Source organism: uncultured Massilia sp. (genome assembly GCF_913773735.1).
Classification (GTDB): Bacteria; Pseudomonadota; Gammaproteobacteria; order Burkholderiales; family Burkholderiaceae_D; genus Telluria.
Map to the genome: position 1 here is coordinate 169,194 of NZ_CAJYEB010000041.1, position 42,351 is coordinate 211,544.

Annotated in this window: 38 protein-coding genes; 18 read left to right on the forward strand and 20 right to left on the reverse strand. The window is 68.3% G+C overall.

Features of this window, described 5'->3' with window-relative positions:
* Positions 1-226: 226 nt before the first annotated feature.
* The gene (locus tag QZ749_RS21620) at positions 227-1,498 is read left to right on the forward strand and encodes a dicarboxylate/amino acid:cation symporter (RefSeq protein ID WP_296951265.1); all 1,272 of its coding nucleotides are present in this window, start codon (positions 227-229) and stop codon (positions 1,496-1,498) included.
* Positions 1,499-1,574: 76 nt separating this feature from the next.
* Positions 1,575-2,657, forward strand: a complete 1,083-nt coding sequence (locus QZ749_RS21625; RefSeq protein ID WP_296951268.1) for a type II asparaginase — start codon at positions 1,575-1,577, stop codon at positions 2,655-2,657.
* A 178-nt stretch (positions 2,658-2,835) separates the two neighbouring features.
* Here QZ749_RS21625 and QZ749_RS21630 read toward each other — a convergent pair whose 3' ends face one another.
* Positions 2,836-3,717, reverse strand: a complete 882-nt coding sequence (locus QZ749_RS21630) for a Kdo hydroxylase family protein (protein WP_296951271.1) — start codon at positions 3,715-3,717, stop codon at positions 2,836-2,838.
* A 14-nt stretch (positions 3,718-3,731) separates the two neighbouring features.
* Positions 3,732-5,570, reverse strand: coding sequence for an ABC transporter ATP-binding protein/permease (locus tag QZ749_RS21635; RefSeq protein WP_296951274.1), 1,839 nt, complete (start codon positions 5,568-5,570; stop codon positions 3,732-3,734).
* 63 nt (positions 5,571-5,633) lie between these two features.
* Between QZ749_RS21635 and QZ749_RS21640 the strand changes: the two genes are divergently transcribed.
* Positions 5,634-6,068: an acyl-CoA thioesterase gene (locus QZ749_RS21640; protein ID WP_296951277.1), complete on the forward strand. Its 435-nt coding sequence runs from the start codon at positions 5,634-5,636 to the stop codon at positions 6,066-6,068.
* A gap of 4 nt (positions 6,069-6,072) precedes the next feature.
* Entirely contained in the window at positions 6,073-7,653 is a 1,581-nt protein-coding gene (locus QZ749_RS21645; RefSeq protein WP_296951280.1) for an alkaline phosphatase, read from the forward strand.
* A 143-nt stretch (positions 7,654-7,796) separates the two neighbouring features.
* Here the strand turns inward: QZ749_RS21645 and QZ749_RS21650 are convergent, their stop codons facing one another.
* From QZ749_RS21650 to QZ749_RS21665, 4 genes are all read right to left on the reverse strand, one after another.
* The gene (locus tag QZ749_RS21650; protein ID WP_296951282.1) at positions 7,797-9,479 is read right to left on the reverse strand and encodes a long-chain-fatty-acid--CoA ligase; all 1,683 of its coding nucleotides are present in this window, start codon (positions 9,477-9,479) and stop codon (positions 7,797-7,799) included.
* A 132-nt stretch (positions 9,480-9,611) separates the two neighbouring features.
* A complete protein-coding gene (locus QZ749_RS21655; protein WP_296951285.1) occupies positions 9,612-11,294 on the reverse strand; it encodes a long-chain-fatty-acid--CoA ligase in 1,683 nt (560 codons plus the stop codon).
* A 173-nt stretch (positions 11,295-11,467) separates the two neighbouring features.
* Positions 11,468-12,586: an aminopeptidase gene (locus QZ749_RS21660; RefSeq protein WP_296951288.1), complete on the reverse strand. Its 1,119-nt coding sequence runs from the start codon at positions 12,584-12,586 to the stop codon at positions 11,468-11,470.
* Between the two features lie 25 nt (positions 12,587-12,611).
* Positions 12,612-14,693 carry a molybdopterin-dependent oxidoreductase gene (locus QZ749_RS21665; protein WP_296951291.1) on the reverse strand — a complete coding sequence of 694 codons (2,082 nt, stop codon included), beginning with the start codon at positions 14,691-14,693 and terminating at the stop codon, positions 12,612-12,614.
* A 164-nt stretch (positions 14,694-14,857) separates the two neighbouring features.
* On the opposite strand from QZ749_RS21665, the gene QZ749_RS21670 reads away from it, so the two are divergent.
* On the forward strand, positions 14,858-16,048 hold the full coding sequence (locus QZ749_RS21670) for a M20 aminoacylase family protein (protein WP_296951294.1): 1,191 nt from the start codon (positions 14,858-14,860) through the stop codon (positions 16,046-16,048).
* Between the two features lie 97 nt (positions 16,049-16,145).
* Here QZ749_RS21670 and QZ749_RS21675 read toward each other — a convergent pair whose 3' ends face one another.
* Complete coding sequence (locus QZ749_RS21675; protein ID WP_296951297.1) at positions 16,146-17,282, reverse strand: NAD(P)-dependent oxidoreductase; 1,137 nt, start codon at positions 17,280-17,282, stop codon at positions 16,146-16,148.
* Here QZ749_RS21675 and QZ749_RS21680 point away from each other — a divergent pair.
* Both QZ749_RS21680 and QZ749_RS21685 read left to right on the forward strand, forming a co-directional pair.
* Positions 17,231-17,779 carry an acyloxyacyl hydrolase gene (locus QZ749_RS21680; protein ID WP_296951300.1) on the forward strand — a complete coding sequence of 183 codons (549 nt, stop codon included), beginning with the start codon at positions 17,231-17,233 and terminating at the stop codon, positions 17,777-17,779. The genes QZ749_RS21675 and QZ749_RS21680 overlap by 52 nt on opposite strands.
* 170 nt (positions 17,780-17,949) lie before the next feature.
* Positions 17,950-19,404 carry a DHA2 family efflux MFS transporter permease subunit gene (locus tag QZ749_RS21685; RefSeq protein WP_296951303.1) on the forward strand — a complete coding sequence of 485 codons (1,455 nt, stop codon included), beginning with the start codon at positions 17,950-17,952 and terminating at the stop codon, positions 19,402-19,404.
* 133 nt (positions 19,405-19,537) lie between these two features.
* Here QZ749_RS21685 and QZ749_RS21690 read toward each other — a convergent pair whose 3' ends face one another.
* Entirely contained in the window at positions 19,538-20,704 is a 1,167-nt protein-coding gene (locus QZ749_RS21690) for a 4-hydroxybenzoate 3-monooxygenase (RefSeq protein WP_296951306.1), read from the reverse strand.
* A gap of 128 nt (positions 20,705-20,832) precedes the next feature.
* Between QZ749_RS21690 and QZ749_RS21695 the strand changes: the two genes are divergently transcribed.
* Positions 20,833-21,741, forward strand: a complete 909-nt coding sequence (locus QZ749_RS21695; RefSeq protein ID WP_296951309.1) for a helix-turn-helix domain-containing protein — start codon at positions 20,833-20,835, stop codon at positions 21,739-21,741.
* Positions 21,742-21,983: 242 nt separating this feature from the next.
* On the opposite strand, the gene QZ749_RS21700 is transcribed toward QZ749_RS21695, so the two are convergent.
* Complete coding sequence (locus tag QZ749_RS21700; protein WP_296951312.1) at positions 21,984-22,757, reverse strand: IclR family transcriptional regulator C-terminal domain-containing protein; 774 nt, start codon at positions 22,755-22,757, stop codon at positions 21,984-21,986.
* A gap of 118 nt (positions 22,758-22,875) precedes the next feature.
* Between QZ749_RS21700 and pcaH the strand changes: the two genes are divergently transcribed.
* The 7 genes from pcaH (at position 22,876) to QZ749_RS21735 (ending at position 28,576) form a co-directional block, all read left to right on the forward strand.
* Positions 22,876-23,592 (forward strand): protocatechuate 3,4-dioxygenase subunit beta, encoded by a 717-nt coding sequence (gene pcaH / locus QZ749_RS21705; RefSeq protein WP_296951315.1) that lies wholly within the window; start codon positions 22,876-22,878, stop codon positions 23,590-23,592.
* Positions 23,593-23,604: 12 nt separating this feature from the next.
* Entirely contained in the window at positions 23,605-24,126 is a 522-nt protein-coding gene (locus tag QZ749_RS21710) for a protocatechuate 3,4-dioxygenase (protein WP_296951318.1), read from the forward strand.
* 37 nt (positions 24,127-24,163) lie between these two features.
* Positions 24,164-25,558 carry a 3-carboxy-cis,cis-muconate cycloisomerase gene (gene pcaB, locus QZ749_RS21715; protein ID WP_296951323.1) on the forward strand — a complete coding sequence of 465 codons (1,395 nt, stop codon included), beginning with the start codon at positions 24,164-24,166 and terminating at the stop codon, positions 25,556-25,558.
* A 6-nt stretch (positions 25,559-25,564) separates the two neighbouring features.
* Entirely contained in the window at positions 25,565-26,827 is a 1,263-nt protein-coding gene (gene pcaD, locus QZ749_RS21720) for a 3-oxoadipate enol-lactonase (RefSeq protein ID WP_296951326.1), read from the forward strand.
* 263 nt (positions 26,828-27,090) lie between these two features.
* Positions 27,091-27,585: a type VI secretion system tube protein Hcp gene (locus QZ749_RS21725; protein ID WP_296951329.1), complete on the forward strand. Its 495-nt coding sequence runs from the start codon at positions 27,091-27,093 to the stop codon at positions 27,583-27,585.
* 8 nt (positions 27,586-27,593) lie between these two features.
* On the forward strand, positions 27,594-27,977 hold the full coding sequence (locus QZ749_RS21730) for a hypothetical protein (protein ID WP_296951333.1): 384 nt from the start codon (positions 27,594-27,596) through the stop codon (positions 27,975-27,977).
* A gap of 11 nt (positions 27,978-27,988) precedes the next feature.
* Positions 27,989-28,576 carry a hypothetical protein gene (locus QZ749_RS21735; protein WP_296951336.1) on the forward strand — a complete coding sequence of 196 codons (588 nt, stop codon included), beginning with the start codon at positions 27,989-27,991 and terminating at the stop codon, positions 28,574-28,576.
* A 51-nt stretch (positions 28,577-28,627) separates the two neighbouring features.
* On the opposite strand, the gene QZ749_RS21740 is transcribed toward QZ749_RS21735, so the two are convergent.
* Both QZ749_RS21740 and QZ749_RS21745 read right to left on the reverse strand, forming a co-directional pair.
* Complete coding sequence (locus QZ749_RS21740) at positions 28,628-29,584, reverse strand: PDR/VanB family oxidoreductase (RefSeq protein WP_296951339.1); 957 nt, start codon at positions 29,582-29,584, stop codon at positions 28,628-28,630.
* Complete coding sequence (locus QZ749_RS21745; RefSeq protein ID WP_296951342.1) at positions 29,581-30,639, reverse strand: aromatic ring-hydroxylating dioxygenase subunit alpha; 1,059 nt, start codon at positions 30,637-30,639, stop codon at positions 29,581-29,583. The genes QZ749_RS21740 and QZ749_RS21745 overlap by 4 nt, the downstream gene beginning before the upstream one ends.
* Before the next feature lie 126 nt (positions 30,640-30,765).
* Here QZ749_RS21745 and QZ749_RS21750 point away from each other — a divergent pair, with 126 nt between their 5' ends.
* Positions 30,766-31,278 (forward strand): MarR family winged helix-turn-helix transcriptional regulator, encoded by a 513-nt coding sequence (locus QZ749_RS21750; RefSeq protein WP_296951344.1) that lies wholly within the window; start codon positions 30,766-30,768, stop codon positions 31,276-31,278.
* Positions 31,279-31,387: 109 nt separating this feature from the next.
* Here the strand turns inward: QZ749_RS21750 and QZ749_RS21755 are convergent, their stop codons facing one another.
* From QZ749_RS21755 to QZ749_RS21790, 8 genes are all read right to left on the reverse strand, one after another.
* Positions 31,388-32,572, reverse strand: coding sequence for an ABC transporter substrate-binding protein (locus QZ749_RS21755; RefSeq protein ID WP_296951347.1), 1,185 nt, complete (start codon positions 32,570-32,572; stop codon positions 31,388-31,390).
* A gap of 40 nt (positions 32,573-32,612) precedes the next feature.
* A complete protein-coding gene (locus tag QZ749_RS21760; protein WP_296951350.1) occupies positions 32,613-33,314 on the reverse strand; it encodes an ABC transporter ATP-binding protein in 702 nt (233 codons plus the stop codon).
* On the reverse strand, positions 33,307-34,062 hold the full coding sequence (locus QZ749_RS21765) for an ABC transporter ATP-binding protein (protein WP_296951353.1): 756 nt from the start codon (positions 34,060-34,062) through the stop codon (positions 33,307-33,309). The genes QZ749_RS21760 and QZ749_RS21765 overlap by 8 nt, the downstream gene beginning before the upstream one ends.
* The gene (locus tag QZ749_RS21770) at positions 34,059-35,042 is read right to left on the reverse strand and encodes a branched-chain amino acid ABC transporter permease (RefSeq protein WP_296951356.1); all 984 of its coding nucleotides are present in this window, start codon (positions 35,040-35,042) and stop codon (positions 34,059-34,061) included. Before QZ749_RS21770 ends, QZ749_RS21765 begins: the two co-directional genes overlap by 4 nt.
* Before the next feature lie 62 nt (positions 35,043-35,104).
* The gene (locus QZ749_RS21775) at positions 35,105-35,971 is read right to left on the reverse strand and encodes a branched-chain amino acid ABC transporter permease (RefSeq protein WP_296951358.1); all 867 of its coding nucleotides are present in this window, start codon (positions 35,969-35,971) and stop codon (positions 35,105-35,107) included.
* Between the two features lie 85 nt (positions 35,972-36,056).
* Positions 36,057-37,265, reverse strand: a complete 1,209-nt coding sequence (gene pcaF / locus QZ749_RS21780; protein ID WP_296951361.1) for a 3-oxoadipyl-CoA thiolase — start codon at positions 37,263-37,265, stop codon at positions 36,057-36,059.
* Positions 37,262-37,936, reverse strand: coding sequence for a CoA transferase subunit B (locus tag QZ749_RS21785; RefSeq protein ID WP_296951364.1), 675 nt, complete (start codon positions 37,934-37,936; stop codon positions 37,262-37,264). Before QZ749_RS21785 ends, pcaF begins: the two co-directional genes overlap by 4 nt.
* Positions 37,933-38,598 carry a 3-oxoacid CoA-transferase subunit A gene (locus QZ749_RS21790; RefSeq protein ID WP_296951366.1) on the reverse strand — a complete coding sequence of 222 codons (666 nt, stop codon included), beginning with the start codon at positions 38,596-38,598 and terminating at the stop codon, positions 37,933-37,935. The genes QZ749_RS21785 and QZ749_RS21790 overlap by 4 nt, the downstream gene beginning before the upstream one ends.
* Before the next feature lie 165 nt (positions 38,599-38,763).
* Here QZ749_RS21790 and QZ749_RS21795 point away from each other — a divergent pair, with 165 nt between their 5' ends.
* Positions 38,764-39,609: an IclR family transcriptional regulator C-terminal domain-containing protein gene (locus QZ749_RS21795; protein WP_296951368.1), complete on the forward strand. Its 846-nt coding sequence runs from the start codon at positions 38,764-38,766 to the stop codon at positions 39,607-39,609.
* 132 nt (positions 39,610-39,741) lie between these two features.
* Here QZ749_RS21795 and QZ749_RS21800 read toward each other — a convergent pair whose 3' ends face one another.
* Entirely contained in the window at positions 39,742-40,830 is a 1,089-nt protein-coding gene (locus QZ749_RS21800; protein ID WP_296951371.1) for a porin, read from the reverse strand.
* Positions 40,831-41,008: 178 nt separating this feature from the next.
* On the opposite strand from QZ749_RS21800, the gene QZ749_RS21805 reads away from it, so the two are divergent.
* A complete protein-coding gene (locus QZ749_RS21805; protein WP_296951372.1) occupies positions 41,009-42,178 on the forward strand; it encodes an ABC transporter substrate-binding protein in 1,170 nt (389 codons plus the stop codon).
* The last annotated feature ends 173 nt before the right edge of the window (positions 42,179-42,351 follow it).

Genomic DNA, 42,351 nt, shown 5'->3' on the forward strand with positions numbered 1-42,351 from the left:
GCGCCCGGCGCGCCGTATTGTCGCTTATTTACGGCCGTTCCGGCGTGCTTGACAGCACTTGCAACCGCAAGGATACTGCGGGACTTGTCAATATTGTCAGCATCACGGCGCTCGCGTACGATCGACCGATTTTGCCCGAGTTTCAGCCCGAATCCAGTCCAGGACTCGCCGGCGCAGGACGGACGATCTCTTCCTGGCCGCCACGCCGTCATCACAGAGGAAGCCAATGAACAAACGAAACCGCCTGACTACGTACATCCTCGTGGGCCTCGCGCTGGGCATCGCCGTCGGCTACGCCGCCAACGTCGGCCTGGCCGACCCGTCGGGCTTCGCCGACAATATGTCCTTGATCACGACGCTGTTCCTCCGCCTGATCAAGATGATCATCGCCCCGCTGGTGTTCTCGACGCTGGTGGTCGGCATCGCCAAGATGGGCGACGCCAAGGAAGTCGGCCGCATCGGCGTCAAGGCGCTGGGCTGGTTCGTGATCGCCTCGATCCTGTCGCTGACGCTGGGCCTGGTCCTGGTGAACCTGTTCCGCCCGGGCGACGCGATGGCGCTGGCCGGCAACCTGCCGTCGGCGTCCGCCTCGTCGGGCATCGCCACCACCGGCCTGACGCTGAAGGACTTCATCACCCACCTGGTGCCGACCTCGATCGCCGACGGCATGGCCAAGAACGAGATCCTGCAGATCGTGATCTTCTCGATCTTCTTCGGCACCGGCGCCGCCGCCGTGGGCGCACGCGCCACCCCGCTGATCGACGCCATCGACGGCGCCGCCCACGTGATGCTGAAGGTGACCGGCTACGTGATGAACTTCGCGCCGGTCGCCGTGTTCGCGGCCGTGGCCGGCGTGATCGCCAAGAGCGGCGTCGGCGTGCTGGTGACCTACGGCGTGTTCATGGGCGAGTTCTACCTCGGCATCGCGCTCCTGTGGCTGATCCTGATCGGCATCGGCATCCTGTTCGTCGGCCCGCGCCTGCTGCGCCTGATCGCCGAACTGCGCGAACCGACCATCCTGGCCTTCACCTGCGCCTCGTCGGAAGCGGCGTTCCCGAAGACCCTGGAAGGCCTGGAGCGCTTCGGCGTGAAGAACCGCCTGGCCGCCTTCGTGCTGCCGATCGGGTACTCGTTCAACCTGGACGGCTCGATGATGTACTGCACCTTCGCCACCATCTTCATCGCCCAGGCCTACGGCATCGAGGTGCCGCTGTCGACCCAGCTGACCATGATGCTGGTGCTGATGCTGACCTCGAAGGGCATGGCCGGCGTGCCGCGCGCCTCGCTGGTCGTCATCGCCGCCACGCTGAACCAGTTCCACATCCCGGAAGCCGGCCTGCTCCTGCTGCTGGGCATCGACCACTTCCTGGACATGGGCCGCTCGGCCACCAACGTGATCGGCAACGGCATCGCCACCGCCGTGGTGGCGAAGTGGGAGGGCGAGCTGACCGACCCCACGGCGCCCGACAAGGATATCTCGACGGCGCCGCTGCGCTGAACCGGCGCCCCGCCCGTCAAGGCTTTCCCTCGCCGGAAAGCCTTTTTTGTTTCAGCCGTCAACTTTGGAGAACTGCATGTCGTACCTGAAATCCGCCCGCGCGCTGCTCGCCCTGTTCGGGCTGGTGGCCGCCATGGCCGCCGCCCAGGCCCAGACCGCCGCGGGCAAGCTGCCCAACGTGACCATCCTCGCCACCGGCGGCACCATCGCCGGCAGCGGCGCCACCACCACCACCACGGTCGGCTACACCGCCGCCACCGTCGGCGTCGACGCCCTGATCAAGGCCGTGCCGGAACTGCAGAAGGTCGCCCACGTGAGCGGCGAGCAGGTCTTCCAGATCGCCAGCGAAAACATGGGCAACGACAACTGGCTGGTGCTGGCCAGGCGCGTCAACGCGCTGCTCGCCAGGCCGGACGTGGACGGCATCGTGATCACCCATGGCACCGACACGATCGAGGAAACCGCCTACTTCCTGAACCTGGTCGTCAAGAGCAGGAAGCCGGTGGTGGTGGTCGGCGCGATGCGCCCGTCGACCGCGATCTCGGCCGACGGCCCCATCAACCTGTACAACGCCGTGCTGACGGCCGGCAGCCAGGACGCGGTCGGCAAGGGCGTGCTGGTGGTGATGAACGACCAGATCAACGCCGCGCGCGAAGTCACCAAGACCAACACCACGACCACCGACACGTTCAAGTCGCCGGAGCTGGGCATGCTGGGCTACATCGTCGACAACAAGCCGCACTTCTACCGCGCCTCCACGCGCAAGCACACGGTCGACACCGAGTTCGACGTCAGCAAGCTGGACACCCTGCCCCAGGTCGACATCGCCTATGCCTACGCCAACGTCGGCCCGGCGGCGGTGAACGCGCTGGTCGCCGCCGGCGCCAGGGGCCTGGTCCACGCCGGCGTGGGCGACGGCAGCCTGCCGGCCAAGGTGCGCCCGGCGTTATCCAGCGCGCGCGAGAAGGGCGTGGTCATCGTGCGCGCCAGCCGCGTCGGCCAGGGCATCGTGGCGCGCAACGGCGAGGCCAACGACGACCAGCTGGACTTCGTGGTGGCCGATACCCTGAATCCGCAGAAGGCGCGCATCCTCCTGATGCTGGCGCTGACCAGGACCGGCAGCACCAAGGAAATTCAGAGGATGTTCTATACGTATTGATGGAGGTGGCATGTCCACCCTGCGATGACGCGGCGTTCCCTGTAGGGTGGACGGGTTTCCCGTCCACGCGTCCAACGAACGCCTGCATGCCACATTATCGGCAGCATCGACGCCGCCTGGACGCGTGGACGGCAGAGCCGTCCACCCTACGAAAGGCCGCGCAGATCCCGGCCTTTTTTCACACCAGCGCATGCCCCCGCAGCCGCGTCAGGATCGCCAGCGGACTGGCCTGCTTGTCGTACTGCTGCATCGGCGACAGCTGCAGCGTGTGTTCCATCATGTACTGGCCCGACATCACCGCGTGCGAGGCCTGGTCCGAGAAGCATACCCAGGCGCAGCCCGGCGGGAAGCCGAAGGTCACTTGCGGCGCGTTCTTCTGGTAGTCCAGGTCGGCCTTCATGGCGTCGTGCAGCTGCAGCATCAGGTGGTCGTATTCGCTGCGCAGCGACTTGGTCACGCCCAGCGCGTCCAGGACCCTGGCCTGCCAGCGCACGTACGGCTTCACGCGCGGCAGGAAGCGCTTCGCCACGTCCTCGAACGGCTCGCCCACGCGCCACACGCGCGGCGCGCCTTCCTGGTTGACGTTGGTGAAGATGCGCAGCAGGCGCTCGCCGCGGTTCGGGCGCGACGGGAAGGCGTCGACGTGCATGCGGCGGTCGTCGGCGCGCCAGGACTGCACGCGGTTCTGCACCACCGACGGGCGAAAGCTCGTGGCGCCGCGGCGCAGGTGCTCGCCGTAGCGCGGCACCAGGTTGCCGACCAGCGCCTCGGCCTCGGCGCGGAACCTGCCGATCATGCCGGCCGCCAGCGCCTTCGTGGCATCGTCGCCGACGACGCCCTTCAGGTCGCCGTCCGCCGACAGGCTGATGTTGCGTATCTTCGGGTCGCGGATGTCTTCGCGGAACAGCGCCAGCTCTTCCTTCTGCGGCGCGAAACCGGCCTTGCCGTAGCTGCCGAAGTCGGGGAAGTACAGCACCTTGCCCGCTTCCAGCGCGGCGATCCAGGCCGGATTGCCATGGCCGACGTCGGCCATGTCGATCTCGACGATCTGCTTGTCCATATTCTCTTGGTTTCCTAGTCTTGTCCGATTGCTTCCGGCGCAGGATCGAGATCTTCGTCCTGTTTTGCCTGCTGCCGGTCCCACATCTGCCGGTACAGCCCGTCCGCCGCGATCAGCTGCGCATGCGTGCCGCGCTCGACGATGCGGCCGTGGTCGAGGACCAGGATCTGGCCGGCATCGGCGATGGTCGACAGGCGGTGCGCGATCACGAGCGTGGTGCGGTCCCGTGCGATTTCCTTCAGCTGCGCCTGGATTGCCTGCTCCGACTTCGAATCGAGGGCCGACGTCGCCTCGTCGAAGATCAGGATGGCGGGGTTCTTCAGCAGCGTGCGCGCGATCGCCACGCGCTGCTTCTCGCCGCCGGACAGCTTCAGGCCGCGCTCGCCCACCATTGTCGCATAGCCGTCGGGCAGGCTTTCGATGAAGTCGTGGATCGAGGCCGCGCGCGCCGCCGCCACGATGTCCTCGCGGCGCGCGCCCGGGCGGCCGTAGGCGATGTTGTATTCGATGGTGTCGTTGAACAGCACCGTGTCCTGGGGCACGATGCCGATCGCGTGGCGCAGCGAATCCTGGGTCACCTGGCGGATGTCCTGGCCGTCGATGCGGATCGCGCCGGCCTGCACGTCGTAGAAGCGGAACAGCAGGCGCGACAGGGTCGACTTGCCCGAGCCGCTGTGGCCCACCACGGCGGTCGTGGTCCCGGCGGGGATCGCGAAGTCGACGTCGAACAGGATCTGGCGCTTGGGGTCGTAGCTGAACTCGACGTGCGCGAACTCGACGCGCGCGCCGCGGGTCGCGAGCGGCTGCGCGTCCGGCGCATCGGCCACTTCGCGGTGTTGCTCGAGCAGGCCGAACAGCCGCTCCATGTCGGCCAGGCTCTGCTTGATCTCGCGGTAGATCACGCCCAGGAAGTTCAGCGGGATGTACAGCTGGATCATGAAGGAGTTCACCAGCACCAGGTCGCCCAGCGACATCGTGCCGTCGATCACGCCCTGGGTGGCGCGCCACAGGATCGCGGTGACGGCGCTCGCGATGATCAAGGACTGGCCGCTGTTCAGCAGCGACAGCGAGGTCTGCGAGCGCACGGCCGCGCGCTCGTAGTGCTGCAGGCCCTCGTCGTAGCGCTTGGCCTCGTAGTCCTCGTTGCCGAAGTACTTTACCGTCTCGTAGTTGATCAGCGAATCGATGGCCTTCGTGTTCGCCTTCGAATCGAGCTCGTTCATCGTGCGCCGGAAATGCGTGCGCCATTCGGTGACGGTGACGGTGAACACGATGTAGGTCAGCAGCGCCACGCCGGTGATGATGGTGAACCAGATGTCGTAGTGCAGCGCCAGGTAGCCCAGCACCAGCGCGATCTCGACCAGCGTCGGCAGGATCGAGAACAGCGAGTACGACACCAGCGAGCTGACGCCGCGCGTGCCGCGCTCGATGTCGCGCGTCATGCCGCCGGTCTGGCGGTTCAGGTGAAAGCGCAGCGACAGCGCGTGCAGGTGGCGGAACACCCGCAGCGCGATGGTGCGCACGGCGCGCTGGGTCACGCGCGCGAACAGGAATTCGCGCAGCTCCGTGAACAGCGTGGAGGCGAAGCGCAGCGCGCCGTAGGCGAGCAGGGCGCCCAGCGGCAGCACCAGCAGGGCGTGCGGATGGTGCGGGTCGATCGACAGCTGGTCGACGATCTTCTTGAGCACCAGCGGCACGCCGATGTTCGCCATCTTGGCGCCGACCAGGCAGGCCAGCGCGGCGAGCACGCGCCATTTGTAGACCCACAGGTAGGGCAGCAGGGTGCGGATGGTGGACCAGTCGTTGCGCTGGGCGTTGGGGTCGGGCGGTGGGGGCAAGGATGAGCGTCGCATGACAGCGGTTCGGGTTTTATGGTTCAATCGAAGATTGATTGTAGCTTTTACCGAGATTTCAAGATGACCCAGCCAGAAAACCGCGCCCCCTCCCCCGTCCGCCTGCCCGAAGGAAAAATGCCGGTGCTGCGGATGATGCCGGGCGCGGCCGACATCAACGTCTATGGCGACGTGTTCGGCGGATGGATCATGGCCCAGGTCGACATCGCCGGTTCGCTGCCCGCCGTGCGCCGCGCCAACGGCCGCGTCGCCACCGTCGCCGTCAATTCCTTCCTGTTCAAGAATCCCGTGTTCGTGGGCGACCTGCTGTCCTTCTATGCCGACGTCGTCAAGGTCGGCAACACCTCGATCACCGTCGCCGTCGAGGTGTACGCCGAGCGCAACCGCCTGCAGACCGACGTGGTCAAGGTGACGGAGGCCACCCTCACCTACGTCGCCACCGGCCCGGACCGCAAGCCGCGCCAGCTGCCGCCGCTCGAATCCCTGATGGCCGAGTAAGGCGGTGACGGCGCGCCGCCTGTTCCTGCTGGACGCGGCGCGCCTCGCGGCGGCGGCCACGGCCGCCACGCCGGCGCGGGTGCTGGCGGCGGCGCCCGCCAACCGCGCCGGCTACCCCTTCTCGCTCGGCGTGGCATCGGGATCGCCGCTGCCGGACTCCGTCATCCTGTGGACGCGCATCCTGCCCGATCCGCTCGATCCCGCCTCGGCCCCGCGCCTGGCCGTGCCGCTGCGCTGGGAAGTCGCCGCCGACGAGGGCTTCCGCACGATCGTCGCGCGCGGCGGCGCCGTCGCCACGCCGGAACTGGCGCACAGCGTGCGCGTGAACGTGGTCGGCCTGCAGCCGGCACGCTGGTACTGGTACCGCTTCATGCTGGGCGATGCCGTCAGCCCGGCCGGACGCACCCGCACGGCGCCCGCCGCGGGCAGCATGCCGGACGTGCTGAAGCTGGCGGTGGCGTCTTGCCAGCACTGGGAATTCGGCGCCTACGCGGCGCACCGCCACATCGCCGCCGCCAGTCCCGACCTGGTCGCCTTCCTCGGCGACTACATCTACGAGTGGGGGCCGTACCAGTTGCGCCATCCGCAGCGCGCGGTGCGCCAGGACGAATCGTTCACGCTGGACGACTACCGCCGCCGCTACGCCCAGTACAAGTCCGACCCGCAGCTGCAGGCCGCGCACCTGGCGGCGCCCTGGATCGTCACCTGGGACGACCACGAGGTGGCCAACGACTATGCCGGGCTGCGCGACGAGCGCCTGGCCGCCACCTTCGCGCAGCGCCGCGCGGCCGCCTACCAGGCCTTCTACGAACACATGCCGCTGCGCCTGCCGCCGCCGCGCAGCTTCGCCAGCGTGCGCATGTTCCAGCGCTATGACTGGGGGCGCCTGGCGCGCCTGCACGTGCTGGACGACCGCCAGTACCGCGCGGCGCAGGCCTGCCCGCGCCCGAACGCCGGCGGTTCGGCGTCGGTGACGCCGCGCGCCTGCCCGGCCCTGCTGGATGCGCGCCGCTCGATGCTGGGGAGGGAACAGGAAGCCTGGCTGGAAGCGGGATTGCGCTCATCGCCGGCGCGCTGGAACGTGCTGGCCCAGCAGACGCTGATGGCGCCATCGACGCAGGTGCCGGCCGCGACGCCGGACGGCGGCCGCTTCTGGACCGACGGCTGGGACGGCTACCCGGCCGCGCGCCGGCGCCTGCTCGATACGCTGGTCGAGACGCGCGCCGCCAATCCGCTGGTGCTGGGCGGCGACGTGCACACCTTCTATGCGGCGGAACTGCGGCGCGACTTCGGCCGGCCGGTGTCGCGCGCCAATCCGCTGGTGGCGACCGAGTTCGTCGGCACCTCCGTCACGTCCAGCTCGCGCCCGCAGCAGCGCACCGACGACTACGTGGCGATGAACCCGCACATCCGGTACGGACGCAGCGACCGGCGCGGCTGGATGCTGCTGGAAGTGCGGCCGCAGGAAGTGCGCACCTGGTTCCTGGGACTGGACGACGTGCGGCGGGAGGATAGCGGGCAGCGGGTGCTGGCCGGGTTCAGCGTGAGGGATGGACGCGCGGGAGTGGAGCGGACTGCCGGCTGACGCCATACGCACGTCGTTCCGGCGGTTCATGAACGTCGCCCCTGCGAAGGCAGGGGCTCGATTTCACGCGTTTCGACGGCGCATGGAAAATTGGGCCCCGGCCTGCGCCGGGGCGACGGTGGTCCGACGATTCGGCGCGGGCGTCAGGCCGGCTGCTTCTCGTCGCGCAGCTCGCGCCGCAGGATCTTGCCGACATTGGTCTTCGGCAGGCTGTCGCGGAACTCGACGTACTTCGGGCGCTTGTAGCCGGTCAGCTGCTCCTTGCAGTAGGCCAGCACGTCGTCCTTGGTGAGCGCCTTGTCCTTGCGGACGATGTACAGCTTGACGGCCTCGCCCGAGTGCTGGTCCGGCACGCCCACGCACGCCACTTCCAGCACGCCCGGATGCGCCGCGACCACCTCCTCGACCTCGTTCGGGTAGACGTTGAAGCCGGACACCAGGATCATGTCCTTCTTGCGGTCGACGATCTTGACGTAGCCGTCCGGGTTCATCACGCCGATGTCGCCGGTCTTGAAGAAGCCGTCCGCCGTCATGACCTTGGCCGTCTCGTCCGGACGCTGCCAGTAGCCGGCCATCACCTGCGGACCGCGCACGGCGATCTCGCCGGGCGTGCCGAACGGGACTTCCCGGCTCGCCTCGTCCAGGATGCGGATCTCGGTCGACGGCAGCGGCAGGCCGATGGTGCCGGTGAAGTCGGTGATGTCGCAGCGGTTCGCGGTGACCACCGGCGAGGTCTCGGACAGGCCGTAGCCCTCGACGATCGGGATGCCCGTCACGGCCAGCCACTTGTCGGCCACGGCCTTCTGCACGGCCATGCCGCCGCCCGGGCAGACCAGCAGGCCCGAGAAGTCGAGCCTGGCGAAGTCCGGCTGGTTCAAGAGGCCGTTGTACAGCGTGTTCACGGCCGGGAAGATGTTGATGCGGTAGCCGCCGAGTTCCTTGATGAAGCCCTGGATGTCGCGCGGGTTCGGGATCAGGAGGTTCATGCCGCCCACGCGCAGGCCCAGCAGCGCGCACACGGTCAGCGCATAGATGTGGTACAGCGGCAGCGCGCACACGAACTGCGCCTGCTCGCCGGCCGGCAGCTTCGCCAGCGTGGGGCCGAACCAGGCTTCGTTCTGCAGCACGTTGGCGATCACGTGCTTGTGCAGCAGCACCGCGCCCTTCGACACGCCGGTGGTGCCGCCCGTGTACTGCAGGAAGGCGACGTCCTCGTGGCCCACCGCGACGGGCTTGAGGGACAGGCGCGCGCCCTCGGCCAGCATGCGCTTGAACGGCACGGCCTGCGGCAGCGACCAGGCCGGCACCAGCTTCTTCACGGTGCGCACGACGAAGTTGACGATGGCGCCCTTGACGCCGCCCAGCAGGTCGCCCATCGTGGCCACGACCACGTGCTTGACCTTCGTATTGGCGACGACGTCGGCGACGGTGTGCGCGAAGTTCTCCAGCACGACGATGGCCTCGGCGCCCGAGTCGACCAGCTGGTGCTGCAGCTCGCGCGGGGTGTACAGCGGGTTGACGTTGACGATGGTGTAGCCGGCGCGCAGCACGGCGGCCATCGCCACCGGGTACTGCAGCACGTTGGGCAGCATGATCGCCACGCGCGCGCCCGGCTGCAGGCCGCGCTGCTGCAGCCAGGCCGCCATCTGCGCTGACATCCGATCCAGTTCGGCGAAGGTCATGGACTTGCCCATGCAGGCATAGGCCTTGCGGTCGGCGTACTTGCGGAAGGCTTCTTCCAGCAGGTGGGTGAGCGAGCGGTATTGGGTCCAGTCGATCTCCGCGGGTACGCCCTCCTCGTACGACTTCAGCCAGAATTTGTCCATGTCATTGCCTCGTTGTCTTGATAGTCAAACGTCGTCCCCGCGCAGGCGGGGACCCAAGTGCTGCATGCGTCGCGATGACGCGTGCAAATCGGGTCCCCCGCCTGCGCGGGGACGACGGTCTCACATTCCGCCTTATGCCGCCTGCTTTTCCTCGCGCAGCGCGCGGCGCAGGATCTTGCCGACGTTCGTCTTCGGCAGCTCGGTGCGGAACTCGATGTATTTCGGTTTCTTGTAGCCGGTGAACTCACGCTTGCAGTAGTCCATCAGCTGCTCGGCCGTGAGGTCCGGATCCTTGCGCACCACGAACACCTTGACCGCCTCGCCGGAATGCGCGTCCGGCACGCCGATCACGGCGCATTCCAGCACGCCGGGATGGGCCGCGATCACCGCTTCCAGTTCGTTCGGGTAGACGTTGAAGCCCGACACCAGGATCATGTCCTTCTTGCGGTCGACGATCTTCACGTACCCGTTCTCGTCCATCGTGCCGACGTCGCCCGACTTGAACCAGCCGTCCGCCGTCATCACCTTGGCCGTCTCGTCCGGCCGGTTCCAGTAGCCCGCCATCACCTGCGGGCCGCGGATCGCGATCTCGCCGATGCTGCCGGGCGGGAGCAGGCGGCCGTCGTCGTCCATGATCGCCACGTCCGTCGACGGCACCGGCAGGCCGATCGAGCCGGTGAAGCCGTCCACGTCGCAGCGGTTGCACGTGGCCACCGGCGACGTCTCCGACAGGCCGTAGCCCTCGATGATGTGGGTGCCGGTGATGGCATGCCACTTGTCGTCGACGGCGCGCTGCACCGCCATGCCGCCGCCGTTCGATACCTTCAGCCCGGAAAAATCGAGGTGGCGGAAGTCCGGATGGTTGACCAGCGCGTTGTACAGCGTGTTCACCGCCGGCAGCATGTTGACCTTGTACTTGGCCAGCTCCTTGACGAAGCCCGGGATGTCGCGCGGGTTCGGGATCAGGATGTTCAGGGCCCCCACGCGCATGCCCCACAGCGCGCACGCGGTCAGCGCGAAGATGTGGTACAGCGGCAGCGCGCACACGATGGTCGGGAAGTCGACCACGGGCGGGCGGCTCATCACCGGCAGCGACCAGGCCTCCGATTGCAGCACGTTGGCGATCACGTTCCGGTGCGTCAGCACGGCGCCCTTCGACACGCCCGTGGTGCCGCCCGTGTACTGCAGGAAGGCGGGGTCCGACGGCCTGGCCCGCGCCGCCGTGAACGGCATGCGCGCGCCCTGCGCCAGCGCCTCCTTGAAGCGCACCATCTGCGGGATCGCGAAGTCCGGCACCAGCTTCTTCACGTGGCGCACGACCAGGTTGACGATCATCCCCTTGGCGCCGCCCAGCAGCTCGCCCATGCTGGCCACGACCACGTGGCGCACCGGCGTGCGCGGCAGCACCTGCTGGACCGTGTGCGCGAAGTTCTCGAGCACGATGATGGCTTCGCTGCCCGAGTCCTTGAGCTGGTGTTCCAGCTCGCGCGGCGTGTACAGCGGATTCACGTTCACCACCGTGTAGCCGGCGCGCAGGATGGCGGCCAGCGCCACCGGGTACTGCAGCACGTTCGGCATCATGACCGCCACGCGCGCCCCCGGCTGCATGCCGCGGCTCTGCAGCCAGGCCGCCAGGCGCTTCGACATGCTGTCCAGTTCCCCATAGGTGAGGAACTTGTCCATGCACACGAACGCATTGTTGGCGGCGTACTTCTGGAACGACTCGTCCAGCATCTGCACGAGCGAGCCATACTGGTCGGGATCGATTTCCGCCGGCACGCCGGGCGGGTAAGCCTTCAGCCAAATCTTGTCCATCGGGTGCCTCGTCTCCAGGTTTATTGTTTTCCTGAGTATTTATACCCTACCGGCGGCCCGACCGAAAAAAAACGCACGGTCGTGCTTAGTTTACCAGGCATGATGCTATCGGGCACCGCGCCTGGACGCAAGCACTTTTGGCGGATTCGAACGCGAACTCTAGCGCGGCACGGTCACGGTGCCGTTTCGCTGCGCTGCACCATCAGGGGCGCGGCCTGCGTGGGGGGCAGCATCGTTTTCAGGACGCGGTGGCGGTCGCTGCGCTCCATGTCGGCCAGGCGCCGCACGGCCTGGTAGAAGCGCGGGAAGCTGCCTTCGCGCTGCAGCAGCGCGCGGAACGCCGGCACGAATTCCTCGTACGTCGCGATCGACGCCAGGTGCGCGTTCGACAGCGGCTGGTCGAAGAAGCGGTCGTAGCCGGCATAGCCGCCCCAGTTGCCCTTGAGGACCTGGTACTCGTCCTTCAGTTCCAGGAACAGGCGCGCCTTGACGGCGCGCTTTTCGGCGTCGCTGCGGTCGACCAGCGCATAGTTCTTTTCCAGCGCCTTGCGGTACTTGACCAGCAGGTGCAGGAAGTCCTTCTTGCGGCTGCGGTAGCGCGCGTAGGCGTCGCGCATCGACTGGTTGCCGAAGCGTTCGAGCCAGTGCTCGACGCCGACTTCCTCGACGGTGGAGGCGAAGGATTCGTTGAACTGCGAATCGCCGGCCACGTACACGACCTGGTGCGCCAGTTCGTGGAAGATCATGCGCGCCAGTTCGCCGTCCGGGTAGTTGATGAAGGTGGAGATCAGCGGATCGTTGAACCAGCCAAGCGTCGAGTACGCGGCCACGCCGCCGACCTCGACGTCGTTGCCGTCGTCCTGCAGTTCCTTCGCGTAGGCGTCGGCCGCCGCCTTGCTGTAGTAGCCGCGGTAGTTGACGCAGCCGGCCACGGGGAAGCACCACTGCAGCGGCCGCATCGACAGCTCGGGCGTGGCGACGACGTTCCACAGCACGTACTGGCGTTTCAGGGAGGCGTAGGTCGTGTAGCTGTTGTTATCCGGTAATGCCATTTCGGTAACGGCATAGCGGCGGATCTGGCGCGCCGTCTCGAGGCGATGGCGCAGTCGGGTACTGGTGCCGGGGTCGGCGATCCAGTCGTCGATCGGACGGGAGTCCGACAGGAGTTCAAGCTGGCCCTGGGCCGCCTGGGTGTAGTAGTTCAGCGTGGAGCAGCTGGCCAGCAGCCCCGCCGCCGTGCCGGCGAGCAGCACGGGGCGCAGCCGGGGCGCGATTCTGGATAACAGTGTCATGTCTCGGGTTCATGGTGCGCATGGGTCAAGCCACCACTTTCTCGACCTGCACCAGCGTGTCGTAGAAGGTGGGCGCCCGTCCCATGTCGGTCAGGCGCTGGCTGGTTACTTCGTTGGCGTTCTTGCCGTCGCTGGCGAGCTTCTTCCACCAGATCGACAGGCCGACCACGAGGCCGGCCCGCGCCCTGGCGGTGACCCGGGCGCGCGCGACGAACGCGCCCCGGTCGTTGAAGATGCGGACCATCTCCTTGTCGGCGATGCCGCGCGCGGCGGCGTCCTCGGGATGGATGTCCAGGTGCGGCTCGCCTTCCGTTGCACGCAGGCTCTGGACATTGACAAAGGTCGAGTTGAGGAAGTTCCTTGCCGGCGGAGAAATCATCGCCAGCGGATACCTTGCGGCCAACGCCGGGCTGGATGCGGCCGACTCGTAGTTCGGGATGTACGCCGGCAGCGGGTCCAGGCCGTCGGCCAGCATCGTGCTCGAATAGAACTCGCACTTGCCGGACGGGGTCGGGAAGCCGCCCTCGGCGAACGGCGCCGCCGGCATGTTCAGCTTTTGCCAGCCGGTGCGCTTGAGCGACTCCCAGTCGAAGTGGATCGCGCGCACGTCCTTGTTGTTGAAGGCCTTCGCGGCCAGTTCCTCGTCGGTTTCCCGGAATGCCGGGTCGTCGAAGCCCATGCGCTGCGCCAGCAGGCGGAAGATCTCGGTGTTCGGCTTGGACGCGCCCAGCGGCGCGATCGCCGCATTGTTCGCCATCATGTACAAATGGCCATAGGACAGGTGGGCGTCCACGTGTTCCAGCTGCGTGGTGGCCGGCAGCACGATGTCGGCGTAGTCGGCGGTATCGGTCAGGAAATGCTCCAGCACGACGGTGAACAGGTCCTCGCGCTCGAAGCCGCGCTGCACCTGGACGGAATCCGGCGCGATCGCCAGCGGGTTGGCGTTGTAGACGATCACCGCCTCGATCTTCGGGCCGAAGTCCGGCGATGCCTCGCGCTGCAGGTCGTCGCCGATGGTGTTCATGTTGATGGTGCGCGGCAGTTTCCCGCGCAGCAGGTCGGGACGCTGCAGCGCCACCTTGTCGGCCGGGAAGGAGCCGGAGGTCGACAGCTGGATGCCGCCGGCCGCGTGGCGCCAGGCGCCCACCAGCGCCGGCAGGCAGGCGATGTTGCGCACCGCCATGCCGCCGCCGCGCACGCGCTGCACGCCGTAGTTGACGCGGATCGCCACCGGCTCGCCCTGCTGCGCCGTGCGGCCGTAAGTGCGCGCCAGCCCGACGACTTCCTCGACCGTGATGCCGCAGGTCGCGGCGGTGCGCTCGGGCGTCCATTCGGCCACGCGGTCCTTCAGCTGGGCGAAGCCGATGGTGTGCCGTTCGATGTAATCGTGGTCGAGCAATTGTTCCTTGACGAGGACGTGCATCATGCCCAGCGCCAGCGCGGCATCGGTGCCGGGCATCAGGGCGATGTGCTGGTGGCATTTCTCGGCCGTCAGCGAGCGGTACGGGTCGATCGCGATCAGTGTCGCGCCGCGGCGCTTGGCTTCCTGCAGGCGCGTCCACAGGTGCAGGTTCGAGGCGATCGGATTGCCGCCCCAGACCAGGATCAGCCTGGCATCCTGGAACTGTTCGGTATCGGTGCCGATCGAACCGCCGATCGTGTACTTGTAGCCGGTGAAGCCGGCCGTCGCGCAGACGGTGCGGTCGAGGAAGGACGCGCCCAGCCTGTTGAAGAAGCGCATCGCCATCGCCTCGCCCTGCACCAGGCCCATGGTGCCGCAATAACTGTACGGCAAGATCGCCTGCGGGTCGCGCGCGGCGATCGGCTTCAGGCGCGCGGCGATCTCGTCCAGCGCGTCGTCCCAGCTGATCGGCACGAACTTGCCTTCTCCCTTCCTGCCGACGCGGCGCAGCGGCGTGAGCAGGCGGTCCGGATGGTAGGTGCGGTCGATGTAGCGCGACACCTTGGTGCACAGCACGCCGGCCGTGGTCGGATGGTCCGGATCGCCCTTGACCTCGGTCGCCACGCCGTCTTCCACCGTCACGAGGATGGCGCAGGTATCGGGACAGTCATGCGGGCAGGCGGCCCTGACGAGGGTCTTGGTCATCGGATCAATCCAGGAAAAAACGTCGAGAATCCAATACTTTATCCGATTCCGGCGCCAGCCGTCAGGCTGGCCTTTGTCGCAAAGGTCGGGCTACAATGAACCGAAACAGGGCATTGCCGGACAGGCAGTGCCGGGCTTACAAGAGACCTACAGGGAGAAACCGAATGCGACTCGTCGAACCCATCCTCGCTTTCCAGTCCGAACTCGAAACGATCCGGCGCGACATCCACGCCCATCCCGAACTCTGCTACGAAGAGCAGCGCACCGCCGACCTCGTCGCCGCGCGCCTGACCGAATGGGGCATCCCGGTGGTGCGCGGCCTGGGCGTGACCGGGGTCGTCGGCATCGTCAAGAACGGCACCTCCAGCCGCGCGATCGGCCTGCGCGCCGACATGGATGCGCTGCCCTTGCAGGAGCTGAACACATTTGAGCATGCGTCGCGGCATGCAGGCAAGATGCATGCGTGCGGGCACGACGGCCACACGGCGATGCTGTTGGGCGCAGCCCACTATCTGTCGCAGAACCGCAACTTCGACGGCACCGTCTACCTGATCTTCCAGCCCGCCGAGGAAGGCGGCGCCGGCGCCCGCCGCATGATCGAGGACGGGCTGTTCGAGCAGTTCCCGATGGAAGCCGTGTACGGCATGCACAACTGGCCGGGCGTGGCCACCGGCACGTTCGGCGTGGTCGAGGGGCCGATGATGGCATCCAGTAACGAGTTCCGCGTCGTCATCAAGGGCAAGGGCGGCCACGCGGCCCAGCCGCACCGCGCCGTCGATCCGGTGACGACGGCCGTGCAGGTCGCGCAAGCGTGGCAGACCATCGTCTCGCGCGAAAAGAACCCGCTCGACACGGCCGTGCTGTCGATCACCCAGATCCACGCCGGCAGCGCCACCAACATCATTCCCGACGAGGCCGTCATGATCGGCACCGTGCGCACTTTTTCCACCAAGGTGCTGGACCTGGTCGAGACGCGCATGCGCGAGATCGCCGAGGGCATCACCGCGGCGTTCAACGCCGGCGTCGACTTCACGTTCAAGCGCAACTACCCGCCGCTGGTCAACCATCCGCAACAGACCGCGCTGGCCATCGAGGCGATGCGCGCGGTGGTGGGCGCCGACCGGGTCGACACCCATGTCGAACCGACCATGGGCGCCGAGGACTTCGCCTTCATGCTGCAGGCCAAGCCGGGCTGCTACGTCTTCATCGGCAACGGCGACGGCGAGCACCGCGGCGGCGGACACGGGCTCGGACCTTGCCAGCTGCACAACGGCAGCTACGACTTCAACGACCAGTTGCTGCCGATCGGGGCCAGTTACTGGGTCAGGCTGGTGGAGATGAGCCTGAAGGCCTGATCGGCCATTACGTCGCCCCGGCGCAGGCCGGGGCCGAATGTTGCGCGCGGTCCCTGCGCTACGCTATCGGGTCCCGGCCTCCGCCGGGACGACGTGGTCAGGTTGGCGGCAGCGCGTCCGGCTTCGTCCCCAGCCGTTTCCCCGGATTCATCCTCTCCAGCGCGATCAGCGCCGCCGCATGGTCCGCCGCCGGCAGCGCGTCCACGATGCTCTCGTACTGCCGCGTCACCAGGGCCGTCACCGGCAGCGTGAGGCCGGCCGCCTGCGCCGCCGCCAGGATGTTGCCCTGGTCCTTCAGCTGCGTCTTGACCTGCCCGCCGGGGATGAAGTTCCGGTCCAGCATGCGCTGGCCGTGCAGGTCGAGGATGCGGCTGCCGGCGAAGCCGCCGCGGATCGCCTCGCGCACGGCGGCCGGGTCGGCGCCGGCGGCCTGCGCCAGCAGCAGCGCTTCGGCCACCACGTTCAGCGTCGCCCCCACGATCAGCTGGTTGCACAGCTTGGCCACCTGGCCGCTGCCGGCCTCCCCCACCCGCGTCGGCGTGCCGAGCACGCGCAGCACCGGCTCGGCGCGCGCCACGTCCTCCACGCTGCCGCCGGCCATGATGGCCAGGGTGCCCTGCTCGGCGCCGACCACGCCGCCGGACACGGGCGCGTCGACGAAGCGGCAGCCGTGCGCGGCCAGGCGGGCGGCGCAGGCGAGCGCCTCGTCCTGGCGCGTCGAGCTCATGTCGATCCACAGGGTGCCCGGCGCCAGGTGCGGCAGCGCCGCCTCGAGCACCGCCGCGACGACGGGTCCCGCTTCCAGCATCGAGATGACGATGTCCGCCCCGGCGACGGCATCGGCCAGGTGCGCCTGCGGCACGGCGCCGGCGGCGCGCAGGGCCTCGGCCTTGGCCGGGCTGCGGTTCCAGGCGCGCAGCGCGACGCCGGCCTGGGCCAGCCGGGCCGCCATCGGCTTGCCCATCAAGCCGATGCCGAGGAACGCTACTGTCGGGGTCGTCATGCTGCTCCTTCGTCGGTTAGTTTCAAAATGGGTGTCGTGGGTGTGGTTGGCATGTTGACTGTACTTTAACGATTGGCAGGGTGACCACGCAAACCCCGCGACATCGCTACAATACCGGTTTGGCCGCCAATGATCAGCGTTTGTGCGGCCTTCATTCCCTATCGAAGGCAAGAATCCACATGAAAAATATCGTTCGCACCCTGGCGGCCGTCGCCGCCCTGTCCGCCGCACAAGCCGGCTTTGCCGCCGATGGCCTGGTCGATTCCGTGTCGCTGGAAGGCGGCGGCGGCGAGCATGTGCAGGTGCTGCGCCTGTCGGCCCAGAAGGACTGGAACAGGAACTGGCTGCCGACCCACGGCTACCACCTGTCCGGCTACTGGGACGCCAACATCGCCTACTGGCGCGCCAACCGCTGGGACGACGTGCAGGACCGCCGCAAGAACCTGGGCGTGATCGGCCTGACCCCGGTGTTCCGCTGGGAAGCCGACGACAAGCTGGGCTTCTACGGCGAAGCCGGCATCGGCCTGAGCGTGTTCTCGAGCGTGTACCGCAACACCCACCGCCAGCTGTCGACCGCGTTCGAATTCGCCGACCACGTCGGCGTCGGCTACGTGTTCTCGAACAAGCTGGACCTGGGCGTGCGCCTGCAGCACTACTCGAACGGCGGCATCAAGCACCCGAACGGCGGGGTGAACGTGGCGCTGGTGCGCGCGGCGTATCACTTCTGAGTCAGGGAGGGGTCGGAGCCCGGTGTTGCTTTTCCAGCGGCTCTGACCCCGGTTCTCAGCCGCGCGGCCTGTGGCGGCCACGAACTCCCGGCCGCACGATCCGCAACCGCCGCCGGCTCCGGCGGCGCTGCGGTACAAGCCGGCACGCCCCGAATATGTGACAATCGGGCATGACCGATACCGACACCGTCAAACGCTACCTGCCCTGGCTCGTCGCGACTGCCCTGTTCATGGAGCAGCTCGACGCCACCATCGTCAATACCGCCATCCCGAGCATCGCGGCCAGCCTCGAGGTCACGCCGCTCAGCCTCAAGTCCGTCGTCACCAGTTATATCCTCAGCCTCGCCGTGGGCATCCCGGTGAGCGGCTGGATGGCCGACCGTTTCGGCACCCGGCGCGTGTTCGCCACCGCCATCGCCATCTTCACCATCGCTTCCGTGCTGTGCGGCCTGGCGCTGAACGCGCCGATGATGGTGGCCGCGCGCCTGCTGCAGGGCATCGGCGGGGCGATGATGATGCCCGTCGGGCGCCTGTCGATCATCCGCACCTTCCCCAAGAACGAATTGCTCAGGGCGATGAACTTCGTGATCCTGCCGGCGCTCATCGGTCCCCTGCTGGGGCCGACCGTGGGCGGGCTGATCGTGCACTGGACCTCGTGGCGCGCCATCTTCTTCGTCAACGTGCCGGTCGGCCTGCTGGCGCTGTACTTCGTGCTGCGCCACATGCCGGACTACCACGGCGCCGAGCCGCGTCCGCTGGACGCGATCGGCCTGATCCTGTTCGGCTCCGGCACCGCGATCCTGTCCTGGCTGCTGGAAGTGTTCGGCGAACACACGCTGGACGGCATCACGATGGTGCTGATGCTGGTGCTGTCGGTGTCGCTGCTGGCCGCCTACGGCTGGCACGCGAACCGCGAGCAGTTTCCGCTGCTGCGCCTGGCGCTGTTCAAGGTGCGCACCTTCCGCATTTCGGTGCTGGGCGGCTTCATCACGCGCCTGGGCGTGGGCGGCCTGCCCTTCCTGCTGCCGCTGCTGTACCAGCTCGGCCTGAAGCTGCCGGCCTGGCAGTCGGGCCTCTTGATGATGCCGACCGCCGCCGCGGCGATGGGCATGAAGCTGATCGCGCCGAAGATGCTGGCGCGCTTCGGCTACCGCCAGGTGCTGGTGACGAACACCATCTGCATCGGGCTCACCATCGCGCTGTTCGCCCTGGTCGGCCCGGGCACGCCCTGGTACGCGATCGCCGGCATCGGCCTGCTGCAGGGCTTCTTCAACTCGCTGCAGTTCTCCAGCATGAACACGCTCGCCTACGCCGACATCGAGCAGAAGGATTCCAGCATGGCCAGCACCATGGCCAGCTCCTTCCAGCAGCTGTCGATGAGCTTCGGCCTGGCCTGGGGCTCGCTGGTGACGGGCTGGTTCCTGGGCCGCGTGGCGCAGACCGACCAGGTCATGGTGACCCAGGCGCTGCACCACGCCTTCCTGGCGCTGGCCATCGTCACCGTGCTGTCGTCCTTCGTGTTCTGGCGCCTGCGCCGCGACGACGGCGCCAGCATCAGCGGCGGCGGCACGGCCAAGGCGGCGGCGGCGGTGGCGCAGGATCCGGCGCCGCTGTCGCAGGCCTGATGCCGGGACCTGCCTGACAAACGCCATCCGCGACATCGACACGTCGCCCCGGCGCAGGCCGGGGCCCAATCTTGCATGCGCTGTCGAAGCGCAGCAATTGGGTCCCGGCCTGCGCCGGGACGACGGTATGCGGCTAGAACGCCCCCACGTAGTTCTCGGCCAGCGCCGTGCTCAGCGCGGTCGAGGACACGATGTTCTCCAGCTCGGCCAGCTGCACCTGGCGGTCGAACGGCGACGCATCCTCGAAGGTGTGCAGCAGCCGCGTCATCCACCACGAGAAGAACTCGGCGCGCCAGATCCGCCGCAACGCCTCGCCGGAATAGCGGTCGAGCGCCTCCTCGCTGCCGCCGCGGTAGTAGGCCTGCAGCGCGCGCGACAGCAGCTTGACGTCCGAGATCGCCAGGTTCATGCCCTTGGCGCCGGTCGGCGGCACGATGTGGGCGGCGTCGCCGGCCAGGAACAGCCGTCCGGAGCGCATCGGCGCGCACACGAAGCTGCGCATGCCGATGATGTTCTTCTGGAAGATGCGGCCCTCCTTGAGCCGCCAGCCGTCGTCGCTTTCCAGGCGCGCATGCAGCTCGGCCCAGATGCGGTCGTCCGACCAGTTGTCGACGTGGTCGCGCGGATCGCACTGGAAGTACAGGCGCTGCACGGTGGGCGAACGGGTACTGACGAGGGCGAAGCCGCGCGCGTGGCGCGCGTAGATCAGCTCGTCCGACGACGGCGCCGACTCGACCAGGATGCCGAACCAGCCGAACGGATAGGTGCGCTGGAAGTCCTGGCGCACGCCGGCCGGGATCATCGGGCGCGACACGCCGTGGAAGCCGTCGCAGCCGATCACGAAGTCGGCCTCGATGCGGCGCGCCTGGCCGTCGTGCATGAAGGAGACCGTCGGCCGGACGCCGTCGATGCCGGCGATGGCCACGTCGCTGGCCTCGAACAGCAGCTGGCCGCCGGCGGCGATGCGCGCCGCGACCAGGTCGATGATGACCTCGTGCTGCGGGTAGACGGTGATCGCCTTGCCGGTCAGGCCGCTCAGGTCGATGCGGTGGCGGCGGCCGCCGAAGGCCAGCTCGATGCCGTGGTGCAGCGCGCCTTCCTTGCGCATGCGCGCGCCGACGCCGGCCTCGTTCAGGATGTCCATGCTGCCCTGTTCGAGCACGCCGGCGCGGATGGTGGCCTCGATCTCGGCGCGGCTGCGCGATTCGAGCACGATGGACTCGATGCCTTCGAGGTGCAGCAGGTGGGATAGCAACAGGCCGGCCGGCCCGGCGCCGACGATGGCGACTTGGGTACGCATGATGGTGTCTCCGTTATCTGTTCTGTTGACGTCCATGCTAGTGCGGCACCCGGTAGATATGAATGGATGAAAATGGAAAAAACTTGTACTATTTTTTCATCCCATCCAGGCCGCCCCGGTCCACCGCCATGCCCAGCACCCGCGCCCAGGCCCCCGCCAGCATCCCCCAGTTCGCCCTCTACGGCGAGCTGACGCGGGGCGCCGACGCCGAGGGCGTGCACATCGAACTCATCGAGACGCGCAGCCGGCGCTACGACTGGCACATCGACACCCATACCCATGCGGGCCTGTTCCAGGTACTTTTTTTATTCGGCGGCCAGGTGCAGGCCACCCTCGGCGACGTCCGGCGCGAACTCGACGGACCGGTGGCGCTGACCATCCACCCCTCGCTGCCGCACGGGTTCGCGTTTTCCGAGGAAGCCTACGGCTACGTGCTGACGATCGACCAGAACCTGCTGTTCGCGGCCGCCGGCCAGGACGGCAGCCTGTTCACGTCCCTGTTCGTGGAACCGCTGGCGATCGGCCTGCTGGCCGTGCCCGACGCGCGCGACCGCATCGAGGCGCTGCTGCAGAACCTGATCGCCGAAGCCACCTGGCCGCGCCAGGGCCATACGCTGATGCTGGACTGGCTGGTGCGCTGCGTCCTGCTGATGCTGGCGCGCGTGCAGGCCGAGCGGCGCATCGCCGAGCAGTCGGGGTCGGGGGAGTTCGAGCTGTTCAGCCGCTTCCGGATCGAGGTCGAGCGCCACTACCGCGAACAGTGGCGGGTCGGGCAGTACGCCGCGCAGCTGCGCGTCGCGCCGGTGCGCCTGAACCGGCTGTGCCTGAAGATCGCCGGCAAGTCGGCGTTCGAAATCACCCAGGAACGCCTGATGCTGGAAGCCTGCCGCAAGCTGACCTACATCCCGGCCGGGATCGCGGCCATCGCCTACGAGCTGGGCTTCCAGGATCCGGCCTACTTCAGCCGCCTGTTCAAGAAGCAGGTGGGGATGACGCCCAAGGAATTCAGGCTGCGCACACGGGCGGACGAAGGCTAGTAGCGACCTGGCCGAAACAGGATCGTCGGCAGAAAGACCGTCATCCCGGCACAGGCCGGGATCCAGGTTTCATGCGTCATCGACATGCACGCAGACATTAGGCCCCGGCCTGCGAGGCTGTCGCAAAAGGTGCAGGGCAAGGCGCGGCGCCGAAGACAGTGCGAGTGCACGACGAGGCGCAGCAACGCCGCCATGCGCCTTTTGCGACAGCCTCCTGCGCCGGGGCGACGGCGGGGTGGCGGCTACAGCATCGCCCCCAGTTCCACCTGCGTCTTGATCATCGCCGGCAGGCAGCGCTCGATCATCTGCTCGGCCGGCAGGCGGCCGGCATGCACGCTGACGTTCATCGCCGCCACCACCTCGCCGCGGAAGTTCTTCAGCGGGACCGAGATGGCGCGCAGGCCCAGTTCCAGTTCCTGGTCGACCAGCGCATAGCCCTGGGCGCGGGCGCGCGCGATCTCGAGCGCCAGGCGCTCCTTGTTGACGATGGTGTGCTGGGTGATGGGTTCGATCGTGGCCTGGTCCAGGAAGCGTTCGATGGCGTCCTGCGGCAGCGCGGCGAGCAGCATGCGCCCGTTCGCGGTGCACCAGGCCGGCACGCGCGTGCCCGGCTGCAGCGTCGCCGACACCAGCCGTCCCGCGCTGACGGCCGCCACGCAGACGAGCTGGTCGTGGTCGAGCACCCCGACCGAGGCGGCCTCGCCCAGCGAATAGGCCAGGCGGTACAGCGGCGGCTGGGCGATGCGCGGCAGGCGCGCGGAATGCAGGTAGGACTGGCCCAGCCGCAGCACGGCCGGCGTCAGCGAGAACAGCTTGTTCTCGTGGCGCATATAGCCCAGGTGGGTCAGCGTGATCAGGTAGCGGCGCGCCGCCGCGCGCGTCAGCCCGGTCGCCTCGGCCACCTCGGCGATGCTCAAGCGCGAGCGCTCCTGGTCGAACGCCTCGATGACTTTCAATCCCTTTTCCAGGCCGCCCACCAGGTCGCGCGCGAGCGGCGCCGCGTGTTTGTCCCCCATCCGTCGATTGCCCCCCGTTTTGGGCGAGTATCGCACAAAGTGCGCGCAGAGTGAACGCCACCGTACATGGCCATCTTGCCGCGGGCGCCGCCGCTCCCCTACCATCGTCCTGCCAACCATGCCATCCACAAGGAGACACGCTGTGAAATTCGATGCCATCGAGCCGGGCGTCTACCCCGAACTCGTCTATCCCGCCTACAAATCGACCGTCAAGCGCGGCCCCACCCAGCCGATGCTGCGCATCGACGCGCCGGTGCCGGTCACGCGCAACATCACCGCCAGCCCGCGCATCCTGCTGCCCAACGATACCGACCTGACCGCGCACGGCGAGAGCGAGCCGCTGGGCGAGAAGATCGTGGTCACGGGCCGCGTCGTCGACGAGGACGGCAAGCCGGTGCGCCATTCGCTGGTCGAGGTCTGGCAGGCCAATTCGGCCGGCCGCTACTGGCACAGCAAGGACCAGCACGCGGCGCCGCTGGACCCGAATTTCCAGGGCGTGGGCAAGATGCTGACCGACGGCGAGGGCCGCTACCGCTTCGTCACGATCAAGCCCGGCCCCTACCCCTGGGGCAACCACGACAAGGCCTGGCGCCCGGCCCACATCCACTTTTCGCTGTTCGGCAACGTGTACGCGCAGCGCCTGGTGACCCAGATGTACTTCCCGAACGATCCGCTGTTCGACTACGACCCGATCTTCCAGAGCGTGCCCGACGAGGCCGCGCGCCAGCGCCTGATCTCGCGCTTCAGCCTGGAACACACGGTCGGCAGCGAGATGCTCGGCTACGAATTCGACATCGTCCTGCGCGGACGCGACGCCACCCCGATGGACCTGTAAGGAGACCGCACGATGAGCAAGATCACCACTTCCCAGACCATCGGTCCGTTCTCGCACGAGGCCTGGCGCTGGGCCGCCGAAGCCTGCATGCCGGGCAACCTGAAGACCAGCGGCCCGACCGTCCTCATCACCGGCGTCATCCTCGACGGCGACGGCCGGCCCATCGACGACGCCCAGATCGAGGCCTGGACGCCGGACGGCGAAGGTGCCGAGGCCGAGCAGCTGATCCCGGGCTTCCGGCGCATCCCGAGCGGCGCGGACGGCGAATTCAGCCTGCGCATCGCGGCCCCGCAGGCGGGCGCGCGCGGCGAACCGCTGGCCTACGTCACCGTGTTCGCGCGCGGCCTGGTCAAGCACCAGTTCACCGCCGTGTTCCTGGAGGACGACGCCGGCCTGGCGCAATCGGCGATCCTGGCCCAGGTGCCGGAAGCGCGCCGCGCCACCCTGCTCGCGCGCAAGGCGGACGACGGCCACTACCGCTGGGACATCCGCATGCAGGGCGAGCAGGAAACCGTCTTCTTCGATTACGCTTGATCCCGTCATCCGACAGCAACCAGGAACGGGAGCCCACGTGAGCGTATCGATCTTCGACAATTTTCTCACCACGCCGGACATGGTCGCCGCCTTCGACGACGCGGCCGTGGTGCAGGCCATGCTCGCGTTCGAGGCGGCGCTGGCGCGCGCCCAGGCCGCGGAAGGCCTGATCCCGCCGGCCGCGGCCAGCGCCATCGGCGGCGTCTGCAATGCCCAGCTGTACGACATTCCCGCGCTGGTGCGCGCCGGCCGCCGCGCCGGCAGCCTGGCCATCCCGATGGTGAAGGAACTCACCCGCACGGTGGCGCTGTACGACGCCGAGGCGGCGCGCCACGTGCACTGGGGCAGCACCAGCCAGGACGTCATCGACACCGCGCTGGTGCTGGCCACGCGCGAGGCGCTGCGCCTGCTCGACGACGGCCTGCGCGACCTGGCCGGGCAACTGCTGCACCTGGCCGAGGAACACCTGGCCACGCCGGTGCTGGCGCGCACGCTGATGCAGCCGGCCCAGGTCACGAGCCTGGGCTTCAAGGCGGCCGGCTGGCTGGCGCCGCTGGTGCGCGCGCGCACGCGGCTGCGCGAGGCGGCGGGACGCGCGCTGCAGCTGCAGCTGGGCGGCGCCGTCGGCACGCTGGCCGTGATGGGAACGCACGGCGACGCCGTGGCCGCGCGCGTCGCGGCCGAGCTGCGCCTGAAGGTGGCCGACGCCGCCTGGCACACCCAGCGCGACGAATGGGTCAGGCTGGGCCTGGAGGTGGCGGTGCTGGGCGGCAGCCTGGGCAAGCTGGCCACCGACCTCGGCCTGATGGCCCAGGGCGAGATCGCCGAGCTGGCGGAACCGTCCGGCAACGGCCGCGGCGGCTCGTCGGCCATGCCGCACAAGCGCAACCCGGTATCGGCCATGATCGCGCTGGCCGCCGCGCGCCGCACCCCGCAGCACGCGGCCGCGCTGCTGGCCTGCATGGACCAGCAGCACGAGCGGGGCCTGGGCAACTGGCAGGCCGAGCTGGCCGAATGGCCGCAACTGTTCCTGTCCGCGCACGGCGCCCTGGCCGCGCTGGGCGAAGCCTTCGGCGGCCTGGCGGTGGACCGCGCGCGCATGCTGGAGAACATCCATGCGCTGCACGGCCAGGTGTTCGCCGAGGCGGCCTCCGGCTACCTCGCGAGCGCCATCGGCCGGCCCCGCGCCCATGAACTGCTGGAGCAGCTGACCCGGCGCGCCGCCGCCGACAAGCGCGACCTCGAACCGCTGCTGCGCGAGGCCATCGAGGCCGACCCGGCGCTGCGCGCCCGGGTCGACCCGGACAAGCTGGCCGCCGTGTTCGATCCGGTCGCGGCCACGGCCCCCGCGCGCCGCCTGGCGGAACGCCAACTGCAGGCGCTGCGCGCGGCCATGGCCGCGCTCGACGCCACCCACCCTTTTCACGAATGAGCTGCCATGAGTTTCGATCCGCTTGACCATGATTTCGAACGCGGCCTGCAGAATCGCCGCAGCGTCCTGGGCGACGCCTGGGTCGACCGTTCGCTGAACAATGCGAACGGCTTCAATGCCGACTTCCAGAACCTGATCACCCGCTTCGCCTGGCACGAGATCTGGGGCCGCCCGGGCCTCGACCACAAGACGCGGCGCGCCATCGTCCTGTCGATCACGATCGCGCTGGGCCGCTGGGAGGAATTCGAGCTGCACGTGCGCGCCGCGCTGCTGGGCGACGCCGACAGCCGCCTGAGCCCGGACGAGATCAAGGAAATCCTGATGCAGTCGGCCATCTATGCCGGCGTGCCGGCCGCGAACACGGCCTTCACCCACACGCTGGCGATCCTGCGCGAGGTGGGAGAACAGATCGGCTACGTGCTGGAGCCGGCCGACCCGGCCGCGGCGGCGCACAGCGGCAGCGGCCGCGAAGGCCGCACGGCCAGCGCCCCGGTCCTGCACTACAGCGTGCGCGAACCGCGGAGCGGCAAGGCGCCGCGCCACACGATCGTGCTGGGCCACGCGCTGGGCTGCGACCTGGCGATGTGGGACGGCCTGGCCAACCGGCTGGCGCAGGACCACCGCGTGATCGCCTACGACCACCGCGGCCACGGCAGCTCGGACGCGCCCCCGGGCCCGTACACGATGGCCGAGCTGGCGGACGACGCCGCGCGCCTGCTGCGCGAACTGGATACCGGGCCGGTGGTCTGGATCGGCCTGTCGATGGGCGGCATGGTCGGCCAGGAACTGGCGCTGCGCCACCCGGCGCTGGTGCGCGCGCTGGTGCTGGCCAACACCACCAGCGGCTACCCGGCGGCCGCGCGCGAGGGCTGGGAACAGCGCGTGGCCATCGTGCGCGAACGGGGCATCGAGCCGGTCGCCGACACCGTCATGGCGCGCTACTTCCACGACGCCTTCCGCGCGCGCCAGGCGGCCACGGTGGCCCGCTTCCGGCGCCGCCTGGTCGCCACCGATCCGGTCGGCTACGCCGGCTGCTGCGACGCGGTCGGCAAGGTCGACACCGCCGCGCGCCTGGGCGCCATCGCGGTGCCGACGCTGGTGATCGCCGGCGCGCTGGACCAGGGCACGCCGGTATCGATGGCGCAGGCGCTGGCCGACGGCATCCCGGGCGCGGCGCTGACGGTGATCGAGGACGCGTCGCACGTGAGCGCGGCGGAGCAGCCGGAGGCGTTTGCCAGGGCGGTGGAGGGGTTTGTCGCGGGGCTGTAACCCCTTACATCGATATGCCTCGCTTCCGCCCAGGCGGTAGTGGGGCATGCTTGTCTACAGATGCCCATCCCGGGACAATCTTCCTTCACGTCGTTGAACGCCCGCAGCGTCAACGTTGACCTCCTCCAATAGGCCCCCGAGCCAGCCCTGCAATAATCGCCGCGCATCACCTCCAGACGGCACTGGTGCTGCGCGTACCGCAAGGTCCGCAGCAACCAACATGGTCTCGTCATCGAATCCAACTCGACAGGAGCCAAAACACCATGGCAATCGACGCATATCTGCAAATCGAAGGCATCAAGGGCGAATCGATGGACGACAAGCACAGGGAATGGATCGAGTGCCTGGACGTGGACTTCGGCGTGGACCAGCCGCGCAGCCCCGTCAGCTCGACGGCAGGCGGCCATACGACCGCACGGGCCGAATTCGACGAAGTGCTGGTCACCAAGCACACCGACCTCTCTACCCCGCTCCTGCTGCAACACTGCGCGATGGGCAAGACGATTCCGAAGGCCAGATTCGAGTTCTTTCGCGCCGATGGCAACGGCGAGCGGGTCAGGTATTTCGAAATGGCCCTGGAAAGCGTGTTGATCAGTTCTGTCAAGCCAGGCATCCAGCCGGGAATCGGCATGCAGGAACATATGTGCTTGAAATTCGCCAAGGTAACCTGGAAGTACACCCAGCAGAAAATCACCGGCGGTGCCGGCGGCAGTACCGCGGGAGGCTGGGACCTATCGGCCAACAAGGTTATCGCATAGGTGACGGCATGGCCGCTGTCAACGTGGACAAATTTACCGCCCATCTGCGCAAGCATGCCGGCAAGAAGAGCATGCGCAGGTGCGCCAGGTTCGTGCGCCAAGCCCTTGAAGCTGGGGGCGGAGACACCACCGGGCACTTGAACGACGCCAGGACCTGGGGGCCGACGCTGCTCAGGATGGGGTTTCGTGAACACCCTGTCGAGGAGCTGGACAAATATCGGCCGCTGAAAGGCGACATCGTTGTCATCCAACCCTACAAGGGCGGCAACCCGTCCGGCCATATTGCAGCCTACGACGGCAAGAACTGGATCTCGGATTTCGTCCAGCGCGACTTCTGGTCCGGCGATGGCTACCGCAAGAACAAGCCGCCCCACGTTTTCTACCGTCCCTGAGCGAGGCCTGGATGCACAAATTTTCCTTCATCAAGCACGCCGCGGTCGGTGCGTTCCTCGTCCTGGGCAATGCTGCAGTGTTCGCAGCCGATCCGGCTCCGCGCATCGTGCGGGAGCCCGTGTTCGGACTCCACTACGAACTGGCACGCGTAAAGTTCGACCCGCTTCCGCCCCAGGTGCTGAGCAATTGCGAGACATTGACCGATACCGAGAACCTTCACTCCGTATGGTTCGTGTACGGTCAGGCTCGCGATGCATCGGGCCGGATTTTTTATGTGACCGGCGGCTACGACGTCTGGCTGGACGGGCGGCCGGCACATCAACGATTCGAGACGGAGGATCTGGGTCTCGTCCTTCGTGTCGACGGATCGACTTGCGAGCCGCTCGATCCGGCACGCGACGTATTCGATCAACGGAATTTCGACGACGCCCTCACGCCGCCGATACTCGGACAGCTTGCCACGGATGTGGTGCGCCGGCTCGAACGGGCCTTCGGCGGTCCAGCCCGATTGAAGTTCGAGTTGCACAACCAGCACATCAATCTGGACATGCTTCCACCCGAGCTCGGCGCTGCCATGAAGGATTACCTGGGGCGGTAGCAATCGCTCCAGATGGCGCGGATGACAACATGCCGGACATCCGCGCTCGCTTTACAAATCCAGCACCAGCACCGGCGTCTTCGCGCGCGAACAGCAGGGCGTGAACTGGTCGTTGGCCGCCTGCTCCTCCTCGGTCAGGTACAGGTCGCGGTGGTCCGGCACGCCCTCCAGCACCCGCGTCAGGCAGGTGCCGCACACGCCCTCCTCGCACGAATACGGGATGTCGACGCCGTGCTCGGCCAGCACCTTGATCACGGTCTGGCCGGCGGGAATGGTCACGACCTTGCCGCTCGACGCCAGGCGCACGTCGAAGGGCGCATCGCCGCTGGTGTCGACGGCGGCGGCGCCGAAGTACTCGACGTGCAGTTGCGCGGCCGGCCAGCCCAGCGCCTTCGCGCTGCCCAGCACGTGGTCGATGAAGCCCTGCGGGCCGCACACGTACACGTGGGTGCCGGCGTCGGGCGCGGCCAGCAGCGTGGCCGGATCGAGCCGCTGGGCCGCATCGCCGCTGTCGTAGTGGAAGTGCACCCGGTGCGCGAACGGCGCCGCGCCGAGGCGTTCGCGGAACGCGGTGCGCTCCGGCGCGCGGGCGGCGTAGTGCATCTCGAAGGCCGCGCCGCGCGCCGCCAGCGCCTCGGCCATCGCCAGGATCGGCGTCACGCCGATGCCGCCGGCCAGCAGCAGCGTGCGCTCGGCCTCGACCAGCGGGAACAGGTTCCTGGGCGCGCCGATGCGCAGCACCGAGCCGGTGTCGATCGCGTCGTGCATCGCCTGCGAGCCGCCGCGCGAGGCGGCGTCGCGCAGCACCGCGATCTGGTAGCGGTGCGTTTCGCCCGGGGCGTTGCACAGCGAGTACTGGCGCACCAGCTGCTCGCCCAGGTGCACGTCGATGTGGGCGCCGGCCTCGAACGGCGGCAGGGGCGCGCCGTCGGTGCGCACCAGTTCGTAGCTGCAGATGCCGTCGGCCTCGCTGCGCTTGTGCGCGACCCTCACTTCGATGGTGCTCATGCCGCCACCTTGCCCGGCGCGGCTTGCCCGGCCTGCTCGCGCGCCAGCCACTGGTCGATGATGCGGCGCGACTGCACGCCGCCGGCGTCGATGTTCAGCATCAGGAGGCGCCGCTCGGGATGGCGCAGGATGTTCTGCTGCTGCAGCTCGAGCATCTCGCGGTCCTCGCCGAAGATCTTGCCCTGGCCGGTGCGGATGGTGTCGGTCAGTTCCTTGTCCTGCGGCTTGAAGTTGCGCGCCATGCCCCAGAAGTACCAGTGCGAGGTCTCGGTTTCCGGCGTGATGAAGTCGACCACGATGCTCGACACCTTGTGCGCCGGGTCGGCGTGGTAGCCGCCCTTGCCGGCATGCGCCACGCCCACTTCGATCATCACGTGGCTGGGCGCGTCGAAGCGGCAGATCTGCCAGCGGTCCACCGGCACGTCGTCGGCCAGGCCGTTGCCGCGCAGCGCGGCGCGCCAGAACGGCGGCGCCATGATGTTCTCCATGAAGCGGCTGGTGACCACCTGTTCGCCTTCGACCTTGGTGTTCACCGGCGCCTCGTCGATCTCCTTCTGGCCGATGCTGCTGGCGTGCACATAGGTCTCGTGGGTCAGGTCCATCAGGTTGTCGATCATCAGCCGGTAATCGCAGTCGATGTGGTACAGACCGCCGCCATACGCCCATTCCGGATCCTCGGCCCAGGCCAGGTGGTGGATGGTGGCCGGGTCGGCCAGCGCCTTGTCGCCGGGCCAGACCCAGATGAAGCCGTGGCGCTCCTCCACCGCGTAGCTGCGGATGCAGGGGAAGCCGCGCACGCGCTGGCCCGGCATGCTGACGGTCTTGCCTTCGCAGCCCATCTCCAGGCCGTGGTAGCCGCACACCAGGTTACCGTCGCGCACGAAGCCGAGCGACAGCGGCGCGCCGCGGTGCGGGCAGAAATCCTCGACGGCGGCGACCTTGCCCTGCGCGCCGCGGTAGAACACGATCTTTTCGCCGCAGATCTGGCGGCCCAGCGGCTTGCCGTCGATCTCGTCCGGGGTGCAGGCCACGTACCAGGCGTTCTTGGGGAACATGCTTGTCTCCTTATGGTTTAATATTCAGTACACTGAATGTTTTAAAAAGTATCCTGCGTTTGGCGGCCGAAGTAAACTACGCCAGGACTATTTCGATGGTGCGCCGCACCAAGACCGATGGACATCATGCCGACCGACACCGCGATCGATACCGACGCGCTCCACCCGATGCGCGACCTGTACCAGCACCCGGGCCACCTGCTGCGCCGCGCCCAGCAGATTTCGGTGTCGATCTTCCACGACGAGATGGGCGGCGAGCTGACGCCGGTGCAGTACGCGCTGCTGAGCCAACTGGCGGGGCATCCGGGCATCGACCAGGTGTCGCTGGCGGGCCTGGCGGCCATCGATACCTCGACCGGCGCGACGGTGTGCGCGCGGCTGGAAGACAAGGGACTGCTGGAGCGCAAGGTGATCCCGCACAACCGGCGCCAGCGCGCCCTGTCGATCACCCCGGCGGGCGCGCGCCTGCTGGCGGCGCTGGAACCGGGCGCGGCGCGCCTGCGCGAACGCCTGCTGGCGCCGTTGAGCGAACCGGAGCAGGAAGCGTTCATGGCACTGCTGGCCAAGCTGGTCGAGGCCAACAACGCGCACAGCCGCGCGCCGCTGGCGCTGCCGGGGGTGGACGGCGTCGCGGCCTGAGCGCACCACGCCGTCGTCCCGGTGCAGGCCGGGACCCAAGTTCGCAGCGACGCCACGACATTGGCCCCCGGCCTGCGCCGGGGAGACGTGTCAGGGTGCCCTCCCCGGATCAGTCCACGCCCGGATCGCGGAACTTCTCGACCTTGTCGAACTCGACGTTGTAGACGCCGCCGTCGACCTGCTCGGCCTTGCGGATGTACACGGTCTGCACCAGGTCGCGCGTGGCCGCGTCGAGCACGACCGGGCCGCGCACGCTGGTCCACGCCATCCCCTTCATCGCCTCCAGCAGCTTCGGCCCTTCGCTGTTGCCGCCGGTTTTCTTGAGGGCCGCGTACAGCAGCTGCATGCCGTCGTAGGCGCCCACCGCATGGAAGTTCGGACGCATGTCCTTGTTGGCCTTGGTGAAGGCGGCGACGAACGCCTTGTTTTCCGGCGACGGATGCGCGGCCGAGTAATGGTGGCTGCTGACCACGCCCAGCGCGGCGTTGCCGATGCTCGGCATCAGGTCGTCGTCGAGCACGTCGCCGGTGGCGATCAGGCGGATGCCGGCGGCGCCCAGGCCGCGGTCGGTGAACTGCTTGAGCACGGCCGCGCCCTCGCCCGAGGGCACGAACACGAACACGGCGTCCGGCTTCGCATCCTTCACGCGCGCCAGGAACGGCGCGTAGTCCGGGTTGCGCAGCGGCGCGCGCAGCGATGCCACGACCTTGCCGCCGGCCTTCGCGAAGTCCTTGACGAACACCTTCTCGGCGTCGATGCCCGGACCGTAGTCGGACACGAAGGTCACCACCGACTTGATGCCGTTCTTCGCCGCCCACTGGGCCAGCGGCGCCGTCACCTGCGGCAGCGTGAAGCCGGTGCGCACGATGTAGGGCGAGCGCTGCGGGATGACCGAGGTGGCCGCGTTCATGACGATCATCGGCACCCTGGCCTGGGTCGCGACCGGGGCGGCGGCGAAGGCCAGCGGGGTCAGGCCGAAGCCGGCCAGCACCTGCACCTTGTCGCGCGCCACCAGCTCCTGGGCCAGGCGCTTGGTGACGTCGGGCGAGACGCCGCCGTCGTCCTTCAGGATGACCTGGATCTCGCGGCCCGCCACGGTGCTGCCGTTCTGCTGCAGGAACAGCTTGACGGCGGCGTCCACCTGGCGCCCGGTCGAGGCGAACGGGCCGGACATCGGCACGATCAGGCCGACCTTCAGCGGTTCGGCGGCGGCGGCGCTGCCGGGGCCGACGGCGGCGGCCAGGATGGCGGCGCCCAGCAGGGCGCGGCGGAGGGTGTTCGGGGGTTGTTGCATGGGTGTCTCCTTTTGTCGTTATTGGCTATGGGTCCGCTGGTCAGGCTACCGCCACCAGGCGGTCGAGCCTGTCGCCGTCGGCCAGCAGGCTGGCGCTGTCGGAATCGTGGACGATGCGGCCGCGGTCGAGCACGATGGCGCGCGCGGTCAGCGACAGCGCCAGGCGCGCGTGCTGCTCGACCACGATCACCGACATGCCCTCGTCGGCCACCAGGCGCCGGATCGCGCGCACCAGTTCCTGCACGATGATCGGCGCCAGGCCTTCCATCGGCTCGTCCAGCAGCAGGATGCGCGGATTGGTCATCAGCGCGCGCGCGATCGCCACCATCTGCTGCTCGCCGCCCGACAGCTGGCTCCCCATGTTGGCGCGGCGCTCGTGCAGGCGCGGGAACAGTTCGTAGACCTTGGCCAGGTTCCACGGGCCGGGACGGGCCACCACGGTCAGGTGCTCCTCCACGCTCAGCGAGGGGAACATGTGGCGCTCCTGCGGCACCCAGCCCAGGCCGGTGCAGGCGCGGCGCCAGGTCGGCATGCGCGCGATGTCCTGGCCGGCCCAGCGCAGGCCGCCGCGGTGCAGGCGGGTCAGGCCCATCAGCGTGACCAGCAGGCTGGTCTTGCCGACGCCGTTGCGGCCCAGCAGGGCCAGGCTGTCGCCCTCCTGCATGGAAAACGAGACGTCCTCCAGGACGATCGATTCGCCGTAGCCGGCGCAGACCTTGTCGAATGCGAGCAGTTCAGGCATGTTCCGCCTCCCCCAGGTAGACTTCCTTGACGCGCGGATCGGCGGCGATGTCGGCGGGCGTGCCTTCGGTCAGCACCCTGCCGCCCACCAGCACCGTGATGCGCTCGGCGAAACGGAACACCAATCCCATGTCGTGTTCGATGAACAGGATCGTGACGTCGCGCGGCAGCTGCGCGATCACCTCGAACAGTTCGCGACTCTCGGCCTGCGGGATGCCGGCGGCCGGCTCGTCCAGCAGCAGGATCGATGGTTTCGTCGCCAGCGCCAGCGCGATCTCGACCAGGCGCTGCTTGCCGTAGGCCATGCTGCGCGTGATGCTGTTCGCTTCCTGGGTGAGCTTGAGCGTGGCCAGCAGCGCCATCGCTTCCTCGACCACGTCGGCGTGCTTCTCGACGGTCTTCCACCACACCTTCTGCAGGCCGCGCCGCTCGCAGATCGCCAGCACCACGGATTCGAGCACGGTCATGCCCGCGAACAGGGTGTTGATCTGGAAGGTGCGGGTCATGCCCAGCTTGACGCGTTCGTGCTGCGGCAGGCCGGTGATGTCGCGGCCGCCCAACAGCACCTTGCCGCCGGACGGCGCCAGCGCGCCGGTGAGCATGTTGATGAAGGTGGTCTTGCCGGCGCCGTTCGGGCCGATCAGCGCGTGGCGCGCGCCCGGCGCGAACGTCAGCGAGACGTCGGTATTGGCCTTGAACGCGCCCCATTGCTTGGACAGCGCCTCGGTGCGCAGCGTGGTGTCGTTCATGCTTCCTCCTTGCGTGCCGCAGGCTTGAGGCGCTGCACCAGTTTCTCGGCGCCGCCCATGATGCCGCCGCGGGCGAACAGCACGATCAGCACCAGCAGCAGGCCGATGTAGAACTGCCAGTAGGTCGGGTCGAGCCCGGAGATGTAGTCCTGGGCGACCATGAACACGGCCGCGCCGACCAGCGCGCCGTACAGGCGTCCGGTACCGCCCAGCACCAGCATGATCATCAGCTCGGCCGAACGCGGGAAGCCGAGCGAGTCGAGGCCGACGAACTGGGTGGTCTGGGCCAGCAGCGCGCCGGCCACGCCGGCGATGGCGGCGCCGATCGTGAACGCGACCTTCAGGCGGCGCTCGACGTTGGCGCCGATCGCCGGCATGCGCTTGCCGCCTTCGCGGATGCCGCGCAGCGACATGCCGAACGGCGAATTGACCAGGCGGCGCAGGAACACGAACAGCAGGAACAGCACGCCCAGGCTGTACCAGAAGGCGGTCTTGCCGTACAGGTCGAACTCGAACACGCCGAACAGGTTGTTCACCATCATGCCGGACAGGCCGTCGACGCCGCCGGTGAGGAAGGCCGCCTTGTTGGCCGCCTCGAACAGCATCAGGCCGATGCCCAGCGTGACCATCAGGCGCGTCAGGTCCTGGCCGCGGATGACCAGGAAGCTGGCGACGAAGCCGACCACGCCGGCCACCAGGGCGGCGGCGAACAGGCCCGAGACCGGCTCGCCCCAGCCGTGCACCGACAGCAGGCCGGCGGTGTAGGCGCCCAGGCCGAAGAAGGCGGCATGGCCGAGGGAGACGATGCCGGCATAGCCCAGGATCAGGTCGAGCGACAGCGCGAACAGGCCGACGATCATGATCTGGCTGACCAGCACCAGGTGGTTCGGGAACAGGAAGTAGGCCGCGACCGGCAGCAGCCAGAACGCGATCTCGAGCGGCTTCCAGCGGTCGTTGGGCAGGCGCATGGGAGTCTTCATGGCGGCTTTCGGCGCGGTGGCGGTTGGGGACGGCGATTTGGCGGCGGAATTCGACAGGACGCTCATGCCTTCCTCCGCACCAGCCCGGCCGGGAACAGGATCAGCAGCACCACCATCAGCGTGTAGATGACGAAGGCGCCCACTTCCGGCACGTAGTACTTGCCGGCGACGTCGAACACGCCGAGGATCAGGGCGGCGATCAGCGGCCCCTTGATGGAACCGGCGCCGCCGACGGCGACCACCAGCAGGAAGTACACCATGTACTTGACCGGGAAGCTCGGGTCCAGGCCCAGCACGTCGATGCCCAGGCCGCCGCCCAGGCCGGCCAGGCCGGAGCCCAGCGCGAAGGTCAGGCTGAACACGCGGCTGACGTTGATGCCCAGGCCCTCGGCCGCGGTCTGGTTGTCGACCGCGGCGCGGATGCGCGCGCCGAAGCGGGTGCGCTCGATCAGCAGCACCAGCGCGGCCGTCACCAGCACCACCACGCCGATCAGGAACAGGCGGTACACGCCCAGGTCCAGGCCCAGCACGTGGACCTGGCCGCGCAGCCAGTCGGGCAGGTTGACCGGCTGCTGGGTCGGACCGAACAGCCAGGTCGTGCCGGCCACCGCCATGAAGGTCAGGCCGATCGAGAACAGCACCTGGTCGAGGTGGCTGGCCTTGTACAGCCGGCGGTACAGGGTGCGCTCGAGTACCAGGCCGACCAGGGCCGCGGCCACGAAGGCCAGCGGCAGCGTGGCCAGGAACGGCAGCCCGAGGCGGCCCAGCAGGGTCACGCAGACGTAGCCGCCGATCATGGCGAAGGCGCCGTGGGCCAGGTTAATGAAGTTCATCATGCCCATCGTTACCGAAAGGCCGACGCTAATCAGGAACAACAGGCTGCCGTAGGCGATCCCGTCGAACAGCACGCCGATCATGTTGCCGATCATGGCTGCCCCCCTCGTTCCAGTGTCTGCTTGTCCATGCTTGTCTCCTGCTTCTCTTTTCTGGTTGTCGCGGCTTGCGGAGGGCGCTTCAGACGCGCTCGATGACCATGGCGATACCCTGCCCGACCCCGATGCACATCGTGCACAGCGCGTAGCGTCCGCCCGTGCGCTGCAGCTGGTACATCGCGGTGGTCACCAGGCGCGCGCCGCTCATGCCGAGCGGATGGCCCAGCGCGATCGCGCCGCCGTACGGGTTCACGCGCGCATCGTCGTCGGCCACGCCCAATTCGCGCAGCACCGCCAGGCCCTGCGAGGCGAACGCCTCGTTCAGTTCGATGACGTCCATCTGGCCGATGTCCATGCCGAGGCGCGCCAGGAGCTTGCGCGTGGCCGGCGCCGGGCCGATGCCCATCACGCGCGGCGCCACGCCGGCCGTGGCCATGCCGAGGATGCGCGCGCGCGGCGTCAATCCGTGGCGGCGCGCGCCCTCGGCGCTGGCCAGCAGCAGCGCGCAGGCGCCGTCGTTCACGCCCGAGGCGTTGCCGGCGGTGACGCTGCCTTCGGCATGCACCACGCCCTTGAGTTTCGCCAGCGCCTCCAGGCTGGTCTCGCGCGGGTGCTCGTCCTGGGCGAACACGCCCGGCTCGGCGCCGCGCTTTGCCGGCGGCAGCGTCACCGCCACGATCTCGTCGTCGAACAGCCCTTCGCGCTGGGCGCGCGCGGCCTTCTGCTGGCTGGCCAGCGCGAAGCGGTCCTGGTCGGCACGCGAGACGCCGAAGTCGACGGCGACGTTTTCCGCCGTTTCCGGCATCGCGTCGGTGCCGTACAGTGCCTGCATGCGCTTGTTCGGGAAGCGCCAGCCGATGGTGGTGTCGTAGATCTCGGCCTTGCGCGAGAACGGCGCGTCCGCCTTGCCCATCACGAAGGGCGCGCGCGTCATCGACTCCACGCCGCCGGCGATCATCAGTTCCGCCTCGCCGCTGCGGATGGCGCGCGCGGCGATGCCGACCGCGTCCATCCCCGAGCCGCACAGGCGGTTGACTGTGGTGCCGGGCACCTCCTGCGGCAGGCCGGCCAGCAGCGCCGCCATGCGCGCGACGTTGCGGTTGTCCTCGCCGGCCTGGTTGGCGCAGCCGTAGACCACGTCGTCGACGGCGCTCCAGTCGACGCCGGGATGGCGGCGCACCAGCTCGCGCAGCGGGATCGCGCCGAGGTCGTCGGCGCGCACGTCCTTCAGGGCGCCGCCGTAGCGCCCGATCGGGGTGCGGACGGCGTCGCAGATGTACACATCGTTCATGCTTGCTCCTTGTTCGTTGGCGGCAGCAGCCGCACGCCGGTCGCGGCCTGCAGCGCGTCGAAATCCACGCCCGGCGCCAGCTCGCGCACGGCCAGGCCCTGCGGGGTGACGTCGAGCACGGCGAGATCCGTATAGATGCGGTTGACGCAGGCCACCCCGGTCAGCGGGTAGGTGCAGCGTTCCACGATCTTGCTTTCTCCCTGCTTGGTGAGGTGGTCCATCATCACGAACACCTGCTTGGCGCCGATGGCGAGGTCCATCGCGCCGCCCACGGCGGGGATGGCGTCCGGGGCGCCGGTGTGCCAGTTGGCCAGGTCGCCCCGTTCCGACACCTGGAAGGCGCCCAGCACGCAGACGTCGAGGTGCCCGCCGCGCATCATCGCGAACGAGTCGCCGTGGTGGAAGAAGGAACCGCCGGTCAGCAGCGTCACCGGCTGCTTGCCGGCGTTGATCAGGTCCTCGTCTTCCTCGCCGGGTTCCGGCGCCGGCCCCATGCCGAGCACGCCGTTCTCGCTGTGCAGGAACACCTCGCGGTCGGCCGGCAGGTAGTTGGCCACCTTGGTCGGCAGGCCGATGCCGAGGTTGACGTAGGCGCCTTCGTGGATGTCCTGCGCCACGCGCGCGGCGATCTGGTCGCGGCTGTAGCCGCGGACCGGTTTGTCGGTGCTCATGCTGCCTCCTGGACGACGCGCTGGACGAAGATGCCCGGGGTGACGATCGCTTCCGGATCGAGCTCGCCGAGCGGCACGACCTGCGCCACCTGGGCGATGGTGACCTTGGCGGCCATGGCCATGATCGGGCCGAAGTTGCGCGCGGTCTTGCGGTACACGAGGTTGCCCCAGCGGTCGCCGCGCAGCGCCTTGACCAGCGCGAAGTCGGCGTGGATCGGCGCTTCCAGCACGTAGTGGCGGCCGTCGATCAGGCGCGTCTCCTTGCCCTCGGCCAGCAGCGTGCCATAGCCGGTGGGCGTGAAGAAGCCGCCGATGCCAGCGCCGGCCGCGCGGATGCGCTCGGCCAGGTTGCCCTGCGGGGTCAGCTCCAGCTCGATCTCGCCGGCGCGGTACAGGGCGTCGAAGTGGTGCGAATCGGCCTGGCGCGGGAACGAGCAGATGATCTTGCGCACCCGCCTGGCCTTGAGCAGCGCCGCCAGCCCGGTCTCGCCGTTGCCGGCATTGTTGTTGACGATGGTGAGGTCGCGCGCGCCCTGGTCGATCAGCGCGTCGATCAGCGCGGCCGGCATGCCGGCATTGCCGAAGCCGCCGATCATCACCGTGGCGCCGTCGTGCACGTCGGCGACGGCGCGTTCCAGCGATTCGAAGGTTTTATCAATCATGGTTCTGCCTCTTCTGCGCGCCTGGCGGCGCGCTTGAATTCGTCGCGAGGATGTTCGATAATCGGACGAATGGTCGATTACCGTTCAACAAAGTGTATGGCTCGATCGCCGCAAGGTCAAGAAAAAAGACCAGTCGTGTGCCCCCTCCTGCATTAGAATTCCTCCATGACCAAGCCGAAAACCAAGCAAGAACAGCCGGCAGCGGCAAGCGCGCCGGAAGAGCGCGAACTCACCATCGCCGAGCAGATCGACGCCCTCACCGACCCCAGCTTCATGACCTCGCTGGCGCGCGGGCTGGCCGTCGTGCGCGCGTTCAGCGACTCGCGCAAGCCCCAGACCATCGCCCAGATCAGCCAGAAGACCGGCATCCCGCGCGCCGCCGTGCGGCGCTGCCTGTACACGCTGCAGCAGCTCGGCTACGTGGGCGCGGAACTGAACAACTTCTCGCTGCGCCCCAAGGTCCTGACCCTCGGCTATTCCTACCTGTCGTCGACGCCGCTCACGGTGTCCAGCCAGCCCTGCCTGAACGCCATCACCCGCGAGCTGGGCGAATCGAGTTCGCTGGCGGTGCTGGACGACGACGAGGTGCTGTACGTGGCGCGTTCGGCCGCCTCGCGCGTCATGTCGGTCGCGCTCAACACCGGCAGCCGCCTGCCCGCCTACTGCACCTCGCTGGGCCGGGTGATGCTGGCGCACCTGCCCGCCGCGGAACTGGACGCCTACCTCGCCCGGGTCAAGCTGCGCCCGATGACCGAGCACACCGTCGTCGGCCAGAAGCGCCTGCGCGAGATCCTCGCCGGCGTGCGCCAGGACGGCTACGCGATCAACAACGAGGAGCTGGAACTCGGCCTGCGCTCGATCGCGGTGCCGGTGCGCGGCGCCTCGGGCCAGGTGCTGGCCAGCCTGAACGTCGGCGCCCAGGCCGCGCGCGTCAGCGTCGACAGGATGAAGCAGGAATTCCTGCCGGTGCTGTTGCGCGGGGCCCAGGAGTTGTCGGTGCTGCTGCCCTGAATTCCGCTGCGGTCGAACATCGTTCGTAGGGTGGGCACCTGTGCCCACCAAACGCCGGCATGACGCAAACGTTCGGTGGGCACGGGGTGCCCACCCTACGCTCCTGTCTGCCGGGACGGATCCCCGCTCCGCTCAGAAGGTATGGCGCAGGCCGACCATCAGGCCGTTCTGCGCCATCCCCGCGCCCACGGTGCCGCCGGCATCCAGCGCCACCGCCGAGTTGCCCTTGTTGTCCATGCGGCCGGCCGAGCCGTAGACCGCGGTGCGCTTGGAGAAGTTGTAGGTCACGCGCGCCACGATCATGTTGACGTCCGCGCTGGAATCCTTGGTGTCGCGCCGCGCCACCTGGGCGTCGATGGTGACCGCGCCGATCGGATGGCTGACGCCGAGGTAGTACAAGTCGGAATCGGTGCGGCCGGTGGCGGCATTGGTCTCGCGGTCGATCACGCCGCCGCCGATCTTGGTCGCGCCCAGCATCACGAAGCCGTTGACGGTGGTGCGGATGTCGGTGTTGGCGCTGCTGGTCAAGCCGCCGGCCGCGCCGGTATTGCCGTACATGCGGTCGTACGAGGTGTTCAGGCCCCATTCCTTGGTCTCGTAGCCGAACAGGCCGGTGTACTGGCGGCAGGCGCGCGCATTGCCGGCGACCTCGCCGGCGCAGTTGGTGGCGGCCGGGCCGCCGGCGGCCGAGGCGTCGCGTCCCAGGCTCCAGGTAGCGCCGATGGTGAAGCCGTTGAAGTTGCCCATGTAGGCGATGGAATTGTCGCTGCGCGCGTTCGGCAGGTAGGGGTCGATGCTGCCGATCGCGAACAGGTGCGGCCCCAGCACGTCGGTCTTCAGGCCCGCCAGGTAGGTCATGTTGAGCTGGCGGCCCAGGCTCAGCGCGCCCCACGATCCCTTCAGGCCGACGGCGGCCTGGCGCCCGAACAGGCGGTTGCCCTGGCCGATGGTGCCGACGTCCATCGCGAAGCCGTTTTCCAGCACGAAGAAGGCCTGCAGACCGCCGCCGAGGTCCTCGGTGCCGCGAAAGCCGATGCGCGACGGGAAGGAGCTGGTCAGCGACGGCATCTTGGTGACCGAGTCGCCGGCCGCGTTGACGTTGGTCATGTGGGCGATGCCGCTGTCGACGATGCCGTAGATCTGGACCGAGGTCTGGGCATGGGCGGCGGACGCGGCGAGGCCGCACGCCAGCGCGATCGCGCTGCAGGTGATCTTCTTCATTATGTCTCCGGTTTATTGTTGAGACGTTCGTTTATCGAACAAGTAGTTGCTTATCGAACGCTGAATTAATACTATTGTCGTAACCCAAGCGTTGTCAACCAGCGCTTGTGGCCGGCGCACGACAGCGCCGGCAGGCCGGACATGCCGGCACACCGATCAAAACCAGGAGACACGACCCATGAAACGCAGGACGATTGCAGCGGCGCTGGCCGCGCTGGCGGGCCTCGGCGCCTTGCCGGCACACGCCCAGGACACCATCAAGATCGGCGTGATCGCCGCCTTCTCCGGCCCCTTCGCCGACTACGGCAAGCAGATGGAGGGTGGCATCAAGGCCTGGATGGCGAAGAACGGCGACACGGTCGCGGGCAAGAAGATCCAGGTGATCTACAAGGACACCACCGGCCCGTCGCCGGAGATCGCCAAGCGCCTGGCGCAGGAACTGGTGGTGCGCGACAAGGTCGACTTCCTGGCCGGCTTCGGCCTGACGCCGGAAGCGCTGGCGGTGGCGCCGGTCGCCCAGCAGGCGAAGACGCCGATGATCGTGATGAACGCGGCCACCTCGGTGATCACCACCAAGTCCGACTACATCGCGCGCGTGTCGATGACGCTGCCGCAGATCTCGGCGCCGATGGGCGACTGGGCGGTCAGGAACGGCGTCAGGAAAGTGGTCACGGTGGTGGCCGACTACGGCCCCGGCATCGATGCCGAGAAGGCTTTCAGCGAGCGCCTGCAGAAGAACGGCGGCAAGGTGGTGGAGGCGATCCGCGTCCCGCTGCGCAATCCCGAGTTCGCGCCCTTCATCCAGCGCATCAAGGATGCCAGGCCGGACGCCGTGTTCGTGTTCGTGCCGGCCGGCGAACAGAGCGTGGCCTTCATGAAGGGCTACCGCGAGCGCGGCCTGGCCGATGCCGGCATCAAGGTGATCGCCACCGGCGACCTGACCGACGACCACGTGCTGCCGGCGATGGGCGACGCCACCCTCGGCGTGATCACGACCTTCCACTATTCGGCCGCGCACAAGTCGCCCGAGAACGAGGCCTTCCTGAAGAGCTTCGCCGCGGCCAGCCCGAACGCCGGGCGGCCGAACTTCATGGCGGTGGCGGCCTACGACGGCATGAACGCGATCTACCAGGTCAGCAACAAGCTGGGTGGCAGGATCGACGGCGACAAGGCGATGGCCGTGCTCAAGGGGATGAAGATCGACAGCCCGCGCGGCCCGATCACGATCGACGCGCAGACCCGCGACGTGGTGCAGACCGTCTACGTGCGCAAGGTCGAGAAGGTCGGCGGCGCGCCGTACAACGTCGAGTTCGACAAGTTCCCGGACCAGAAGGATCCGGGCAAGTAAGCGGACAAGTAATCGAGCGGGAAGACTACACGCCGGGCGTGCTCAACGCCCGGCGTGTAGTCTTACCGCTCGAGTACTTGTCCGCTTACTTGCCCGGATCCTTCTGGTCCGGGAACTTGTCGAACTCGACGTTGTACGGAGCGCCGCCGACCTTCTCGACCTTGCGCACGTAG

Coding starts and splice junctions, on each gene's coding strand:
- QZ749_RS21670 (WP_296951294.1), top strand. CDS start 14,858: ATGCGACTCGTCGAACCCATCCTCGCTTTCCAGTCCGAACTCGAAACG.
- QZ749_RS21625 (WP_296951268.1), top strand. CDS start 1,575: ATGTCGTACCTGAAATCCGCCCGCGCGCTGCTCGCCCTGTTCGGGCTG.
- QZ749_RS21735 (WP_296951336.1), top strand. CDS start 27,989: ATGCACAAATTTTCCTTCATCAAGCACGCCGCGGTCGGTGCGTTCCTC.
- QZ749_RS21740 (WP_296951339.1), bottom strand. CDS start 29,584: ATGAGCACCATCGAAGTGAGGGTCGCGCACAAGCGCAGCGAGGCCGAC.
- QZ749_RS21690 (WP_296951306.1), bottom strand. CDS start 20,704: ATGCGTACCCAAGTCGCCATCGTCGGCGCCGGGCCGGCCGGCCTGTTG.
- QZ749_RS21745 (WP_296951342.1), bottom strand. CDS start 30,639: ATGTTCCCCAAGAACGCCTGGTACGTGGCCTGCACCCCGGACGAGATC.
- QZ749_RS21755 (WP_296951347.1), bottom strand. CDS start 32,572: ATGCAACAACCCCCGAACACCCTCCGCCGCGCCCTGCTGGGCGCCGCC.
- QZ749_RS21775 (WP_296951358.1), bottom strand. CDS start 35,971: ATGATCGGCAACATGATCGGCGTGCTGTTCGACGGGATCGCCTACGGC.
- QZ749_RS21660 (WP_296951288.1), bottom strand. CDS start 12,586: ATGACACTGTTATCCAGAATCGCGCCCCGGCTGCGCCCCGTGCTGCTC.
- QZ749_RS21710 (WP_296951318.1), top strand. CDS start 23,605: ATGAGCAAGATCACCACTTCCCAGACCATCGGTCCGTTCTCGCACGAG.
- QZ749_RS21795 (WP_296951368.1), top strand. CDS start 38,764: ATGACCAAGCCGAAAACCAAGCAAGAACAGCCGGCAGCGGCAAGCGCG.
- QZ749_RS21805 (WP_296951372.1), top strand. CDS start 41,009: ATGAAACGCAGGACGATTGCAGCGGCGCTGGCCGCGCTGGCGGGCCTC.
- QZ749_RS21725 (WP_296951329.1), top strand. CDS start 27,091: ATGGCAATCGACGCATATCTGCAAATCGAAGGCATCAAGGGCGAATCG.
- QZ749_RS21630 (WP_296951271.1), bottom strand. CDS start 3,717: ATGGACAAGCAGATCGTCGAGATCGACATGGCCGACGTCGGCCATGGC.
- QZ749_RS21700 (WP_296951312.1), bottom strand. CDS start 22,757: ATGGGGGACAAACACGCGGCGCCGCTCGCGCGCGACCTGGTGGGCGGC.
- QZ749_RS21665 (WP_296951291.1), bottom strand. CDS start 14,693: ATGACCAAGACCCTCGTCAGGGCCGCCTGCCCGCATGACTGTCCCGAT.
- QZ749_RS21785 (WP_296951364.1), bottom strand. CDS start 37,936: ATGAGCACCGACAAACCGGTCCGCGGCTACAGCCGCGACCAGATCGCC.
- QZ749_RS21760 (WP_296951350.1), bottom strand. CDS start 33,314: ATGCCTGAACTGCTCGCATTCGACAAGGTCTGCGCCGGCTACGGCGAA.
- pcaF (WP_296951361.1), bottom strand. CDS start 37,265: ATGAACGATGTGTACATCTGCGACGCCGTCCGCACCCCGATCGGGCGC.
- QZ749_RS21620 (WP_296951265.1), top strand. CDS start 227: ATGAACAAACGAAACCGCCTGACTACGTACATCCTCGTGGGCCTCGCG.
- QZ749_RS21650 (WP_296951282.1), bottom strand. CDS start 9,479: ATGGACAAATTCTGGCTGAAGTCGTACGAGGAGGGCGTACCCGCGGAG.
- QZ749_RS21640 (WP_296951277.1), top strand. CDS start 5,634: ATGACCCAGCCAGAAAACCGCGCCCCCTCCCCCGTCCGCCTGCCCGAA.
- QZ749_RS21685 (WP_296951303.1), top strand. CDS start 17,950: ATGACCGATACCGACACCGTCAAACGCTACCTGCCCTGGCTCGTCGCG.
- QZ749_RS21765 (WP_296951353.1), bottom strand. CDS start 34,062: ATGAACGACACCACGCTGCGCACCGAGGCGCTGTCCAAGCAATGGGGC.
- QZ749_RS21790 (WP_296951366.1), bottom strand. CDS start 38,598: ATGATTGATAAAACCTTCGAATCGCTGGAACGCGCCGTCGCCGACGTG.
- pcaH (WP_296951315.1), top strand. CDS start 22,876: ATGCCATCCACAAGGAGACACGCTGTGAAATTCGATGCCATCGAGCCG.
- QZ749_RS21635 (WP_296951274.1), bottom strand. CDS start 5,570: ATGCGACGCTCATCCTTGCCCCCACCGCCCGACCCCAACGCCCAGCGC.
- pcaD (WP_296951326.1), top strand. CDS start 25,565: ATGAGTTTCGATCCGCTTGACCATGATTTCGAACGCGGCCTGCAGAAT.
- QZ749_RS21800 (WP_296951371.1), bottom strand. CDS start 40,830: ATGAAGAAGATCACCTGCAGCGCGATCGCGCTGGCGTGCGGCCTCGCC.
- QZ749_RS21770 (WP_296951356.1), bottom strand. CDS start 35,042: ATGAAGACTCCCATGCGCCTGCCCAACGACCGCTGGAAGCCGCTCGAG.
- QZ749_RS21750 (WP_296951344.1), top strand. CDS start 30,766: ATGCCGACCGACACCGCGATCGATACCGACGCGCTCCACCCGATGCGC.
- QZ749_RS21655 (WP_296951285.1), bottom strand. CDS start 11,294: ATGGACAAGATTTGGCTGAAGGCTTACCCGCCCGGCGTGCCGGCGGAA.
- QZ749_RS21680 (WP_296951300.1), top strand. CDS start 17,231: ATGAAAAATATCGTTCGCACCCTGGCGGCCGTCGCCGCCCTGTCCGCC.
- QZ749_RS21730 (WP_296951333.1), top strand. CDS start 27,594: ATGGCCGCTGTCAACGTGGACAAATTTACCGCCCATCTGCGCAAGCAT.
- QZ749_RS21695 (WP_296951309.1), top strand. CDS start 20,833: ATGCCCAGCACCCGCGCCCAGGCCCCCGCCAGCATCCCCCAGTTCGCC.